The following is a 55,430-nucleotide window of genomic DNA, read 5'->3' on the forward strand; positions in this document are numbered from 1 at the left end:
GGTCGGCTCGCCCGCCGCTACCTGCTCAAAAGCTACGAATACTACGCCATCTCAGGCCTGGACGCCCCTCCCGCGAAGCGGGTTCGTGCATGGGGCGCAAAGCGGCCATTCGCTTTCGTGAAGACAAACATCGTCTTTTCAACGTTTTCCGTTCGGCCGCTCAGTCGCCGGTCCAGAAGGCGTGCCGGCCTCACACCTGGACCGCCCCCGCGGCGCATGAGATGGTCTAACGCAAAACGCCGTCCCGATGGTTAGATCGGGACGGCGATTGAATTATGCTGGAAGTGGTTGCGGGGGCAAGATTTGCAGCTATCGCGTCTCACACGTCAAGCACGCATCGAACTCGAAGCCGGGAGCGGAGACCAACTGACTTGATTCGCGACAATTTATCCAAAGAACGCTAGGCGAACGCTGTGGGACTTTCAGTGGGAGTTTTCGTCAGGAATTGCCCAGTTTCGCCTAAAATGATCGGCTTCTGTTCTCGCAGGCAGATTTAGGCCTTGCGCCGCAACCACTGAAAATATATGGCTTTCCGCGGTCCGGAGTGTAGCGCAGCCCGGTAGCGCACTTGACTGGGGGTCAAGGGGTCGTCGGTTCGAATCCGGCCACTCCGACCAATCTTCCCTTGAAATTTCCCCAGTAAATCATCGCCAAAATCCTCGGCAGCACATTCGCGGCCGACAGAGACAAAAAGATCCTGCTCCGGAAGGCCGAAGCAGGATCTGCAATCGATCTGTTGGCGGAAAAGCTTTTCTGCCTATTTCCGCCAAGCCGAAGCAACTTGTTCCTGACTTGGAACCTGTCCGCCCGGCGTCAGCTTGTCGACAAGGCCCGGAAGCGCCGTGGAGAGCTGCTTGAGCAGCTCGTCTTCACTGATGCCGGTTCTCTCGGCGATCATCTTGATCGTCTGCGCGCCGAGCGCCTTGCCGAGATCGTTGGCGGCGATTGGCTTGTTCTCGCCGGTGCCGACCCAGGAATCGGCGGCGGTGCCGTGTCCGGCTTCCTTCAGCTTGTCGAGCAGCCCGCCAAGGCCGCCGAGAAGGCCACCATCGGCTTCAGCCGTGGTATCGGCAGGTTCCGGCTCCTGGGGAGCCTGAGGTGCTGCTGGCTGGCTGCTTTTGCCGCTCAGCATCTTGCCGACCAAGAGTGCGCCGAGCGCGATAACCAAGGGTTTAGCGATATTGCCGCCAGGTACGGCGTCGTCGAAAAGTCCCATATTGGCCTCCATGTGCCAGGATTGTCGCCCCCGCACCTACAATAGTGGCACTGTGCAGCGGCTTTTCAAGCCCACAACCGAACAGTTGTGTTTATTTCGTTCCTGTGGAACTCTCGGTCGTCTGACGTTGGAGGAGAATTCTGTATGTCGGTCATCGCTTGGATCATTCTCGGCCTCATTGCGGGCTTCCTGGGCAGCAAAATCGTCAACAAAAGCGGACAAGGCATGCTGATGGACATCGTCCTCGGCATTGTCGGTGCGGTTGTCGGCGGTGTTATCTTCAACTTCTTCGGCGCGGCCGGCGTAACCGGCCTCAACATCTACAGCCTGATCGTCTCGGTTATCGGCGCCATCGTCGTGCTGTGGCTCTATCATACGCTGGCCGGACGCAGCAGCGTCTAGCCGACGACCTGTCAAAAGCGCTCGCTTCGCAGCGAAGCGGGCGTGCAGTGCCAATATCGGGGGTTTGCCGCGTGTCTCGGCGCGGGTATATTTTTGTTTATCCGCAGCCCGCGAAACGCCTGTTCAGTCGGGAACAACGGACAGCCGCATTCGTTCATCCGCTCAGACAGGAGCATGACGATGACAAAAGTGACCTATCAGATCGTGGAGCATGATGGCGGCTGGGCCTACAAGCTCGGCGACGTCTTTTCCGAAACCTTTCGCACCCATGAAGCGGCGCTGAACGCTGCCAAGGCAGCGGCCTCCGAGCAGCAGCTTGCCGGCAAGACCGAAGGCATTTCCTATCAGGACGCCGACGGCAGATGGCATGAAGAGATTGCACAAGGCAGCGACCGTCCCGAAGCCGACGTCACCGACAGCGGCCGGAAGGAAGACCGCGGCTAGCGCCCTCCCCAACCGGAACGATCAGGCGAGAACGACTTCATCTCCGACGCGCAGAGCGCCAGGCGTCGTGACATTGACCTGTATGCCGAAGCCGCCGCCGCCGTGGCGCGCGATGGTGTGGAGCACCGGCGGCGCGAAGGGCAAGCCGCCCTGCGCCAGCGCGACGAAACTGCAACGTTCGCAAGGTTCGACAACGATTGCCCTGGCTGAACCGATGGCAAGGCTGCGGTTCAGCCATTCCTTCTCGATGAAGCCTTCGAGCTCCGGCTCGGTCTCAATCACCATATTGGCGCGAAACCGCCGGACATCCACCTGAACGTCGGCAGGCGCTAGGGACGCCAATCTTGCCAGCGAGGCGGTTGTCAGCACATGCAGGTGGGCGCGATCGTATCGCGGCGCGGATGCAGCAGTCTCGCCTTTCGGGAATGGGTCTTCATAGCGCCGAAACTCCACCGGAAATCCGAGAATTTCGGTTGCCGCCGACGCCGCTTCCGGCGTGCCGACGGCCCGCCACACTCCATCATCGGCCAATACCTCGACTGCGTCGTCCACCAGCCGCGACTGCATTTCCGGGGCGACGCGCCAGCGTTTTTCCTTTTCCGGAGCAGCCACCTTGCCAGCCTCGACATCGAAGAGGCCCCAGCGCCGGTCCCCGACAATCCCATGCGCATCGAGGGCCGCTTCCTCCAGCCGCTCACCGCGTAGTGAACTGACCGGATATCGCCATAACTCGATGATCTTGCCGACTTTTGTCATGACCGCAGCGTAACGGTTTCATCCGTGAACGAAAGCCGGGAAGGATCGAAATTCCGACTGCAGAAAACAGATTTTCATTGTGCCACCGCAAGCTCACGCAGCGGCTCGATGATCCCGTTAAAGAAACCGGCTCAGTTCAACGCACCTGGTCGAGCAGCCGCTTGCATTCGAGAAGATCGAAAAGCGCTTCCTGAAGCAATGCACGGTTGTCGCGAGACAGTTTTCCGCTGTCCGGCTGCACCGGGCCTTCGTCGTCGGCCTTGCCAAGTCCGAAGAAGCGACGGTTCGGCTTGGCCTTCGGCTCGCCAACCAGCATCTCGTCGTCGGTGCGCGGTTGAGCGCCGGCGGTCATTGGCGCGGCCTCAGCCTGCTTGCGCTGGGCGATCGCCTCGACGGCAGCTACGTCGCCATTGCCGATCGCGACGAGGAACTGGTTGCCGTTCTCGCGCAGCAGCTTCTGCACGCCCTTGATGGTATATCCCTGATCATAAAGCATGTGGCGGATGCCCTTGATCAGTTCGACATCCTGAGGCCGATAATAGCGGCGGCCGCCGCCACGCTTCATAGGCTTGATCTGGTTGAAGCGCGTTTCCCAGAAACGCAGGACATGCTGGGGGAGATCGAGGTCTTCAGCGACCTCGCTGATGGTACGGAAGGCGTCGGGGCTCTTGTCCATGGGGCGCAACTCTCGCTCGGAACGCCTGTCCGTTACGAGGATTTCGCAACGCGGCTCTTTCCAACAGTTCGAGCGCAATCCTTTCCGACATCGGTCCCGCCACTCAGGATCACGCCCGGAAACCGATTCGTACACTATTTCAGCGCGTTGCGCGCTAACATTCAAGCCCGGCCTGAATCAGACCAGGGTTTGTCAACCGTATTCAGAAAGATCGACCGCTCAGATAAGGCAAAAGGCGCCGGCAAAACTACTTTGCGGCTTTGTCCTTGCTGTTCTGATGGGTGCGCAGGATGCGGCTCTTCAGGACATTGGATGCCTTGAAGGTCATGACACGGCGCGGCAGGATCGGCACTTCCTCGCCTGTCTTGGGATTGCGGCCGATGCGCTCATTCTTGTCGCGGACATGGAATGTCGCGAAGGACGACAGCTTTACTGTCTCGCCGCGTACGATCGCTTCACAGATTTCGTCGAGCACTGCCTCGACCAGTTCGGCGGATTCGGTTCGGGAAAGCCCCACCTTGCGGTAGACGGCTTCGGCTAGATCGGCGCGCGTAAGCGTTTTTCCCCCCATGCGACCGTCAACCATCCTCAAACAACAGATTTCGTTACAAACGCCGAGACGTTAGAAAATTGACCCGTCTAGGTCAAGGCCCTGAATGCTTTGACTTTTCCGAAACCGACGAATCTGATTCATGCTGCGTTGCGTCAAAGCGAGCCGGTTTCCATTTGGCCGGCAAATCGACCGCAAATTGCAGCCGGGAACCCTTATCGCAACCCGAATCTGCCTGCTACCAGCGCAAAAGCACCGCGCCCCAGGTGAAACCGCCACCCATGGCTTCCAGCAGCACAAGATCGCCTTTTTTGATGCGTCCGTCGGCAACTGCCACCGAAAGCGCCAGTGGAACGGACGCTGCAGACGTATTGCCGTGCAGATTGACCGTCACGACGACCTTTTCCTCGGCAATGCCGAGTTTTTTGGCGGATGCGTCGATGATGCGCTTGTTGGCCTGATGCGGCACGAACCAGTCGAGATCGTCGGACGTGATGCCGGCTTCCGAATAAGTCGCCTCGATCACGTCAGTTATCATGCCGACAGCATGTTTGAACACTTCGCGGCCTTCCATGCGCAGCATGCCGACCGTTCCGGTGGTCGATGGGCCGCCATCGACATAGAGCTTGTCCTTGTGGACACCGTCCGAGCGCAGGCTGGCCGCGAGGATGCCGCGATCGGCGATCGTGCCCTCGCCCTCCGCCGCCTCGATCACCAGCGCGCCTGCGCCGTCACCGAAAAGCACGCAGGTCGAACGGTCGTTCCAGTCTAGAATGCGCGAAAACGTTTCGGCGCCGATGACGAGAACGCGCTTGGCGAGCCCGCCGCGAATGTAAAGGTCGGCCGTCGTGATCGCATAGACGAAGCCCGAGCACACCGCCTGCATGTCGAAGGCGAAGCCGTGATGCATGCCGAGGCGGTTCTGGATTTCGACGGCGGTTGCCGGGAAGGTGTTGTTGGGGGTCGAGGTGGCGAGCACGATCAGGTCGATGTCTGCCGGCGTCAGGCCGGCATTGTCGAGGGCTGCGCGCGCGGCCGCCTCGCCTAGTGATGCCGTCGTCTCGTCGTCTGCCGCAATGTGGCGCTGGCGAATGCCGGTGCGCTGGGCGATCCACTCGTCGGAGGTCTCGACCATGCCTTCGAAGTCGGCATTCTTCATGATGCGGCGCGGCAGCGCAGACCCGATGCCACGCACAATCGATCTGATCATAGAATATCCTGTTCCTAATTCTCGTCCGCGAGTTCCGACGATCTCGTCGCCTGCGGGTGGCGGGCGTGGAAAAGATCGAGATCAGCCTCTATGCGGTCGAGAAGCCCGTTCCTGACCATGTCATAGCCGAGTTCGATCGCCGCTGCGAAACCTTCCGCGTCGGCGCCGCCGTGACTTTTTACCACAATGCCGTTGAGGCCGAGGAAGACGCCGCCATTGGCGCGGCGCACGTCCATCTTCTCGCGCAACGTGTCAAACGCGCCCTTGGCGAAGAGGTAGCCGATCTTGGCCATCAGCGTCCGGCCCATGGCCGCCCGCAGATAGCCCGCAATCTGGCGTGCCGTGCCTTCGGCCGTCTTCAGCGCGATGTTGCCGGCAAAACCCTCGGTGACAACGACGTCGACGGTGCCCTTGCCGATATCGTCGCCCTCGACGAAACCGTGGTAGTCCATCGCCATCTTGCCGGCTTCGCGCAGCAGGCGGCCGGCTTCCTTGACCTCCTCCTGGCCCTTGATCTCTTCGACGCCGACATTGAGCAGGCCAACTGTCGGGCGCTCCATGCCGAACAGGGCGCGCGCCATGCCGGTGCCGAGGATGGCGAAGTCGACCAGCTGATGCGCGTCCGCACCGATTGTCGCGCCGACGTCCAGGACCACGCTTTCGCCGCGTGCCGTAGGCCAGATCGCGGCAATCGCCGGGCGATCTATCGTCGCCATGGTGCGCAGGCAGAATTTCGACATGGCCATCAGCGCGCCGGTGTTGCCGGCGGAGATGCAGGCTTCCGCCTCACCGTTCTTGACGGCCTCGATCGCCTTCCACATGGAGGACTTCCAGCGGCCATGGCGCAGTGCCTGGCTCGGCTTGTCATCCATCCTCACCGCGATGTCGCAGTGGAAGAATTCGGTGATTGCCGCCAGCTTCGGATATTTGTTGAGTTCGGGACGAACGGCATCCTCGCGCCCATAGACCAGGAAGCGCACGTCGGTACGGCGCTGGGCGACCGTCAGAAGTGCGGGAATAAGGACTCCCGGCCCGTGGTCGCCGCCCATGGCGTCGATGGAAATTCTGATCACGCGGTATTCATCTCACGTTTATCGAACGGCGGGCCTTGGTTAAGGCTTCGCGAAAATAGCGGTTTTAAGCCGCCACACAACCGACATTTCGCGCGAAACGCACGCCATTCAGCGTTTTTGCGTCAGCGCGCGAAGCTTTCGTTGCAATTCGTTCTCGACCGGCTCTTCGGCCAAGTTATGGCTTGGTTGGCGTAATTCAGCGCCCTTCTTGCGCGGATAGGGATCGATCGCAAGGCCAAAAAATTCTTCGGCGAGCGCGCCGACGTCGATGGTCTCGCCGGAAAAGAGTTCCGGGCTGTCGGGACCGTCCGCATCAAGCATGATCTCCCCGCCCTCGCCGAAACCGTGCCGTGCGAGTTTCGAATCCTCCGGCAGGAAAAGCCCCGAAACTTCTTCGCTGACATGCGTTTCGATCGGCTCCAGCGTGACCACGCAAGCCTGCACGATGTCGGCCTCGACAGTTCCCGAAACCCTGATGCCATTGCGTTTCCAGGCGGTGACCAGCAATTCGGCCCGGTAGCGCTCGACCGTTTCCAGCCCGTGCTCTTCGGCAAGAGCCGCACGCTGCTTCTCGTCGGCCTCGATCACCACCGGCATGCCCTTCTGGGGCAGCCGCGCAACATTGGCCACGAAGGAAACCGGGCTTACTGGCATTTCATGTTTCATGACGGTCTCCTTTCCTTGTTTCATCAGGCAGCACCCGCGACCGGAAAGCGGACCGATCCCGAAAGGATCGCCTCCGACGCCTGCTCGCGCAGCATATTGTCCGCCTCTATCACATAGGCTGCAAGGGCGTCTGCCTGCGGCCAGGCTTCGCTGTCGGGCCTTATGTTTCGGGCCAGTGCTGCGGTGAGCGCTTCCCTGTCGCCGCGCTCGAGCGCATCGGTATAAGCGGCCGTGCGCCCGTAAAACATGCGGCCGAGCTTCTTCATCCGCTTCGGCACGCCCATATCGCCTATTCCGAGATCCCGCAGGGAGTGCTCGACTTCGGCGAAGAAATCATCGGTCAGTATCTGCGCGACCTCGCGTGCCGCGCCAGTCTCGCCGTGCAGTCGCTGCTGAAACAGGAACATATGCAGGGAAAGCATCTCGAAACGGCCAAGCGGCGTGTCGGGCGCATCCCAATCAGAATAAAATACCGGCTGCCGCGCCGCCGCCACGATTTCGGCGTAGAGCGCGTCCGTTATCGTACGATTGCTGCGTTCGCGGCCGAAAAGGCGTTTGAACATGACGGGCGGGTCTCCTCGGGGAACCGTTTCGCGGGGTGGCGTTGTTGCATCGGCGCGCAAGCTGGTTTACCGGTTTTGCGGCTCCGTGCAAGGTGGGGGCGGCAAGACATATTGCCAAGATCGATTTGAAGGAGTTGTTGTTGGGCTCGCTGAATTTCAAGACCATTTATTCGCCTGCCGCCGTCGGAGCGGCTTGCATGCTTGCCGCGGTGGGGCTTTCCGGCTGCAACTCGTCAAAGGTTCTGGGCGACCTGACGCCGGGCGAGACCCTGACGCAGGGCTATGTCATCGACCAGCAGCAGATCGATCTCGTGCCCGTCGGCTCCAGCCGCGAACAGGTTATTCTGGCGCTCGGCAGCCCGTCGACCACCGCGACCTTCGACAACGAGGTGTTCTATTACATTTCGCAGACGCGCAGGCGCTCGGTCGCCTTCCTGAATCCAAGACTGGTCGACCAGCGTGTTCTGGCCGTCTATTTCGGCCCCGACGGCCGCGTCACGCAGATCGCCAACTACGGCAAGCAGGACGGCAAGATCTTCGACTTCATCGCGCGCACCACGCCGACCGGCGGCAAGGACCAGAACTTCATCGGCCAGCTCATTGCCGGCGCGGGTGGCAAGCCGACCCTGCCGATCGGAACGACGCAGTAAGCGCTGCCACTTCATTGACCAATCAAAAACCCGCGGGATCGCTCCCGCGGGTTTTTTCGATTCGAGCCGCCCGTCGGCTCTTTATGAGTGCGCCAGCACGGCCAGCAGCAGCAATGCGACGATGTTGGTGATCTTGATCGCCGGGTTGACGGCCGGACCGGCGGTATCCTTATAGGGATCGCCGACCGTATCGCCGGTCACCGAAGCCTTGTGCGCTTCGGAACCCTTGAGATGCTTGACGCCGTCCTTGTCTGTGAAACCGTCTTCGAACGACTTCTTGGCATTGTCCCAGGCACCACCACCCGAGGTCATCGAGATGGCGACAAACAGGCCGTTGACGATGACGCCGAGCAGCGAAGCGCCGAGTGCGGCAAAGGCTGAGGCCTTGGAACCGGAGATGAGCAGCACGCCGAAATAGACGACGAGCGGTGCCAGCACCGGCAGCAGCGACGGGATGATCATCTCCTTGATCGCCGCCTTGGTCAGAAGGTCGACGGCGCGGGCGTAGTTGGGCTTGGAAGTGCCCTTCATGATGCCCGGATCCTCGCGGAACTGACGGCGAACCTCCTCGACGATTGCTCCCGCAGCACGACCGACGGCGGTCATGGCGATACCGCCGAAGAGATAGGGAATCAGGCCGCCGAAGATCAGGCCGGCAACGACGTAAGGGTTGGAGAGGTCGAAGGAGACTTCGCCCATGCCCTGGAAGTAAGGATATTTGTCGCCGTTGGCGGCAAAGAACTTCAGGTCGTTCGAATAGGCCGCAAACAGCACCAGCGCGCCGAGACCCGCCGAACCGATAGCATAGCCCTTGGTGACCGCCTTGGTGGTGTTGCCGACCGCGTCGAGCGCGTCGGTGGAGTGACGCACTTCCTTGGGCAGGCCGGCCATTTCAGCGATACCACCGGCATTGTCGGTGACCGGGCCGAAGGCATCGAGTGCCACGATCATGCCGGCAAGGCCGAGCATGGTGGTCACCGCGATCGCCGTGCCGAACAGGCCGCCGAGCTGGTAGGTCGAGATGATGCCGCCGACGATGACGATCGCCGGCAACGCCGTCGATTCCAGCGAAACCGCCAGGCCCTGGATGACGTTGGTGCCGTGGCCCGTCACCGATGCCTGGGCGATGGAATTGACCGGGCGCTTGTTGGTGCCGGTGTAGTATTCGGTGATGACGACGATAAGACCGGTTACCAGAAGGCCGACAAGGCCGCAGACGAACAGGTTCTGCCCGGTGACGGTAACACCGCCGCCGGTTCCGATCTCGCCCCAGCCGACGGTGAGCGACGTTGCAGCACCCAGGCCGATGATCGAAAGCAGGCCGGTGACGATCAGCCCCTTGTAGAGCGCGCCCATGATCGAGCCGTTGGAGCCGAGCTTGACGAAGAAGGTGCCGATGATCGAGGTGATGATGCAGGCGCCGCAGATGGCCAGCGGATAGAGCATGACGCTGCCGAGAACGGCAGTGCCGCCGAAGAAGATCGCCGCCAGAACCATGGTGGCGACGACGGTCACCGCATAGGTCTCGAACAGGTCGGCTGCCATGCCGGCGCAGTCGCCGACATTGTCGCCGACGTTGTCGGCAATGGTCGCCGGGTTGCGTGGGTCGTCTTCCGGGATACCGGCTTCGACCTTGCCGACGAGATCGCCGCCGACATCGGCACCCTTGGTGAAGATGCCGCCGCCGAGACGGGCAAAGATCGAGATCAGCGAAGCGCCGAAGCCGAGTGAGACAAGCGCGTCGATAACCGTGCGGTCATCAGGCGCCAGGCCCATCGGGCCGATGAGAACCCAGTAGTAGACCGACACGCCGAGCAGCGCGAGGCCCGCCACCAGCATGCCGGTGATGGCGCCCGACTTGAAGGCGATGTCGAGGCCGGCTGCCAGGCTGTTGGAGGCTGCCTGTGCGGTGCGCACATTGGCTCGCACAGACACATGCATGCCGATGAAACCGGCCACGCCCGAAAGCACTGCGCCGATCAGGAAACCGATTGCTGCGGTCGCCGATAAAAGCCACCAGGCCAGAAGGAGAACCACCACGCCGACGATGGCGATGGTCGTGTATTGACGCGCAAGATAAGCCTGTGCCCCCTCCCGGATGGCGGCTGATATTTCCTGCATGCGTGCATTGCCCTGGTCGGCTGCAAGAACCGACTGTGTCGCCCAGATGGCGTAAAGGACAGAAAGCAGGCCGCAGGCAATGACGACGTAAAGCATGGTCATTATGCCGATCTTCCCTGATTGTGAGCCCGGTAGAACCCCTCCCCGGGCGCTGCGATGAAGACCGGTTGGCCGTGTAGCCGGAATCCGGTCTGCGACTATTTGTCCGCAACGGATCGGCCAACGTCAAGTCAGTGTTGAGTTTTTGCCGGATTTTTGCCGTTTTTGATTAGGCCAAGCGACTGCCAAGCCTAGGGCCTCACGACAGGCGGGGAGTATCCAGGCCCTTACGGGCGCCGCACGGCAGACGTGTCCGGCACGTGCCTGCGCGAAACAACCAGCCATACCAGCGCCACGAGGCAGATCGCCGTCACCGGGAACACCACCCAGTTCAGCATCTCCCAGCCATAGGCGTTGTAGACCTTGCCGGACATCAGCGAAGCGAAGGCGACGCTGCCGAACAGGACGAAATCGTGAAAGCCCTGTGCCCTGCCCTTTTCGGACGGGTGATAGGTTTCCGCCACAAGCGCGGTCGCGCCGATGAAGGCAAAATTCCAGCCGAGACCGAGCAGGATGAGCGCGGTCCAGAACTGCCAGAGCTGGATGCCCGACAGCGCAACCAGCGCGCAGCCAATCAGCAGGATGAAGCCCGTCGCAACAATCGTATTTACGCCGAAGCGGTGGATCAGCCGGCCGGTGAAGAAGCTCGGCGCAAACATCGCCATGACATGCCAGGAAATGCCGAGCGTCGCCTCATCCGGCGAAAAACCGCAGCCGACCATGGCAAGCGGCGCGCCGGTCATGACGAAGGTCATCAGCGTGAAGGACCCGACGCCGCAAAGCAGCGCAACGATGAAGCGCGGCTGCGAAATGATCTCACCAAGGGGCCGGGCACTTCGGCTATCGACCGCTTTCTTGTGCGTATCCGGGCTCGTGCGCAGAAACGACAGAACGATCGCACCGGCCGCCGAAAGCACGAGGATCGCCGCGAAGGAACCGGCAAACATCACCGGCGCGAACAGTTCGCGCGTGAAGATGACGATCTGCGGCCCGAGGATCGCGGTAATCACGCCGCCGGCCAGCACGAAGGAAATGGCGCGCGCCTTGAATTCGCGCGGCGCATTGTCGGCAGCCGCAAAACGGAACTGCTGGACGAAGGCCCCGCCAATGCCGACGATCATGAGGCCGGCAGCAAACAGCCAGAAGTTGGATTGGAAGAGCGCCAGCGTCGCAACGAGCCCACCCAGCGCCGTCGCCAGCGTACCAGTCATAAAGCCGTTGCGCTGACCAAGCCATCTCAACACCGCCGCTGCCGGCAGCGAGCCCAGCGCAACGCCGAGGTTGAAGCCAGTAACAGGAGCGGTTGCTAGCGACTTGTCGGCGCCGAGCAGATAATGGCCGGCAAGCGCGCCGAGCGAGATGCAGATGGGAGCGGCCGAGCCGACAATTGCCTGCGAGGCTGCGAGGATGATCGCCGTTCGCCGTGCGTTGCTTTGCGCGGCGTCGCTCATCAGGCGTCTTTGCCGCGTCCTTCGCCGCGCACGCGGCGCGACACCCGGTCAAGCACGGCGTTCACCAGCTTCGGCTCGTCCTCGACATAGAACGCCTTGGCGATGTCGACATATTCCGAAACGATGACGGCAACCGGCACGTCCGGACGCTGCATCAACTCGTAGACGCCGGAACGCAGGATAGCGCGCAAAGTCGAATCGAGACGGGAAAGCGGCCAGTCCTCGGTCAGCGCCTGGCGGATGACCGGATCGACCGTCTTCTGATTCTCGACGACACCGGCAAGGATAGCGCGGAACCACTGCGCATCAGCTTCGCGATAGAGCGCGCCGTCGACTTCCTTGCCCAGCCTGAAGGCTTCATATTCGGCGGTGATTTCGAGCAGACCGGCACCCGCCACATCCATCTGGTAGAGCGCTTGCACGGCGGCAAGGCGGGCAGCGCCACGCTTGTTGGCCTGGCGGATGGGGGGCTGACCGTTTTCGGCTGGCTCAGTCACGATCAGGCTCCAAGGCGTTCGCGCAGGGCGATCATGGTGAGTGCGGCGCGCGCTGCGAAGCCGCCCTTGTCGCCCTCATGGCGCTTGGCGCGCGCCCAGGCCTGGTCGTCGTTTTCGACCGTCAGGATGCCGTTGCCGATCGCAAGCGATTCCTTGACCGCGAGGTCCATCAGCGCACGGCTCGATTCGTTGGCGACGATGTCGAAATGATAGGTCTCACCGCGAATGACGGTGCCAAGGGCGACAAAGCCATCATATTCCGTGCCGCCTTCCTCCGCGCCATCAAGCGCAAAAGAGATCACGGCAGGCACTTCCAGCGCGCCGGGAACCGTCACGACGTCATAAGTCGCACCCGCGTCGTCGAGCGCACCCTTCGCGCCTTCGAGAAGCGCGTCGGCGAGGTCGTCGTAAAAACGAGCCTCGATTATGAGCAAATGCGGTTTTGTGGAACTGGCCATGAACGTCTCCGGGATCGTCGGTGACTTAGGCCGAAGCCGGTAAGTTCGCAAGCGGAAGATTGCCGGATGACCGTTCGAGGCACTCCATCTGCGGCATCTTCGGCTGCGATGAAGGACGCGCTCTGAAACCGCACGCTCCGGGGCTCTTATGAAATGAGAAACAAATTCCGGCATCATCGATGTCGGAAACAGCGTTTTCCATTCGTCCTATGTGGGCCAAACGACACCGTGGAGGACCAATCAATGAGCAAGACCGTTGCAATTCTCATCGCAAGGCTGATTTTTGGCGGCGTTTTCGTCATGGCCGCTAGCTTCAAGTTTCTCGGCATGGAAGCGACAGCCGGCTACATCGCCGCAGCGGGTTTTCCGTTTCCGCTGTTTCTTGCCTGGGTCGCCGCCTTCTTCGAGGTCGCACTCGCTCTCGCATTGCTGACCGGCGCGTTCTTCTCGGAAGCCGCCATCCTTGCGGCAGTCTATGTGCTGTTCCTGGCCTTTGCCTTTCACGGGCCGTCGCACTGGGAAGGCAACCAGGCCGAATTCGGCTTCTTCATCGATCACTTCACCTTCATCGCCGGCCTGCTGTTCGCCGCGGTTCATGGACCGGGCGAAAAGCTGGCAATCAGGAAGAGCGTTTTTTGAGCCTCAAAGCCCCTCTTCCGCCGCCTGCGAAAGCCGCGCCGCATAGCGCGCCATGGTGTCAATCTCGAGATTGACGCGGTCGCCGACCTTTCGCTCGCCCCAGGTGGTGACGGTCAGCGAATGGTGGATCAGGAGCACGTCGAAGCGGGTGCGCTCGACCTTGTTGACGGTGAGCGAAGTGCCGTCGAGCGCCACGGAACCCTTGGGCGCGATGAATTTCGCCAGCTCGCGCGGCGCTTCGAGCGTGAAACGCACGGCGTCGCCCTCGTCCTGCCGCGCGACGATTTCGGCCATGCCGTCGACATGGCCGGAAACGATGTGGCCGCCGAGTTCATCACCGATCTTCAAGGCGCGTTCGAGATTGATGCGGCTCCCGGCTTCCCATCCGGCAGCGGTCGTCAGACGCAGCGCTTCTTCCCAGGCCTCGACCTCGAACCAGCGGCCGTTCGCGCCGGCTTCCGGCAGGGTGACGACGGTCAGGCAGACACCGCCGCAGGAGATCGATGCGCCGATGTCGATGGTTTCCGGGTCGTAGGCTGTGTCGATGCGCAGCCTGACGCCCTCGCTCAGCGGCGAGACGGAGGCGACTGAACCAACATCGGTGACAATTCCGGTAAACATCAGAAATTCCTTGTCCATTCGGCATAGCTGTCGTCGCCGAAGCGCGCCTGGCGCGTAAGGCGAAACCCTGCCGGCATATGGTTCTCATCAACCGGTGCTGCAATGCCGCCCGCGCCCAGTTCGATTGGACCACGAAAAATCACGATGCGGTCGACCATATCGTCGGCGAGGAAATTGCGCGCCGTCTCCGCCCCGCCCTCCACCATGACATTCATCATGCCAAGTGCTGCGAGATCCTCCAGCAATTCCGGCAGCGCGATGCGGCCGTCATAAGTGTCGGTGGCGAGCAATTTCACCCCGAGCGCTTCGAGTTCGGCTTTGCGCGCCGCATCCGCTTCCGGCCCAACGGCCACGAATAGGGGAACGGCTTCCGCCGTGCGCGCCAGTTTCGAAGCCGGATCGAGCCGTGCCAGACGATCCAGCACGATGCGCACCGGCGAGCGGCCCTCCAACCCTGGCAACCGCACCGTCAGTTCCGGGTCGTCGGCGAGCGCCGTGTTGATGCCGACCACGATCGCATCGGCCTCGGCGCGCATCAGATGCACCTGACGGCGCGAGATCGCGCCCGTGATGGCGATCTGCCCCTCGCCCGGCCGGCCGATCATACCGTCGGTGGAAAGCGCAAGTTTCAGAGTCACTTGCGGACGTTTTTTGAGAGATCGAGTCAGATAGCCGGCAAGCTGATCTGCGGCCTCGTCGGCCATCACCCGCTCGACCACTTCGATGCCGGCTTCGCGCAGGATGGCGTAGCCCTTGCCGGAGACGCGCGGGTCTGGATCACTCGCAGCACCCACAACGCGGGTCACGCCGGCCGAAACCAGCGCATTGGCGCAAGGCGGCGTGCGGCCGTGATGAGCGCAGGGTTCGAGCGTCACATAAGCGGTCGCGCCACGCGCTTTTTCCCCGGCTTCGGCCAGCGCCTCGGCTTCCGCATGCGGCCTGCCACCGATGGCAGTCACGCCGCGCCCGACGATCACCGGGCCGTTGCCGTCGTCACGAACGAGCAGCGTGCCGACGGCGGGGTTTGTCGCCGTCAGGCCAGCATGTTTTCGCGACATGCGAAGGGCTGCGGCCATGAAGCGGCGGTCAGTCGCCTGCTGGTCCTTATCGCGGCCAGCCATGGCTCAGCCGAGGTCCTCTTCGTCCTCGCCCTTGAGCTCGCCGAGAACGTCATGAAAGTCCTTGGCCTCACGGAAATTGCGATAGACCGAAGCGAAGCGGACATAGGCGACGTCGTCGAGCGACTTCAGCGCCTCCATGACCAGACGTCCGATCTCGCCAGTCGTCACTTCGGTTTCGCCCGAGCTTTCGAGCTGGCGCACGATGCCGGTTACTGCACGGTCGATGCGTTCGGGATCGACATTGCGCTTGCGCACGGCGATTTCCATCGAACGCAGCAGCTTGTCGCGGCTGAACGGAACTTTTCGGCCGGACTTCTTCACCACGACCAGGTCGCGCAACTGCACGCGTTCGAAGGTGGTGAAGCGCCCGCCGCAGTCGGGGCAGACGCGACGCCGCCTGATCGCCGCGCCGTCTTCGGCGGGGCGGGAATCTTTGACCTGGGTGTCTTCCGACTGGCAGTAGGGGCAGCGCATGTCTCAGCTTTGTCCTTCGCGATTCCTCTCGCGAAAGGCTTAGAGCATGATTGCGAAAAGTGGAAACCGCTTTTCGGTGCTGCCTGCGTCGCAAGCGAAGACAGAGCGTTCGTTTTTACACCGCAAATGAAAAAGGGCGGGAAAACCCGCCCTTTTCAACCGTTCACCCCAGATAGGGATAAAGCGGGAAGCGGTCGGTGAGTTCGACCACCTTCTTCTTCACGGCAGACTCGACGGCCGCATTGCCTTCGTCAGAATTCGCGACCTTCAGCCCGTCGAGCACTTCGGCGATCAGATTGCCGATCTCGCGGAACTCAGCCTCGCCGAAGCCGCGCGTCGTGCCGGCCGGCGTGCCGAGGCGAACGCCCGAGGTGACGAAGGGCTTTTCCGGGTCGAAGGGAATGCCGTTCTTGTTGCAGGTGATGTTGGCGCGGCCAAGGGCTGCCTCGGCGCGCTTGCCGGTGGCGTTCTTGGGGCGCAGGTCGACCAGCATCAGATGGTTGTCGGTGCCGCCCGAAACGATATCGAGACCCGTTCCCTTCAGGCTATCGGCCAGCGCCTTGGCGTTGGCGACGATGTTGGCGGCGTAGGTCTTGAATTCCGGCTTCAGCGCCTCGCCGAAAGCGACCGCCTTTGCGGCGATGACATGCATCAGCGGACCGCCCTGCAGGCCGGGGAACACCGCCGAATTCATCTTCTTGGCGATTTCCTCGTCATTGGTCAGGATCATGCCGCCGCGCGGACCGCGCAGGGATTTGTGCGTGGTCGTGGTCACGACATGGGCATGCGGCAGCGGCGACGGGTGCTGGCCGCCGGCAACGAGACCGGCAATGTGGGCCATGTCGACCATCAGATAGGCGCCGACTTCGTCGGCGATCTCGCGGAAACGCTTCCAGTCCCAGATGCGGGAATAGGCGGTGCCGCCGGCGAGGATCAGCTTCGGCTTGTTCTCGCGGGCAAGGCGCGCAACCTCGTCCATGTCGAGCAGGTGGTCGTCCTGACGCACGCCGTAGGAGACGACCTTGAACCATTTTCCCGACATATTGACCGGCGAGCCGTGGGTCAGATGGCCGCCCGAATTGAGGTCGAGGCCCATGAAGGTGTCGCCCGGCTGCAGCAGCGCCAGGAACACCGCCTGGTTCATCTGGCTGCCGGAGTTCGGCTGGACGTTGGCGAAGTTGCAGCCGAACAGTTTCTTGGCGCGCTCGATGGCGAGCGTCTCGGCGACATCGACGAACTGGCAGCCACCGTAGTAGCGCTTGCCCGGATAGCCTTCGGCATATTTGTTGGTCATGATCGAGCCCTGCGCTTCCAGCACGGCGCGGCTGACGATGTTTTCCGAGGCAATCAGCTCGATCTCATGGCGCTGACGGCCAAGCTCGTTGCGGATGGAGCCGAAAATCTCCGGATCGGCATCGGCGAGCGTCGTGCCGAAGAAGGATTCGAAATGTTGCGAGGCGGCCGAGTCTCTTGCCATGTCAGGTAAATCCTTAGCTGGGGCGGTGCTCTGTTGCGCGGACATCATCCCTTGGGGAAGGAGATCATGTTCCATGCGGCGCGCCATTAGCACACTTGCTTGGGCCTCGCCACGTTCGCGGCGCGAAATTTGGTGGTCGCTTTGCGGCAGAACGGCGCGGTGCACCCGAAAAGCATGCCCTGCCCGCTTCCACGCCGGTTGCATATTGCGCCCAGCGCGGGTATTTCTGGCCTGCAACTCGTCATGATCAAGAAAGGAGGGCTGCGTGAATACGTTTTTTCGTCATCATCGTCAGCGTGGCCCCGTCAACGCCCTGCAAATGCGTTTGCAGGGCTGACCAGAACGATCGCCGACAAAGCATCTCTCCCGGTCTGCCCTTCGTGGTGACGCAGTTCTGAGCTTTCAGCTTAGTGCCTGCGTATCGTGAATTTTCACCGAGTTTTGACTACCAGAATCCGCTTTTTGCTGTGCTCACCGCGGATACGGCACGTCGCTCGGGACAGACCAGAGAACGACAATGGCACTCATCAATCTGCGCAATCTCGGCGTCACGCTTGGCGCTCCGCTCTTTTCCAATCTCAATCTTTCCGTCGAGGCCGGCGACCGGCTTGGCATCGTAGCGGCCAATGGCAGAGGCAAATCCACGCTTCTGCGATGCATTGCCGACGGGTTCGAGCCGACGGCCGGCGACATCACCCGCTCGCGCGGCCTGCGCATCGGCCATGTCGAGCAGGATATCCCCGCCAAGCTGCTCGATATTCCCTTTTATGAGGCCGTCCAGGAGGTTTTGTCCCCGGAACAGGCTCATTCGGAGAGCTGGCGCGTCGATGTCGTGCTGGACTCCCTCGACGTGCCGGAAGCGATGCGCGAAAAACCCCTCGCCCAGCTCAGCGGCGGTTGGCAGCGGCTTGCCATGCTCGCCCGCGTCTGGGTGACCGATCCCGACGCCCTGCTCCTGGACGAACCGACAAACCACCTCGACCTCGCCCGTATCCGGCAGTTGGAAGACTGGCTGAACGCGCTTCCGCGCGATGTTCCGGTGATCATTTGCAGCCACGACCGGGCGTTCCTCGACGCCACGACCAATCGCACGCTGTTCCTGCGTGCCGAGCGCTCGCAGGTCTTTTCGCTGCCCTATTCACGAGCCCGCGCCGCTTTGGGCGAGGTCGACGCCTCCGAGGAGCGGCGATACCAGAAGGACATGAAGGTCGCGCAGCAATTGCGCCGTCAGGCCGCCAAGCTCAACAATATCGGCATCAATTCGGGCAGCGACCTGCTGACGGTCAAGACCAAGCAGTTGAAACAACGGGCCGAGCGCATGGAGGATGCCGCTCGGCCCGGATACCAGGAGCGGTCGTCGGGTGCGATCAAGCTCGCCAATCGCGGCACGCATGCAAAGATCCTGATCACGCTCGATGATGCGTCCGTTGAGACGCCGGACGGCACGCTGCTATTCAAGACCGGCAGGAAGTGGCTCTGCCAGGGCGACCGCGTCGTCCTTCTCGGGCGCAACGGTGCCGGCAAGTCACGCCTCGTTCACCTGATCAGAAAGGCGATAATGGAGCCAACCGCATCAGCGGAAACGGTCAAGGCCACGCCTTCCCTCGTGCTCGGCTATGGCGACCAGGGACTGTCCGACCTCGCCGACGACGACACGCCGCTCGCCACCCTCAGCCGCCGTTTCGAGGTCGGCGACCAGCGCGCCCGCACCTTGCTGGCGGGCGCCGGGATGACGGTCGAAATGCAGGCCAGCGCCATTGGCCGGCTTTCGGGCGGGCAGAAAGCACGGCTGGCGATGCTGGTGCTGCGGCTGACCAATCCCAACTTCTATCTGCTCGACGAGCCGACCAACCATCTCGATATCGACGGGCAGGAAGCGCTGGAAACCGAGTTGATGGCGCATGAGGCAAGCTGCCTGCTGGTCTCGCACGACCGAAGCTTCGTCAGGGCCGTCGGCAACCGGTTCTGGCTGATCGAGAAACGGCGGCTGGTCGAGGTCGAAAGCCCGGAAGAATTCTTCGCGTCGGTTGTCGAAACGGATGGCTGAATGGACGCGAGGCCGGGCAGCACTCAATGCCCGGCGCTGCCCTTCTTCTTGGCGATCAGGGCCAAGGTGAGCGTCACTTCACTCATGATCGCACGCATTGTCGTGTCGTTGATCTTGTGTGACCGCAGGAGCCCGACAAGGGCCGCGCGCTCCGCGTCCAGTGCTGCCTCCGTCATGGCGCCGATCACCGGCAAAAGGTCCTGCGCGGCCGGATCGTCCGCATCGCCTAGAACGATCCGCTGCCGGTAGAAAGGGATCAACTGCTGCGACGCGGCCATCCGTGTCTCGTAGATCGCCGGGTCGTCGCGGCTTTCCTCCACCATCTGCTCGATGCGGGCGATTGCTGCCTCCGCCGCCGTCACCCGCGCCAGGCGCTCTTCGTTGGCAAGCACGTCCTCTTCCTCCAGCGGTATGCCACGCGCGACCGCCGGCAAAGCGACGCTGGCCACCACCAGCGAGCATATGATCACGCCGGCTGCGATGAAAATGACCAGATCGCGCGCCGGAAATGGCGAACCGTCCTGCAGGACGAGCGGCAGCGACAGGATACCGGCCAGCGTGATCGCACCGCGAACGCCGGCAAGCGTCATCACCACTTTCAGCCGACCGGTCAGCCGCTGCACGTTGCGGCCGCGCCAACGATCGATCGCGCCGCGCACTGCCGAACCGAAGACGATCCAGGCAAAGCGGATCGCAAGCAGGATCAGCGTCAGCGTCAACACCGCCAGCACCGGCTCCCACACCGTGCCATACAGCGACAGCTCCGACGGAACCGTGCGGATGATGCCGGGCAGTTGCAGGCCGAGCATGAGGAAGATTGCGCCATTGAAGGTGAAGGACAGGACGTCGACCAAAGCGGCATTCTGCATGCGCGCCGGAATGCTCAGCGCGCCGAACAGACCCGTGCGGCTGGTGTAGAGCCCGGCCGTCACCGCTGCCAGAATACCCGAAGCGTGCATCTCCTCGGCCAGAAGGTACGCGGCAAAAGGCAGGAGGATCAGGATCATCACCTGCACCTCGGGCCTTATATCGCCGATCTTGGCAACGATGCGCAGCACCGTCGACGTGCCCCAAAGCGTCACCAATCCCGCAAGGACGCCGCCCAGGGCAACCAGCCAGAACGTCACCGCCGTTTCGCCGAGCGAGAAATGCCCGGTGAGTGCGGCGGCGACGGCAAAGCGCAGAACCACCAGGCCGGACGCATCGTTCAGCAGGGATTCGCCTTCGAGGATATGGCGGATGCGGGCCGGCACCATGTCGCGGCCGACGATGGAGGAAACCGCGAGCGCGTCGGTCGGCGACAGAACCGCGGCCAGCGCAAAGGCCACCGGCAGCGGCACCACCGGCAGCAGCCAGTGCAGCGCGTAGCCAAAGACGACGACCGTGAAGAAGACCAGCCCGAAGGCAAGGCCGAATATCTGGGGCGCGAGTTCCCTGAACTCCCGCTTCGGCAGCAGAAGGCCCTCAATGAACAGCAAGGGCGGCACGAAGACGAGCAGGAATAGCGCCGGCTCCATTTCCACATGCAGCCCGTCGATCGGCCAGGCCAGGAGAATGCCGAGCACGATCTGGATGATCGGCAAAGGCAGCGGCAGGAAGCGCACCAGCACGCCGGAAACAGCCACCAGCACCAGAAGCAGCAGGATCAAAGTCGCGACGGCCAAGCTATGCTCCAGAACCAAGGCGGCCTTGCCGCAAAAACCGATCCAGCAGAAATGAAAAAAGCCGCCTTGTCAGGCGGCTTTTTTCATTTGTTCGCAGGCGCTTACAGCGCCGAGGAAATCTTCAGCTCATCGACGCCGTCGCGGCCGTAGATATCGTCGCGGAAGTGCACGACAGCATCACCGGTCGACCACGCGGAAATGTAGGTGAAGTAGACAGGAACCGGATTGGTAACCTGCACCGGCGTGGTCGTGCCGGTCTTGATCGTCTGCTCGAAATGCTGGCGGCTCCAGCCAGGCGTGTCACGCAGGATCCAGGTGACGAGATCGCGCACGTTCTGGACGCGCACGCAGCCCGACGAATCGAAGCGCATCAGCTTGCCAAACAAGCTCTGCTGCGGCGTGTCATGCATGTAGACGCCATCCGGGCTCGGGAAGTTGATCTTCACCGAAGCCATGGCGTTGCCGGCGCCCGGGTCCTGACGGAAGCGATACTTGGCGGCCTCCTCGGTCGACCAGTCGACATTGATCGGATCGACCTCGCTGCCATCCGGGGCAAACAGGCGAATGTGGCTGTCGGCCAGATATTTGGGATTCTTGCGCATCAGCGGAATGATGTCCTTGCGGACGATCGAAACCGGTGCGTTCCAGTATGGATTGACGATGATCTCGTTGATCTTCGAATTGAGGATCGGCGTCTGGCGGTCGATCTTGCCGACGATCGCAGCATGGCGCAGGACGACACGGCCGTTCTCGACAGCTTCGATCTGCGCGGCGGGAACGTTCACCATCACATAACGCTGGCCGAGATCACCCGACATGGAGCGCAGGCGCACGAGGTTGGTCTCGAGCTGGCCGAGACGCACCGGCGCGGAGATGTTCATCGCGGCGTAGGAATATTTTCCGAGGACGCCATCTGCCGGCAGGCCGTGACGGGCCTGGAAGCGCTTCACGGCGCTGTCGACATAGGTATCGAACACCGGCGAGATGCCCGCCTGGGCCGAAAGATCGCCGGAAACCATCAGGCGCTGGCGGAGCGCCTTAACGTCTGCGTCTTCCACGCCGAGCTGCAGTTTCTTGGTCGAAGGCACTTCCGGCCAGCCGCCCTGCGAAACGATACCCTGGTACTGGCCGATTGCCTGTTCGACATAGGACACGGTCTGCGGCGAAAAGATCGGCTGGTTGGAAGCAACCTTGCCGCCCTGGGTGGCGCGCGCATCGAACGTGTCGTCCCAGTTGCCGCGACGCGAGGAGCTGAGAATTTCACCGATCGCGTCCTGCGCGAAGGCTTTTCCGGCGAGAGCAGTTCCCGCAAGCGCTGCGGCTGTAGTCAGAAAGGAACGGCGGGTCGTGTTCATGGACATTCCAGACATCTATCCTGCGTTGCATCGATCGGATGAATTCATCCGTAGCTTATGGCGACTATGCTTAACAATTAGCCAACCATAACTCCGCGTCGGAAGCGCTTTACAACGCACGTCGTCGTCCGGAGTTCCCCCTCAGGCAATCCCTCGATACCTGACGGTCCATTTCACCCTTCCGCATAGTCATCGGAATATGGCGTTTGCGTGGCCATAAGGGACGCGAAGCGCCTATGCCAGAAAAAAGATGAGCCGGCGCCCCTCGGCACCGGCCCTGACTGGAGAATTTGTCCTTGCCGTGGTTCTTTCGCCACGGTCCATATTGTTCGCCCGACAGAGCGGGTTCTTACATGCGGTAAGCGATCGTATCGTTCCAGAAGCGATCCAGGCGCTGGAGAGCCCGGTTCATCTGCTTGAATTCCTCAGTGTTGATGCCGCCGACCTGTTCGATCGAGCCGACATGGCGCTCATAAAGGCCGGCAACCACCTCTGCCACTTCCGAACCCTTGTCGGTAAGGCTGACGCGGACCGAACGGCGGTCGATGCGCGAGCGCTGGTGGTTGATGAAGCCAAGCTCGACCAGCTTCTTCAGATTGTAGGAAACGTTCGAGCCGAGATAGTAGCCGCGGGAGCGCAGTTCGCCCGCCGTCAGCTCCGAATTGCCGATGTTGAACAGCAGCAGCGCCTGGATCGCATTGATGTCGCTGCGTGCGTTGCGATCGAACTCATCCTTGATAACATCAAGAAGACGGCGGTGCAGTCTTTCAACAAGCTGCAGGGATTCCATGTAAAGCGAGCGGATTGCTTCGCGACGGTCATCGGATACGCTAGTGGTCTTCGCCACTGGACGGGAAGTGTTCATTGTCTTTGCCTCTCGTTTGTCGCCCGGTGATTGTTTTGTTTTTCTCACCTTGATCGCGACACTATCGAATACGTCTAAAATTCGACTTAAACGTCAGGCTTAACAAGGGCTTACCCTTGGGTGGTTTCGTAAGAAGGTTAACAAACGGCCAGCCGAGGGGCGAAAATTAACCTAAACATTTAGGTAACGCCTGAGATCCCCGGGCAACGGCCGAAACGGCTCAGATCTTGGCCTGCCGTTTCTGGAAGAAGATCACCACGCGGAAGGCGATATAGAGCAAGGCCACGAAGGCGTGCGAAATGACGATGGCGAAGCGGTGGCCGAACAGGTCGGGAAAGCCGGCATACATGGTCACTTCGGTCGCCGCGCAGATGAACCAGATCACCGGCCCCCACGACGCCAGCATCCAGAGGCCGATGCCGGCGAAGGGGTAAAAGACCGCGAGGATCACCGCCGTCACCTGCCAATAGACCGGCATGGTATCGAACCGCCACAGCGGCTCGTCGTACAGTCCGATCAGCCTTATCCAGTAGAGCACGCCGAACAGCAGGCAATAGGCCGCGATGATGCGCAGGAACCACGCGAACGTCGACTCCGCCACCGTGGGCCCGATCGCCGGCGATCTGACAGCGCGCTCGCTCACAACTCAAGGTCTCCATTCGGCAGCGGCGCGAAGTAAGCGTCGATCGCTGCCGGATCGATTTCCTCCAGCGTCGCGGGCGACCAGACCGGCGTCGAGCCTTTGTCGACGATAGCCGCGCGTATGCCTTCGTAGAAATCCCGGCCGTCCAGCATGCGGTTGAGGATGCGGAACTCCATGCGCATGCAATCGTCCATCGACATGGTCGATCCCGCCGTGATCTGGCGGAAGGCGACATTGAGGCTGGTCGGCGAGCGCAGGCGCATCGTCGCCAGCGTCTTGGCTGCAAACTCATCGTCGGCAGCGTCTCTCTCGAGGCTTTCCAACACGGCGTCCAGCGACGGGCGCGAAAAATGCCGCGCGATCTTCTCCAGCGTTTCCCGGTCGGTCTCACGCCGGGCCGCCATGAATGTCTCGCGCAGCGTCAAGTCGGTCTCGCCCGGCTCGAACAGCTCTTCGAGCAGTGCGCCGATATACTGCGCCTGTATCGTGTGCGTCGCCAGGCCCGACCAGAGCGCGTCGCCATAGCGGATGCGGTTGCCGGTAAGGCCAAGATACATGCCGAAGCTGCCGCCGAGGTCAGGCAGCAGGTGGCTGCCGCCGACGTCCGGGAAAAAGCCGATACCGACTTCCGGCATGGCGAATTGCGCGTTCTCGGTCATGACGCGGTGCGAGCCATGGAAGGATACGCCGACCCCTCCCCCCATCACGATGCCGTCGATGAGGGTGATGTAGGGTTTTGGAAACCGGGCGATCTGTGCGTTCAGCCGGTATTCGTCAGCGAAGAAGGCGAGAGATGTGGCCGAGCCCGGACCGGCCTGATAGACATCCATTATGTCGCCGCCGGCCGAAAACGCCCTGCCCTCGGCCTTGACCACGACGCGCATCACCTGCGTGTCCGTCTTCCACGCGTCCAGCGCCCGCGACAGCGCCTTGACCATATTGTGCGTGATGGCGTTCAGCGCCTTGGGCCGCGTCAGCGTGACCACACCGGCCATGCCGATGTGCTCGAACCGTATTTCGTCGCCGCCGCCAAAGTCCATGCACAGAATCCCTTCCCTATCGACCGGGACTGCAAGTGCTAAGGAATGCGGCAAGGTGCGTCAATCTTGCTGGCCTCATTCGCATGGCTTGGTGAACTGCAAAGCCGCATGTTAAAAAACGCGCAACTGGAGATCATGCGATGAACAGACAGACCCGCCTGAAGCCCGCCGGCGCGCGCACCGTTGACGAGATCACCGGCAGCAGACGGCTGAGGCGCATGCGCAAGGCCGACTGGTCGCGCCGTCTCGTCCAGGAAAACCATCTGACGGTGGACGACCTGATCTGGCCGATCTTCGTCATCGACGGCAAGAATGTGCGCGAACCCATTCCCGCCATGCCCGGCGTGTTCCGGCTTTCGGTGGACCTTGCCGTCAAGGAAGCGGAGCGTGCGGCCAAGCTCGGCATACCGGCCATCGCCACCTTCCCCAATATCGATATGAGCCTGCGCGACCAGACCGGTTCGCATATCCTCGACCCGCAGAACATCATCAACCGCACCACCAGCGCCATCAAGGCGGCAGTACCCGAAATCGGAATCATCACCGACGCAGCGCTGGACCCCTTCACCAGCCATGGTCACGACGGCATTTTGCGCGACGGCATCATCGTCAATGACGAGACGGTGGAGCAGGTCACCGCCGCTGCCGTCCTCCAGGCAGCCGCCGGCGCCGACATCATCGCGCCTTCGGACATGATGGACGGCCGCATCGGCGCCATTCGCGACGCGCTCGACGCAAACGGCTTTCAGGACGTGGCAATCATGTCCTATGCGACGAAGTTCGCCTCGGCATTCTACGGTCCCTATCGCGAGGCGATCGGCACGCAGGGACTGCTGAAAGGCGACAAGAAGACCTATTACATCGACCACGCCAATAGCGACGAGGCGATCCGCGAGGCCGAGCAGGATCTGGCGGAGGGCGCCGACATGCTGATGGTTAAGCCCGGCCTGCCCTATCTCGATATCATCCGCCGGCTGAAGGACGAATTCCAGGTGCCGACCTTCGCCTATCAGGTGTCGGGCGAATATTCGATGATCAAGGCCGCAAGCGCCAATGGCTGGATCGACGGCGAGAAAGCCATGCTGGAATCGCTGCTCGCCTTCAAGCGCGCCGGCTGCGACGGTATCCTGACCTATTTCGCGCCGGAGGTTGCGCAGATGCTGAAGGGGTGAAGCGCAGAGGACGGCGTGCTACTTCCCCGTCTTCGCTTCGCTCAATAGGCCCGGCATGAATCGTATCGACTACATTTCCAGCCTTTTTACAGGCGCCAGCCAGCGCGACAATTTTCAGCGATTGGACAGCATCTTCCCTGTCGCGACGATGACGGCAGCACAAGCGCCGTTCCGGTTCGCCGAAGGTCGGCCGCTGCGACTTCCCAACCAATATTCTCATGACGGCGGCCCTCCTAAAAGCGTCGAGGATTTCCTTTCGCTTACGGAAACGATGGCGCTTCTCGTCATCGAGGATGGGGCGATCCGCTTCGAGCGTTACGCAACGTGGGGCGGACACGAAGCGAAATGGGTTTCCATGTCGGTCGCCAAGAGTTTTGTGTCGGCGGCCATCGGGATAGCGGTACAGGATGGGTTCATCGGCGATGTCAGCGAGCCGATAACCGCGTACCTGCCAGCGCTTGCCGGCTCCGCCTATGACGGCGTGCCGATCAAGGACATCCTGCAAATGTCCTCCGGCGCAAGATGGAACGAAGATTACAGCGACCCTGAATCCGACATAAACCGCTTCGCCGCCATCTTTGCGCAGGGTGGGTCATTCGACGCCTTCCCCGCTACGCTCTCGCGTGAACGCGCATCCGGCACGTTCAACCTCTACAACAGCACCGACACGCAGGTTCTAGGCATGCTGCTGGTCGCAGCTACCGGTCGAACCATTGCCGACTACATGCAGGAAAAGCTCTGGCACCCGCTTGGCATGGAGGCGGATGGACAATGGCTGCTCGATTCGGTCGGGATGGAAATGGCGTTTGCAGGGTTGAACGCCGTTGCACGCGACTACGCCAAGCTTGGCGAGTTGTTCCGCAATGGCGGCGTCTGGCAAGGACGCCAGGTCGTGCCGGCTGACTGGGTGAAAGCATCCTTGACGGCGGACGGTCCGCATCTCCAGCCCGGTGATACCGGACTATCCGACTCCCTCTTCGGTTACGGCTACCAATGGTGGCTGATGGACGGGGAGGAAGGCGAATTCGCCGCGATCGGCGTCTACAACCAGTTCATTTATGTCAACCCGGCGAAAAAACTCCTCATTGTCAAGCTCTCGTCCAGCCCGGACTATGGCACGGTCAATGACGAGAGCACCTATCGCGAATACGAGACGATCTCCCTGTTCCGCGCCATCGGCGAGGAATTGGAGGACTGACGTTCTCATATGGTTCCCCTGACGAAAAACACCGTGCTTAAACTGGATTCCGATCGATGAAAGACCGCCTTCTGCTATGGGTCGTCCTGGGCGCGGTCGTTCTTTATGTCGCATCAGTGAACATCAACAAGAACCGCTTCGTTCCGCCACCTCCTATAGTTCCGGTCGAAAGCAATCCCGTCGCCGAACGCGTATTCCGCAACAAATCCGGCCATGAGATCCGGTTCAAGACGCCGTTGCTCGACGCGTTTCACTACGAGGGCGATGCTGGTTTCTGCGCTGAGCTGAAAAAACTGTCGCCGCCAGCCGACGCGTTTGCGGAAACCTCCGAAGCATCCTGTACGGGGCTTTCCAACGCCAAACCGGAAGATCGTCCCCGGCAACTGGTCGAACTGGCGACGACGATTGCGACGGCAACTTCCGACCGCGACAACGCCGGCAAAGACAAAAGCGTGACGCTGGCATTGTCGGCGCTGCGGGCAGCACTCGATGAAGTCCCGGCGGATGCACCGGACCAGGTTTCTGAAATTCTCGATAAGTTCTGGGTCGCGCAATTCGCCAGCAACAGCTTTCCCGGCTACCAGCCCTCATTTCTGTTCGGCGCGGCCATGGAGGTCGAAAGCGGCGAGGCAGAGATCGCATTGTGCCCCATCACCGGCCGAACGGATTGCAATCTCTACGTTCCCGACAAGCTGATGCAGGCTTTGACTGACCTTGGGCGGTGGAAATCCGACGAGGCGCTGCTGTTGCGCGCCGCCGAAATGCTGGAGCGCAACTATCGCCGCAAGGCGGATCCCGGCAAGAATGACGAACTCGACTTCGCCAAGGACTACATCCGCACACTCGGATATGCCGGTGAAATCAGCGCCGAAAGAGGCGCCGACCACGTCAGGAAAGGTGCCGCGCCGCTCGAGGCGTGGCTGCAAAAATACGAGAAGGACACGCTGGGCTACGAGCTCGAGCCGATCTACGGCCACCTCGGCGCCGCCTATGGCCGGATCGCCGACAAGACCAAGGCGCTGGACGACGCGAAAAAGGCCATGCAGTTCGATACCCAGGCCTATCAACTGAGCATGAAGTACCGCAGCGGCGAGGCCAGTTGGGAAGACATGGCCAATCTCGGCGATTCGACCCTGCTGGTTGGCGAACTCGAGCGCAACGAAGACCAGATAAAGCGGGCGCTCGAACTTCATCGCGAAGCCTTCAAGATCACCCACAAATCCAACGACGTCGAGGAAACCAGCTACATGGAAATGAAGCTGGCGCGTACACTTCAGCATTATGCGGCAGCCGATCTGTCTTCCGTTTCTGACGCCGAAAGAATCCCGTTGATCGAGGAGAGCGTGTCCCTGGCGAACGGCGTCATTCCATTCTTCGAAAGCGCAGGCTCCCGAATCTATCTCAACATCACGCGCCATGTTCTGGACCAGGCGCAGATCCAGCTTGCGAAACTCAAGGAAGCGCAGGCAGCATCGCCGCAGTAGACAGCGCGCTTCTTGAATTCAGACCGGCAATTACCATGTTTTGGGAAACGGGTTTTCCCGGAACGGAGCTTTTTGGAAAAACATGAACACACGTGTTCTCGACGGCGAAATCATTGCGACGCGGCTTGACGACGTTCGCGCCTATGACGGCGTGCTGTCGCGCCGGGTTTTTGCCTTCTGCATCGACTATCTGATCATCGGCCTGCTGATGATCCCATTCGCTATCCTGGTGGCGATTCTGGGTGTCATCACGCTCGGCATCGGCTGGGCTCTCTTCGGCGTCCTGTTTCCGATGGTCGCTATCATTTACGTCTGGAACACATTGGGCGGCCGGAACCAGGCTACGGTCGGCATGCGCATGATGGGCATCCGTCTCGACCGCCTCGACGGCAAGCCCATCGATGGCATGCTTGCAGTCGTCCACACCGTGCTGTTTTGGGCCGGCAATGTCGTTTTGACGCCGCTCATCCTGCTCGCCTCGCTCTTCACCGAGCGCAAGCGCACCATCCACGACCTGCTGCTCGGCACGGTGGTGACGCGCGACGACCACTAAGTTTTCAGCTTTTGGGTGGACGAATATAGGCCCTTGCGCGGATTTGTGACTGTGCGGTGACTGGTGGTATCAATATCCAGTTGAATTTTTCGCGGCTGCCGCCAAGGTAGAGCGACTCGTGGGAATTGAATCGACGTGCCATGACGCACCATACTACCCAGTCGCCGCAATTCTTTCTGACCGCGCCGTCGCCGTGCCCCTATATCGACGGCCAGTTCGAACGAAAGGTGTTCACGCACCTTGTCGGCGATAAAGCGCCGGAGATGAACGACCTGCTTACGCAGGGCGGTTTCCGCCGGTCGCAGAACATCGCCTATCGGCCCGCATGTGAGACCTGCCGGGCCTGCGTGTCGGTGCGCATCCTCGTCAACGAGTTCCAGCCTACGAAGAACATGAAGCGCGTCACGCAGCGCAATTCCGACCTTGTCGGTGCCATGCATGACGCCGAGCCCTCGACCGAGCAGTATTCCCTCTTCCGCAAATATCTCGATGCCCGCCACCGCAAGGGCGGCATGTCGGACATGACCGTGCTCGATTACGCGATGATGGTCGAGGATACCCACGTCAACACCAAGATTATCGAATACCGGCGGCGCGGGCCGGACAGCTTCATCACCGGCCATGGCCACGGCGAACTGATCGCGGTCGCCCTGTCGGACCAGATGGCCGACGGCCTGTCGATGGTTTACTCCTATTTCGACCCGGAGATGGACGAGCGCTCGCTCGGCACCTTCATGATTCTCGATCATATTGCCCGGGCGCGCGCAGCGGGCCTGCCCCATGTCTATCTCGGCTACTGGGTCAATGGCTCGCGCAAGATGAATTATAAGGTTCGTTTCACGCCGCAGGAACATCTGGGGTCGAAAGGCTGGGAGCGCTACGCGCACGAAGCCGTCTAATCGGCTTTTTGGACGCAACCGCGCAACAGTTCCCGTCCTTTCCGGAGTAGTTCCCCTTGCCCGCAAAATTTTCCGACCATGCGAAGGGTCTCGCCCTGACCGCTTTCGGCGGTCTCACGCTCACCGTCGACATTCCCCTCATCAGGCTCGCCAACGGCGACCACTGGTCGATCCTGTTCATGCGCACCGGCACGACGCTGATCGCCGCTCTTATCATCTGGGCGATATGGCGCTTCTTCAGCCCGAAAGCACCGCAGCTCATTCCCGGCCGCGCCGGGCTGGCGGTGGCCGCCCTCTACGGCCTCGGATCGATCGTCTTCATTACCGCCGTCTACAACACCTCGACCGCAAATCTCGTCTTTATCCTCGCCTTCAACACGATGTTTGCAGCACTCCTGTCGTGGGTTTTCCTGAAGGAGCGGCCGCGGCCGGCAACGCTCATCGCCATGCTGTTCATGATATTCGGGGTGCTGATCATCGTCGGCGACTCGATCGGCACGGGCCAGATGTTCGGCAACGTCATGGCGCTGCTGTCGACGCTCTGCATCGCCGCCGCCATCACCATCACCCGCGCCAGCGGCAAGGATATGGGCTTCACCTCACTGGTCGGCGTGGTGTTCCCGTTCGCGGTCGCCGTGCTGATGGTGTCGAAGACCGGCATCAACGTCGCAGCGCCCTGGTGGATCATCCTCAATGGTGCGGTGGTCATGCCGATCGCGTTCTTCTGCCTCGCCAACGGACCGAAATACATTTCCGGCCCGGAAGTAGCGATGTTCTATCTGCTGGAGACGATTCTGGCGCCTGTCTGGATCTGGATGATCTTTGCCGAGGCCCCGAGCCGAAACAGCATGATCGGCGGCACGATCCTCATCGTGACGCTGGTCGTCCATTCGCTCTGGCAGCTTCAGGATGGGCGCAGACGCCGAGCCGCACTGGCGGTTCGGCACCCGGCGTAAATGATCGTCAGGCGGCAGCCGCCTCGCAATTGACCATCCACGGTGTGCCGAACTGATCTATCAGCATGCCGAAACCCTCGGCCCAGAAGGTCTTTTCGAAAGGCTGCTTCACTTCGCCCTTCTCTGCAAGGGCGTCGAAAACCCGCTTGGCCTCCGCCTTATCGGTGAATTGCAGCGATATCGAAAACCCGTCCATCTTGGTTTTGTATTGCGGTGGCGCATCCGAGCCCATCAGCACCTGGTCGTCTCCGAAGGTCAGGCGCGCATGCATGATCTTGTCGCGCCATTCCGCCGGAACATAGCCCTCCGCCGGCGTGCCGGCATGCGGCATCATCATCACGATCTTGCCGCCCAGCACCTTCTCGTAGAATTTGAACGCAGCCTCGCAGGTTCCGTTGAAGGCGAGATACGTATTGGATTTCATGGTCTTCTCCCTGTGATTTCCACCGATTGATTGCCGGTGGTTCTGATGCCCTTCGCCCCGCAATGCCGGCATGATGGACCGACCGGGTGACATTCCTATGGCCGGCCCATCGATTTCGCCTCAACGCCCCAGCGGTATCAATGCGCGCAGCCGCTCGTCGCGCAGATAAAGCCCGCCCCAGGCCATGACGCCGAGATAAACGCCGAACAGCGTGTGGGAAAACAGCGGATTGCCGATGCGTACGTGGGTTGCGATCGCGCCGCCGAGATAGGCCGTCAGCAGGATAGCGCCGAGCACGGCGGTGCGCGGAATTGCGTAAAGTATCGTGCAGGCCAGCGTCAGCACGCCGAGCGTGCGCGCCATAGATATAGTCGTGGGCCAGCCGAGTTCGCCCATGGTCTGGGTGACAATGTCGAGCGGCACCAGCTTGATCGCCCCGTCGAAAGCCAGGAACAGGATGAGCAGGCCGCTGATTGCCCACCCTGCCCGATAGGCGTTCTTCGAGACTGATGTTTCGGCGGTGTGGATCGCGGATTGCATGTTCATTTCTCCAGATGTCCTCGGCCTCTCTCAGGGCCCGATCCAAGGACGAACGGGAATTGCGGCTCCCGACAGGGGTCCGAAAATTTCTTGAAGTCCGGAGGGGCGCTCGCGCCGACGGGAATTCGCAATCATTTCCGCTTCAGTTGCTGCAGATAGGCGCCCAGTCGGTCGAGGCTATCGCCCCAGAAACGCCGATAATCCCGCAGATGTCCGGCGAGATCGTCCATCTGTGTTCCTTTGAGGCGCTGAAGCCCGGCGCTCGCCTTGCGCGCGGCCAGAAAGCGTTCCCAGGGTGAAATCCTGTCCTTGCTCATCTTGGCCAGCCTCCCGCGGTGACGGCCGCCTGGACAACGTAGCGCTGTCCAGCCGAGTTATATTTAACCTACTAGTTAATAATAATGTCAAGCACTTGCATGCTTCCACCCTGCCGCCACGGCGTCCATTCATCACGACACCGTGCCGCCGGCAGTCATAAATTCAACAAAACGTTAGAAGAGACAGGCAGCCGCAATCAATCTCGGGCTTCCTTTTCTCTGGGCGAATACCCATCTTCCGCGCTTGCGCCAGCCGACAGAATGAAAAATCCGAACCTGATGAAAAATCAAGACAATGGAACGGCGGGCGAAGACGCCTGCGATGGCGAACAGCCTTACCTGCCCTTTATCGAAGCCATGCGGCCTTTGACCGGCAAATGGAAAATCGAGATTATGTGGGCGCTGGCCCATAAAACCCATCGCTTCGGCGAATTGCGCCGGGCGCTCCCCGGCATCACCCAGCACATGCTGGCGCAGCAACTGCGCGACCTGGAGACGGACGGGCTGGTCAAGCGCACCGCCCATGCCGTGGTTCCGCCACGCGTGGAATATGAGGCCACCGAAGCGGCCTACGGCCTGAAACCGGTGTTCAAGGCGTTCATAGCATGGTCGGAGCAATATGGTCCGATCGCGCGCCGGCAAAAGGCGTGGGAAGAAAAGACAATGCCGGAAAGCTGGCAGGCCGCGCCGCCTGCCTAGGGCGCTGTGTGCCCGTTTGCAGCGCTCCGGGTTAACACTCCAGGGTATGTTGAGATTCGGGTCAGGGCGAGCCGAGAACGGTAGCTTTCGAGAACCGGCGCGGAGCGGACTTTTTGGTCCGTGAGCACCGGAAGCGCAGAAAACTGCCGTTCGCAGGCCGCCATCACCCGAAGATCAATATGCCCTATCCGAATTTGCCCGTACGCGGGAACCCCTTCGGCACCATGCGGCCGGCGGCAGCGCGGTTGCCCAGCCATTCGGTCAGTTCCTCGCGCCTCCGCACGAAGGTGCGTTCGGCCGAATCCTGCCAGGACAGTCCGCTCTCCATCGCAAACAGCTTTATGTCGAGCACGCCGCCATCCTTGTAGCGCTGCAGGCGAACGCCCTTGCCACGCGTCATTTCGGGGATTTCGGAAAGCGGGAACACCAGCATCTTGCGGTTTTCGCCGACGACTGCGACATGGTCGCCTGCCACCGGCACGCAACGCTTGGCCTCGTCCGGCGACTTGACGTTCATCACCTGCTTGCCCTTGCGGGTGTTGGCGACGACTTCCGCCTCCGGCACCACGAAGCCATTGCCGTCGTGCGAGACGAGCAGCAGCCTGCGCTTGGGATCGTGGACGAAGGCGGTGACGATGTCTTGGTCGTTGTCCATGTCGACGATGATGCGGATCGGCTCGCCATGGCCGCGCCCGCCCGGCAGCCTGTCGGCGCCGATGGTGTAGAACTTGCCGCCGGTGGTGAAGACCAGTATCTTGTCCGTCGTCTGGGCGTGGAAGGCGAGCTTCAGCCCGTCGCCTTCCTTGAAGGTGAACAGCGAATGGTCGTTGAGGTGACCCTTCATCGCCCGCAGCCAGCCCTTTTCCGAGACGACGACCGTCACCGGCTCCTTCTCGATCATGGCGTGGTGGATATCGCTCAAATCGTGGTCCGGCGCTTCCGCAAAGGTGGTGCGGCGCTTGCCGAGCGCTTCGTTTTCTTCGGGACCAAAATCGCGGCGAACCTTGTGGACCTGCCAGGCGATCGTCTTCCACTGCTTGGCATCGGAAGCCAGCAGCGCCTCGATCTCCGATTTCTCGGCGCTGAGCCCGTCGAATTCCTTGCGGATCTCGATCTCTTCCAGTTTGCGCAAGGCGCGCAAGCGCATGTTGAGGATGGCTTCGGCCTGGACGTCGGTGAGCGCCCAGCGAGCCATCATCACCTGCTTGGGCTCGTCCTCCTCGCGGATGATGCGGATCACCTCGTCGAGATTGAGATAGGCGATCAGATAGCCGGCGAGGATTTCCAGGCGGCGCTCGATCTCGGCAAGGCGGTGCTTGGAGCGGCGCACCAGAACTTCCTTGCGGTGCTCCAGCCACTCCTGAAGAATGGTCTTCAGCGACAGAACGTTCGGCACCTTGCCGCGCGACAGCACGTTCATGTTGAGCGGGAAGCGGCTTTCGAGCTCGGTCAGCTTGAACAGCGATTCCATCAGCAGCGCCGGGTCGACAGAACGGCTCTTCGGCACCAGCACGAGGCGAATGTCCTCGGCGCTCTCGTCGCGCACGTCTTCCAGCAGCGGCAGTTTGCGGGCGATCAGCAGTTCGGCGATCTTTTCGATCAACCGCGCCTTCTGCACCTGATAGGGAATTTCGGTGACGACGATGTTCCAGGTGCCGCGGCCCTGATCCTCAACCGAATAGCGCGCACGGACGCGGAAGCCGCCGCGGCCCGTCTCATAGGCATCGAGTATCGACGCACGGTCGTCGATGATGATGCCGCCTGTCGGAAAGTCCGGTCCCTGCACCAGCCCGTCGCCGGGCTCCTTGCTCATCAGGTCCTCGACCGAGGCTGCGGGATTGTCGATCAGAAGCAGGGCTGCCGTGCAAAGCTCGGCGGCATTGTGCGGCGGGATCGAGGTCGCCATGCCCACCGCGATGCCCGACGAGCCGTTGGCGAGAAGGTTCGGGAAGGCACCCGGCAGAACGACCGGTTCCTCGTCTTCCTCATTGTAGGTCGGACGATAGTCGACGGCATCCTCGGTGATGCCTTCGAGAAGCGCTGTCGACACCTCGGTCATGCGCGCTTCGGTGTAGCGCATGGCGGCGGCATTATCGCCGTCGATATTGCCGAAATTGCCCTGCCCGTCGACCAGCGGATAACGGACCGCGAAATCCTGCGCGAGGCGCACCAGTGCGTCATAGATCGACTGGTCGCCATGCGGGTGGAACTTGCCCATCACCTCGCCGACGATGCGCGCGCATTTGGCAAAACCCTGGTCCGGATTGAGCCGCAGCAGCCGCATTGCATGCATGATGCGGCGATGCACGGGCTTCAGCCCGTCGCGCACATCCGGCAAAGCACGGTTCATGATGGTCGACAGCGCGTATGAAAGATAACGGTCTTCCAGCGCCTTCTTCAGATCAACCGGTTCAATGTTGTCGCCGCCGCCGGCACCTGGCGGTAAGAGCCCTTTTCCCATGGCTTTCGACTATCCGAAGGGGTGATTCGCGGCAAGAGCCTGATGGTCAAGCCCCGAACTTTCGAAATCGCACGCCTATTAGCTGATACTAACCTTCAATTGCGCAGCGATCTTCCAATTGCCTTTTGCACGCATTTTTGAGCATGGTGTGCCGAAGTTGCCATTTTCCGGTCGGGTTCTTCACGGACAGGAATGGCGGCACGGATTCATTCCAGTTTCAGGAAAAATATGATGACGATCCACCGTCCGCTTTTTTACAAACTCGCTTTTTCCACCATTCTGTTCACCCTGCCCCTGCAAGGCGCTTACGCACAGGACGCCAATGCGGTCGCCGCGCGTTTCAAGGAATTGCTGGCCGCCCAGAGCGTCGACCTGAATTGGTCCTCGGTCAGCGGAGACGCCTCCAAAATGGTGTTCGACGGCGTAACCTTCAACGCCCCGGGCGAAAAGGAACCGTTCCCGATCGGCAAGCTGACTTTCGAAGGCGTGACCGAGGAAAACGGCGGCTACAAAGTTGATACGGTGAGCACCGAGCCCTACCACGTCACCGAAGACAAGGCGGTCATCGACGTCAGCGCCATGACGTTCTCCGGCGTGAAACTGCCGGCTGCGAATCCAGCCGACCCGCTGGCATCGCTGCTGATGTATGATTCCGCCCAGATCGACAGCGTCGGCATCAAGGTTGCCGACAAGCAGGTCTTTTCGCTGTCCAACATGAACATCGAAGTGACCCCGCCGGTGGACGACAAGCCGATGGAATTCACCGGCTCCGCTGAAAAATTCACGGCCGACCTTACGGCCCTTGAGGATCCCCAGTCGAAAGTCATCATCGACGGCCTCGGTTACCAGAACCTCAGCGGGAACCTGGAAATGGCCGGTTCCTGGCAGCCCTCCGATGGCCGCATGGCGCTGTCGCAGTACGATATCACGGTCGATAATGCCGGAACGCTCGGCATGAAGTTCGACTTCGGCGGCTACACGCTGGCCTTCGTCAAATCGCTTCAGGACATGCAGAAGAAGATGGCCGATCAGCCGGCCGGCGCCGACAATTCGGCGCAGGGCCTCGCCATGCTCGGCCTGATGCAGCAGCTCACCTTCCATGGCGCCAACATCCGCTTCGACGACGATTCGCTGACCAGCAAGGTTCTCGCATATGTCGCCAAGCAGCAGAGCATGCAGCCGAAGGACATCGCCAACCAGGCAAAGGCAATCGTTCCCTTCCTGACCGCCCAGCTCAACAACCCCGAGCTGTCCGGCCAGATCACCGCTGCCGTCAACAAGTTCCTCGATGATCCGAAGAGCCTGGAGATCGTCGCCGCCCCCGCCTCGCCTGTGCCGTTCGCGATGATCGCTGCCGGCGCAATGTCGGCCCCGACAGAACTGCCCAAGACGCTCGGCGTCACCGTAACGGCCAACGAGTAATTCGCCGTTTTAACCCGATCGGAAACGAAAAAGCCCGGCAGCGATGCCGGGCTTTTTGCTGAATGAATAGATTAACCCGCCAGCTTAAGCTTCTTTCTTAGGCGCGGCCGGGCGCAATTCCAGTTCGCGGAGTTGCTGCGGCGTTGCCGGCGACGGCGCGCCCATCAACAGGTCGAAGGCCTGCTGGTTCATCGGGAACATCGTCACCTCGCGCAGGTTCTTCGCTCCGACCAGCAGCATGACCACGCGGTCGATGCCGGCCGCCATGCCGCCATGCGGCGGCGCGCCGTACTGGAAGGCGCGGTAGAGGCCGCCGAAGCGATCCTCGACCGTCTGGCGATCCAGGCCGACCATCTCGAAGGCTTTCACCATCGTTTCCGGCAGGTGGTTGCGGATGCCGCCCGAGGCGATCTCGAAGCCGTTGCAGACCATGTCGTACTGGAACGCCTTGATGCCGAGCGGTTCTGCACCATTCAGTGCGTCGATACCGCCCTGCGGCATGGAGAACGGGTTGTGCGCGAAGTCGATGCGCTTCTCGTCCTCGTTCCATTCGAAGAACGGGAAATCAACGATCCAGCACAGCTCGAAACGATCGCGGTCGACGAGGTTCAGCTCCTCGCCGGCGCGCGTGCGGGCAGCACCTGCGAAGGAGACGAATTTCTTCGGATCGCCGGCAACGAAGAACGCAGCATCGCCATCCTCAAGGCCGAGCTGCTGGCGAATGGCTTCGGTGCGTTCCTCGCCGATGTTCTTGGCGATCGGGCCGGCGCCCTCGAGCTTGTCGCCTTCCTTGCGCCAGAAGATATAGCCGAGACCCGGCTGGCCCTCGCCCTGCGCCCAGGAGTTCATGCGGTCGCAGAAAGCGCGGGAGCCGCCGGTCTTGGCCGGAATACCCCAGACTTCGGCCTTCGCATCATTTGCCAGAATGCCGGCGAATACCTTGAAGCCCGAGCCACGGAAATGCTCGGAAACATTCTGCATCTCAATCGGGTTGCGCAGATCCGGCTTATCCGAACCATATTTGCGCATCGCGACATCGTAGGGAATGCGCGGGAATTCCTGCGTCACCGGCTTGCCGTTGGCAAACGTCTCGAACACGCCGCGCATGACCGGTTCCATCGTCGCCAGAACGTCGTCCTGCTCGACAAAGCTCATTTCGAGGTCGAGCTGGTAGAATTCGCCCGGCAGGCGGTCGGCGCGCGGATCCTCGTCGCGGAAGCAGGGCGCGATCTGGAAATAGCGGTCGAAGCCCGACACCATGATCAGCTGCTTGTACTGCTGCGGCGCCTGCGGCAGCGCGTAGAAATTGCCGGGATGGATGCGGCTCGGCACCAGGAAGTCGCGCGCGCCTTCCGGGCTCGAAGCGGTCAGGATCGGCGTCGAATATTCAGTGAAGCCCGATTCGCCCATGCGCTTGCGCATTTCGGCGATGATCTTGGTACGCTGGACGATATTCCGGTGCAGCGTGTCGCGGCGCAGGTCGATGAAGCGGTATTTCAGGCGGATGTCTTCCGGATAGTCCGGCTCGCCGAACACCGGCAGCGGCAATTCCTTGGCCGCCGAAAGAACCTCGATCTCGCGGGCGAAAACCTCGATCTCGCCGGTCGGCAGGTTGGCGTTGACCGTCTCGGCCATGCGCGCCTTGACCTCGCCGTCGACGCGGATGACCCATTCGCCGCGAACCGTCTCGGCGATCTTGAAGGCCGGCGAATCCGGGTCGGCGACGATCTGCGTCAGGCCGTAGTGGTCGCGTATGTCGATGAACAGAAGGCCGCCATGGTCGCGGACGCGATGGACCCAGCCGGAAAGGCGGACGCTCGATCCGACGTCGGATTTCCTCAACTGAGCGCAGGTATGGCTGCGGTAACGGTGCATGGTCAAATTTCCGGTCCGGGATGTTGGCGTGATCAGGCCGGCGCATTTTTGCCGCCGGCTCCAAAATTCGCGCGAAAAGCGCATGCGAGCCCGGTTTTGTCAAGGCAATGCCGCGTTTTGGTCCAATGGCTGTCGGGTTTGCCGCTGGCAATCGCCAGGGCGATGGTTCACTACTGACGCTTCATTGCCAGACTGAAAGCCTGATGTCTTCCATACGCCCGCTGATACCCCTGCTCATTGCCGCCGGCATTCTCCTCGGTGGCAACGGCCTCCAGGGCACGCTCATTGCGCTCCGCGGCGCCCAGGAAGGCTTTTCAGCCTCCACCATCGGCTTCATGGGCACGTCCTATTTTGCCGGCTTCCTGCTCGGCTGCATCGCCATAACCCGCATCATGAAGGCGGTCGGCCATGTCCGCTCCTTCTCGGCGCTGGCGGCCATCGCCTCGGCCGGAACGCTTATGCTCGTCCTGGTCATCGACCCGATCATGTGGTCGGCCATCCGTTTTGCAACGGGCTTCTGCTTTGCCGGCCTGTTCACGATCATGGAGAGCTGGCTGAACTCCGGCGTGCAGAATCACGACCGCGCCCGCGTGCTGGCGCTCTACCGCATCATCGACATCGGCTCCGTCACCGGTGCGCAGTTCATGATCCCCGTCTTCGGCGCCGGTGGTTTCACCATCTTCGCCATCATGTCGATCATGATCACGCTGTCGCTGGTTCCGGTATCGCTGGGCGACCGCTCGAACCCGAAACCGCCGGAAGACGTGAAGCTCGATCTGGCCAGGGTCTGGCGCATCTCGCCGCTCGGCTGCATCGGTTGCATCGCCGTCGGCGTTACCAACAGCGCGTTCCGAACGCTGTCGCCCGTCTATGCCGAGCAGATAGGCATGTCGGTGGCCGACGTCGTCACCTTCATCAGCGTCGGCATCATCGGCGGTGCGCTGATCCAGTATCCGCTCGGCTATCTCTCGGACCGCTGGGACCGGCGCAAGGTGCTGCTTCTGACCACCTGCTGCGCGATGCTGTCGGCGCTGGCCATCGTGTTCCTGGCCGGAAGCACCGTCATCGCCAATTTCGCCTTCGTCTTCGTCTTCGGCTCCTTCGCCATGCCGCTGTTTTCGCTTTCGGCCGCACACGCCAACGACCGCGCCGGCAAGGGCGAGTTCGTTCTGGTCAATGCCGCGCTGATGCTTTTCTATTCCTTCGGCGCCATCGGCGGTCCGCTGGCTGCGTCAACGGTGATGCAATATTTCGGCCCGCATTCGCTTTTCACCTTCATGGCGGCGATCTATGCGATTTTCATATTGATCACGCTTTACAGGATGGGCGTGCGCTCACCCGTGCCAGCCAATCATCGCGGCCGCTTCACGGCTCTTTTGCGCACGTCGACGATTTTTGCCCGGCTTGCCCGCCGGACCGGCGATTCAGCCAAATCGGGCAAGGACGAATGAGCCTCGACGCTTGACGAAAGCGTCTGGGACTGAAAGGAAATGACGTTGCTTTTTAGGTCAAAGAAATTTCATGCACGTCATAACGACCCAGCAAGAACTTGAAACTGCCGTCGCGGCGCTCGAAAAATCCGCTTTCGTAACCGTCGATACCGAGTTCATCCGCGAAACCACCTTCTGGCCGGAACTCTGCCTGATCCAGATGGCCGCTCCCGGCGTCACCGCGCTGGTTGATCCGCTGTCGCCTGATATCGACCTGAAGCCGTTTTTCGCGCTGATGGCGAACGAGGCAGTGATCAAGGTTTTCCACGCCGCCCGTCAGGACATCGAAATCATCTTCCACCTCGGCGGCCTTATCCCACACCCGGTGTTCGACACCCAGGTGGCGGCGATGGTGTGCGGCTTCGGCGACAGCGTCTCCTACGACCAGCTCGTGCAGAAGATCACCGGCACGCATCTCGACAAGTCCTCGCGCTTCACCGACTGGCGCCACCGGCCGCTGTCGGAAAAGCAGCTCACCTACGCGCTGGCCGACGTCACCCATCTGATCGACGTCTACCAGCACCTCCAGGCCCAGCTCGAACGCGACAACCGCGCCCACTGGCTGAACGAGGAAATGGAGGTCCTGACCTCCCGCGAAACCTACGATCCGCATCCTGACGATGCCTGGAAGCGCCTCAAGATGCGCCTGCGCAAGCCCGTCGAGCTTGCCGTGGTGCAGGCGGTTGCCGCATGGCGCGAGCGCGAGGCGCGCGAACGCAACGTGCCGCGCGGGCGCGTGCTGAAGGATGACGCCATCTACGAGATCGCCCAGCAGCAGCCGCGCGATGCCACCGCCCTTTCCCGCCTGCGCACCGTGCCGAAAGGCTGGGAACGGTCTTCCACCGCGACGACGCTTCTCGAAATCGTCAACAGCGCGCTCGGCATCCCCAAGGAGCAGATGCCGCGGTTGCCCAAGGTCGTCCAGGCGCCCGAAGGCACCAGTGCGGCTGCCGAACTGCTCAAGGTGCTGCTGCGGCAAGTGGCCGAAAAGGAAGGCGTGGCTGCCAAGGTCCTTGCCTCGAGCGATGACATCGACCGTCTCGCCGCGGATGGCGAAGAAGCCGACGTGCCGGCCATGCACGGCTGGCGGCGCGAGGTGTTCGGCGACATCGCCGTGCGCCTGGTTCGCGGCGAACTGGCGCTCAAATTCGAAAACAAGAAGATTACGGTGTTCGAAAACAAATAGAGCGCCCTGCCGGCACTTTCAAACCACTGCCAGCAGATGCAGCCCAAACCAGATCCAGAGCGCGGCCAGCGCGAGGAAGCCGAGCGAGAACGCCGGCTGACGATAGCGAATGCGATTGCCCGTCAGATGCACCCAGGCGTGCACATAGCGTGAAATGGCGAAAAGCCAAGCCAGTGCCACCGGCACATAGGCGACGCCGCTGGTAACGAACAGCGCCAGGCAAACGACGTGAAACAGGACCGGAAGCTCGAACTGGTTCATCAAATTGTTCGAGGCGGTGGCGCTGCTTGACGGTTCGTCCGTGCGGCCACGGAATTGCGAGGTCTTCGCCTCGCCCGACTGCACCGCATGGTAACGCCGCTTACCCACGACCGCATAGACGATGTAGACCAGCACCACATGGGCAATGACCGGCCAGAAGATTGCCGTCGGATTCATGGTTGGCCTCCCACCCGGAGCAATTCCAGGAAAACTGTGTAGCGGTTTTGCGTCCAGGATTGCGTAAAAACAGATACTTAGAGCGGTTCGGCGTTTCGACCAGAAGCTGAACCGCTCTGGCTTTCTCAGCTTTCCCTTTGGCCTGCCAGGACCAGTGCCACAATGACGATGATCGGAATTGCGCCGAGCGCGAATTTCGCGACGATCAGCCCAGAGGCCAGCGAGAGCGTATCCGGATTGGCTGCAACCGGGTCCGATAGTACCCGCGCAACCGCAATATTCTGAGCATAGTCTGCAACCGTGTAGGGCAGCACCAGGCCGAGCGCGAAACTCGAGCGTGCGTTTTCGGACAGGGCCGAAAAACGCCGAAGCCGGTTTCCCGCAGCCAGAATCAGGGCGACCAGCGTCACCGACAGCAATGCCGGGAACAGAAGATCGAATGTCAGATAGTGCCAGACGAGGATGTTCTCGCTGCCGCGCCGCCCCAGCGCTGTCAGCCACTCCATGCCTTCATCCGGCGTGAAACCGAAATAGCGCATGTCGAGCGACGGCAGCCCACCGCTCAGACTGCGGAAATAGAAGAATTCCAGCAGGACCATTGCGGCAAATACACATGCCGAGGCAACGCAGAGCGCCCCGGCATGCCGTGCCAGTCTGGCAACCATCAGCTTCAGAAGCCGCCGGGGTAGTTCGGGCTTTCGCGCGTGATCGTCACGTCATGGGTGTGGCTTTCACGCAGGCCCGCATTGGAGATGCGCACGAAGGTGGCGCGCTCGCGGAAGTCTGCAAGATCGCGGCCGCCGACATAGCCCATCGCAGCCTTGAGGCCGCCGGCAAGCTGATGCAGCACGCCCGAGACCGGGCCTTTGTACGGCACCTGACCTTCGATGCCTTCGGGAACCAGCTTCAGCGTGTCGCGCACTTCCGCCTGGAAGTAGCGATCGGCCGAGCCGCGCGCCATGGCGCCGACCGAACCCATGCCGCGATAGGCTTTGAACGAGCGGCCCTGATAGAGATAGACCTCGCCGGGGCTTTCGTCCGTGCCGGCCAGCAGCGAGCCGACCATCGCAGCACTGGCGCCAGCGGCCAGCGCCTTGGCCAGGTCGCCGGAATATTTGATGCCGCCATCGGCGATGACCGACACGCCGGATTTATGTGCCGTCTCGACAGCCGACATGATGGCCGACAATTGCGGAACGCCGACGCCGGCCACAATGCGCGTCGTGCAGATCGAGCCCGGCCCGATGCCGACCTTGACGGCATCCGCGCCGGCATCGATCAGCGCCTGCGTGCCAGCCGCGGTCGCCACGTTGCCAGCCATGATGCGTACCGAATTCGAAAGCTTCTTGGCGCGGGTGACGGCATCGAGAACGCGCTGCGAATGGCCGTGCGCGGTATCGATGACCAGCAGGTCAACGCCAGCATCGATCAGGCGTTCGGCACGCTCGAAACCGTCCTCGCCGACGCTGGTCGCAGCGGCAGCGCGCAGGCGGCCCTGCGAATCCTTGGTGGCGTTCGGGTTGAGCTGCGACTTCTCGATATCCTTGACGGTGATAAGGCCGACGCAGTTGCCGGCCTTGTCGACCACAACCAGCTTCTCGATGCGGTGCTGGTGCAGCAGCCGCTTGGCCTCGGTCTGATCGACATTCTCCTTGACCGTGATCAGGTTTTCCCGGGTCATCAGCTCATAGACCTTCTGCGCCGGGTCAGTGGCGAAGCGCACGTCGCGATTGGTCAGGATGCCGACCAGCCGGCCGACGATCTGCCCGCCCGAGCCGCCGTTCTCGACGACCGGAATGCCGGAGATGCCATGATTGCGCATCAGCGCCTGCGCGTCGGCCAGCGTCGCATCCGGCCCGATCGTCACCGGATTGACGACCATGCCCGATTCGAACTTCTTGACCTGGCGCACCTGCTCGGCCTGCTCGGCGGGCGTGAAATTGCGATGGATGACGCCAATGCCGCCAGCCTGCGCCATGGCGATAGCGAGGCGCGATTCGGTCACCGTATCCATGGCTGCGGAAAGGATCGGAATGTTGAGTTCGATGTCGCCGGCGATGATGGTGCGGACGTCTGTCTCACCCGGCATGACTTCCGAATGACCGGGCTGCAGGAGCACGTCGTCAAAAGTAAGCGCCGTCGCGCCCGTCGCGGTTTCTATGATTTTTGCCATGGCCAGCCCTTGATGCGTTAAGCCAGCGCTGGCTCGTTTGAGCTGCGCAGACTCTTTCTTTCCCTTTCAGGATTGGCACGGGCTGGTAACACGTCTCGGTGCCGATGAAAAGTATCGGGCGTGCGGATTCGCTATCGTGTCACAGCTTCCCGCCGACGGCTGAGGCGGGAAGGAGCGTTGCGCATATGATCAATCGACCAGCACGGCGACCACTGCCGCGCAATCGCCAGGCTTGACCAGACCGGGGAAATGCCGGGCCGTGAGGATACCCGAAAGCCCGGCCTTGATTTCAGCCGGCGCCTGCCCGGTGCGTCCAACCGGATAGATGCGGGCGACCACCTGCCCTACCTCAACCGCGTCGCCCAGATCGACAACAGGTTCGATCATGCCTTCGTCTTGCGCGAAGGAGAAACAATCGCCCGACGGCATGTCGAGCCATTGCGTCGGCTGGCTTTCGACCGCACCCGCAACGATGCCGGCATGGCGCAACACGTTGAGCGTGCCGCGTTTGGCGATCCGAACTGTTTCGGCGCGCGACGTGCCGCCACCGCCCAGCTCGGTCGTGACGAAGATCTTGCCCATTTCCTCGGCGGCGGTGTCGTACATGCCGACCGCATCGATCTCCAGCATGCGCATGGAGAATGGCGCGGAAAATGCCTTCACAGCCGCAAATGCCTCCTCTTCCTGCTTCTTGTCCAGAAGGATGTGGGCGGCGCAGAACGGAACGAAATCAAGCGTTTTGCCGCCCGAATGAAAGTCGAGCACGACATCGGCGCGCGGCAGCAGTTCGCGCTGGAAATAGTCGGCGATCTTTTCCGTCACCGTGCCGTCCGGGCGCCCCGGAAAGCTGCGGTTCATGTTGCCCTTGTCGATTGGCGATGTGCGCGTGCCGGCGCGGAAGGCCGGATAGTTCATCGCCGGCACGATGATGACCGTGCCGGAAACATCTTTCACATCGAGCGTGCGGGCAAGGTCGAAAAGTGCGATCGGCCCCTCATATTCGTCGCCATGGTTGCCCCCGGTCAGCAGCGCCGTCGGCCCGCTGCCGTTCTTCACCACCGTCAGCGGGATCATCACCGAGCCCCAGGCCGAATCATCCCGGCTGTAGGGCAGTCGCAGGAAACCGTGCTGCACGCCGGGCTTGTCGAAATCGACGGTGGGCGTGATTGGTGAGGGGCGCTGATTTGCCATGAGCATCGACCTTTATTCCTTCACGAAAAGCTGGCGCGGCACGTTGGCCAGGCACTCCACGCCGGTTTCGGTGATCAGGATGCTTTCGGTGATCTCCAGCCCCATCGTTTCCAGCCACAGGCCGGTCATGAAGTGGAAGGTCATGCCGGGTTTCAGCTCGGTCTTGTCGCCGGGGCGCAGGCTCATCGTGCGCTCGCCCCAATCCGGCGGATAGGAAAGCCCGATCGAGTAGCCGGTGCGGTTGTCCTTGACGATGCCATACTTCTTCAGCACCGCGAAGAAAGCATTGGCGATGTCCTCGCAGGTGTTGCCGGGCTTTGCCGCAGCAAGACCGGCTTCCATGCCCTCCAGCGTCGCCTTCTCCGCATCGAGGAATTCCTGCGTCGGCTTGCCGAGGAAAACGGTGCGCGACAGCGGCAGGTGATAGCGATTGTAGCAGCCGGCGATCTCGAAGAAGGTGCCCTCGCCCGACTTCATCGGCTTGTCGTCCCAGGTCAGATGCGGCGCTGACGCATCGACGCCCGACGGCAGCAGCGGCACGATCGCCGGATAATCGCCGCCAATGCCATCAACACCGCGCGTGCCGGCGTCATAGATTTCGGCAACCAGATCGCATTTGCGCATGCCGACCTCGATCTTGTCGACGATGCGTTGGTGCATGGCTTCGACGATGCGCCCCGCCTTGCGCATATAGTCGATCTCCTGCGCGCTCTTGATCGCGCGCTGCCAGTTCACCAGCGCTGTCGTGTCGACGAAGCGCGCATTCGGCAGATGCTTCTGCAGCGCGGCGTAGGCGGCGGCCGAAAACCAGTAATTGTCCATCTCTACGCCGATGGTGAGCTTGTCCCAGCCGCGCGACGCAAGCGTCTCGGACAAAAAGTCCATCGGATGACGCTCGGTCGACTGCACGTAATGGTCGGCGTAACCGACGATGTTGTCATGCGCGAGATAGGCCGTGCGCTTGGCGCCGTTGGCGTCCTGCCCGCGCCCGTACCAGACCGGCTCGCCCTGCGGCGGCACGATCACCGCCTGATGCACGTAGAACGACCAGCCGTCGTAACCAGTCAGCCACGCCATGTTGGACGGATCGCTGACGATCAGCAGATCGACGCCCTTGGCTTCCATGGCGCGCCGCGTCTTGGCGAGGCGATCGGCATATTCGCCGCGCGAAAATTTGAGGTTTGGTCCGGTCATTCTCTGTCGTTTCCTCGTGTTTTTGGGCCGATGGCCAAAATCAGCTTTCGAAGGTGGTGCCCGCGCCAGCCGCCTTGGCGCGGTCGCTTGCCAGCGTGGCGATTGCCGTGTCCTGCACGCCTGTACCGGTCAGGTCGGCGACAGTGATGTGCCGGTCCGACGCGCGGCCCGGCTTCGCTTTCGCGATCACCTCGCCGAGTTCGGCAAACACCGCGCTCTCCTCGACCAGTCCTGCCTTGATCGCGTGATGGAGTTCGCCCAGCAGCCGCGTCTGGCTCAGCCTGTCGGCGACGTAGAGATCGGCCTTGGCAATGATTGCGGGATCGAGTTCGTTCTTGTGCTCGGAATCCGAACCCATGGCGGTAATATGCTGCCCGGGCTCCAGCCATTTGGCTTGCAGGATCGGACGGTCGGAAGGTGTGGTGGTGATGATGATATCGGCGCCCGCTACCGCCTTTTCGGCGTCGGGTTCGGCGCGAACCGCAATTCCAAGGCGTTCGGCAAACTGCTGCGCCGCGATCTCGGCCTTGCCCAGATCGCGCGCCCATATGCGTGCTTCCTTGATCGGGCGTACCAGGGTGAGCGCCTCAAGCTGCAAACCGGCCTGAACGCCTGCGCCAAAAATCGCGGCTATCAGCGAATCCTCACGCGCCAGATGCTTTGCCGCAACCGCACCGGCAGCCGCGGTGCGCACGTCGGTGAGATAGCCATTGTCGAGCAGCAGCGCCTCGACCAGACCGGTTCGCGCCGAGAGCAGCACCATCATGCCGTTCAGGCTCGGCAGTCCAAGCTTGGGATTGTCGAAGAAACCGGGACTGATCTTGATGGCGAAGCCGTCGATGCCCGGCACATAGGCCGTCTTCACGTCGACCTCGCCGCGATGTTCGGGAATGTCGAGCCGCAGGATCGGCGGCATGGCGACCGCTTTCGTCGCCAGCGCATGGAAAGCGTTTTCGACGCAGGCGACCGCTTCCAGATCGAGCGTGACGATCTTGCGCAGATCGCCTTCGGTGAGGATGGTCATGCGGCTCATGCGGCGATCTCCGCAAACGGGTCGCGCTCGCCGCAGACGATCTTCCGGTGCAATTCCATGTCGATGTTGCGTCCGGACAGGACCAAGACGACCGGGCCGCTCGATTTAATCTTGCCGGCAAGCAGCGCGCCGATGCCGACAGCCGCTGCCCCTTCCACGATCTCGCGCTCGACCGCGTAGGCATGCCGGATCCCGGCTGCGATCTCGTCTTCGGACAGCAGCACCAGATCGTCCAGCAGGTCGCGGCACATCGCAAATGTCAGGCGGTTGTCGAGGCCGATGCCGCCGCCGAGCGAATCGGCAAGGCTCTGCATTTCCTTTACCAGCACCGGCCGGCCAGCGTCGAAGCTCGCCTTCATCGCCGCGCCGCGTTCCATAGAGACGCCGACGACTTTTATGGAAGGTTTGAGGCCCTTGACGGCAGCAGCGATGCCGGCTCCAAGCCCCCCGCCCGAAACCGGCACCACCACCGTCACGGTGTCCGGCACGTCGTCGAGCATTTCCAGCCCGATGGTTCCCTGACCCGCGATGACCGCCGAATGATCGAACGGCGGTACCATCACAAGTTGCCTTTCAGCCACCAGACGGTCAACCTCTTCCTGCGCATCGTCCTGGGATTTTCCAACGATGCGTATCTCGGCACCCAGCCTGCGGATTTCATCGACCTTGTTCTGCGGCACCAGACTGGACATGCAGATGATCGCGCGGATGCCTTCCAGCGAGGCGGCATAGGCCAGCGCGCGGCCATGGTTTCCGGTCGATGCGGCCACAACGCCGCGCCGCTTCTCGTCCGATGAGAGCGAGGCGATGGCGTTGGATGCGCCGCGCAATTTGAATGCACCGGTTGTCTGGTGATGCTCGAGCTTCAGGAAAACCGGCACGCCGGCGATCTCCGACAGCGCCACGGACTGCACGGTGGGCGTGTGGACGATCTTGCCGGCGATGCGTGAACGCGCGGTCTGGATGTCGTGAAGGGTAACGAAATCAGTCATGGCAAATCAGTCTGCCGCCAGCGGCATGGTCATCAGCCGGCCGAGTTCTGGATGCGCTTTGTCGTCTCCGCACAGGCGCAGACAGTTCCAGGCGCTGGCGAGATTGCTGGTAACGACAGGCCTGCCGATCGCCTCCTCGATATCGGCAGCAACGCCCGCAGCCCGCAGAGCCGTGCAGGAAATGAACAGCGCTTCCGCACCCGGCGCGATGGCATCGCGCGCCAGCTCGATGAGCAAAGCAGGCGGTATCCGCGCCATCTCGCGATCGTCGTCGAAACCAAGGCAGGTGAAGTTGACGAGCTCAAAACCGTGGCCGGCAAAGTAAGCCGCCATTGGCCGGCTCGTCTCGACCGTATAGGGCGTCAGCACGCTGATCTTGCCGACGCCGAGCGCCCGCAGGCCGCGCACGCTGGCCAGGGTCGGCGTAACGACCGGCACACCGGGCTTTGCCGCCTGGATTGCCGCCGTTATTTCGTCGTCGCCGATCACCGCCGAAGCGGAGGTGCAGGAATAGCAGATCGCGTCGAGTTCCTCGCCCGGCAGGATCAGCCTTGCGCCTTCGGTCAGCGACGGCTGCATCTTGCGCAGGTTTTCCGGCGTCGTCGGATTGGCGTAGTCGATGCGGGCGACATAGACGCCGATGCGTGGACCGGCGACCATGCGCTGGAAATCGACCTCCGATGTGTGGTCGGTCGCAAGCGCGATCAGGCCGACACGCTTCGCCATCGGGCGATCGTCGAGCATCGGGCGCGCCTGGCTCATCCTGATTTCGGGCAATGGCTTCATGATCTTCAACCTATCCGCCCATACCGCCGTTCCAGCCAGCGCAATGCGAAGACCGAGATCAGGCTGATGATGAGGAAGAATGCGCCGACCATGGTGATCGGCTCGACATAGCGGTAGCTGGAATTGGCGACGCTCTTGGCCTGGTTCATCAGTTCCAGCACGGTGATGGCAGAGAGCAGCGGCGTTTCCTTGAACATGGCGATGAAATAGTTCGCCAGCGCCGGGATCATCGGCGGCAGAGCCTGCGGCAGGATGATCTGCGTCCAGGTCTGGCGCGCGCTCAGATTGCAGGCCTTCGCCGCCTCCCACTGGCCGCGCGGCACATTGTCCATGCCGGCGCGGTAAACTTCCGCCGTGTAGGTACCGTAATGCAGCCCAAGCCCGATCACGCCCGCCACCATTGGCGATAGCGTGATGCCGATATCGGGCAGCACGTAGAAGATGAAATAGAGCTGGACCAGAAGCGGCGTGCCGCGAATGAATTCCGCAAGAAAGCCGACCGGCCGCGACAGCAGCTTGTTCGGCGAGCGGCGCGCCAGCGCGATGCCCAGCCCGACGACCGCCGCCAGCACAGAGCCGAGCAGCGTCGCCAGAATAGTGATCTTCACGCCCTGGATAAGGGTCGGCATGATCTGCCAGACGAAATCCCAATCCCACTCCATGGTCAGCTCCTCACGCCGTCGAGGCCGCGTGCCATGCGGCGTTCGAGCGCGCGCATGCCGTAGGAAATCACGCAGGCGATGGCGAAGTAGAGGATCAATATGGTGGTGAAAGGCACCAGCGTGTTGCCGGTTTGGGCGCGCACCACCTGCGCCTGAAAGGTCATGTCGGTGAGCGAAATCAGCGAAACGACGGCGGTCGCCTTCAGAAGCTCGATCGCATTGTTGCCGAAGGTCGGCAGCATCAGGAGAAACGCCTGCGGCAGGATGACGTGGCGCATCGCCTGCCAGCGGCCGAGATTGAGCGCAACGCAGGCTTCATATTGTTCGCGGCCGATGGACTGCACCGCACCGCGCACCACTTCGGCTCCATAGGCGCCGACATTCAGGCCCAGCGCCAGCACGCCGGCCTGCAGCGGCGTCAGCGTGATGCCCATGAACGGCAGCACGAAATAGGCCCAGAAAAGCTGGACGAAAATCGAGGTGCCGCGAAAAAACTCGATATAGGTCGTGGCCAGCGCCCGCACCGCCCAGAAGCGCGACAGGCGGCCGAGCCCCGCGACGAAGGCCATCACCAGCGCCAGCGCAGAGCCCATCACCGTCAGTTCGACGGTGATGACGGCGCCTTGCAGGATGAGGCCTAGATATCCGGACCAGTCGATCATGAATTCAATGGTTTCCCAGATCGGTGATTTTGCGCGGAGGCGGTTTCAGTTGCTTCTCGCCGGTTGAGGAAAAAACAATCGCATACGGCACAGCTTACCCCCACTCCGTCTCGCTACGCTCGACACCTCTCCCCCTCAAAAGGGGAGAGGAAGGGCGCCTAGCTTTGCGGCCGGCTTTTCCTCTCCCCCGTCGATCGGGGGAGAGGTGGCTCGGCGAAGCCGAGACGGAGTGGGGGTCGAACTCTGCCTTACTTTGCCGCGCAGAGCTTTTCGCGCGTCGTCGACATCGCGGCCTTGGCCGAGAAGCCGTAGGGCTCGATGATCTTGGCGAATTCGCCGGATTCCTTCAGCTTGGCGAGCTCCACGTCGAAGGCATCGCGCAAAGCTTCGTCGCCCTTCTTGAAGGCGGCGCCATCGCAATAGACCGGCGCGCCGACGACTGGAGCAACGACTTCGAGGCTCGGGTCGTTGGCCTTCTTGACGAGATCGTTGATCGACAGAACCGGCAGCGAATAGGCGTCGATGCGGCCGTCCTGCAGCATCTTCAGGCCGCTCTGGCCGTCCGGAACGACGATGACGCGGTCACGCGGCACGCCGGCTTCGAGCGCCAGCTTTTCCTCGGTGCCGCCGCCCGGCGCGCCGATGGTGCCCGACGGGTCCTTGGCGATGTCGGCATAGCTCTGGAAACCCTTGGGGTTACCCTTCTTTAAGAGGAAGGCTTCGGCGTCGCACAGCACTGGCTCGGAATAGGCGACTGCAGCACAGCGCTCAGGCTTCATGAAAAGCCCGGCGGTGACCGCATCATGGCGGCCGGCCTGCAAGCCAGGGATCATCGCGCCATATTCCGAGATGGAGGCCACGACATCGGCGACGCCGAGGCGCTTGAAGATTTCACGCGCCACGTCGGGGGCCGCGCCCGAAACCTTGCCATCCGCTCCAACCGCGGTGAAAGGCGGCTCGTTGGCGATGGCGATGCGGGCAAAGCCTTGCGCCTTCAGCTGCTCCAGCTTGCTGTCGTCAGCCGAAACCGGCCCAGTCGCGACAAAGGCAGCAAGCGCGACCACGCAGGCCGTTCCTGCCAATAAAACCTTGATCTTGTTCATAGTTCCCAGCTCCATTTCGTTTCTTGTGGTTGTATTTCGAGCGGCCCCGCCGCCCATGCATTGCGGTCAGACGCGGTGTCCGGCCGCTATGATCTTTCGGAGAAAAGCCTGCGTGCGTTCCTGCTTGGGATGGCGGAAGATGTCGTCGGGCTTGCCCTCCTCGACGATCTTGCCGCGATCGAAAAACAGCACGCGGTCGGCGAAATCATGGGCAAAGCCCATTTCATGCGTCACCAACAGCATCGTCATGTCGGTCTCGGCCGCCAGCTTGCGCATGACGTTCAGCACTTCCTCGACCAGTTCCGGGTCGAGTGCGGAGGTGACTTCGTCGAACAGCATGATCTTCGGCGACAGCGCCAGCGCACGGGCAATCGCCACGCGCTGCTTCTGGCCGCCGGAAAGCTGCGCCGGCATCGACTTCGCCTTGTCGGCCATGCCGACCATGTCGAGCAGTTCCATCGCCCGCTTTTCCGCGTCGGCTTTTTTCACGCCCTTGGTCAGCATCGGCGCCAGCGTGACGTTCTCGATGACGGATTTGTGCGGAAACAGGTTGAACAGCTGGAAGACCATGCCGATCTTCTGGCGCATTCTGGCCAAATGCCGCTCGTCGGCCGGCAGCAGCTGGCCGTTGCGCTCCATATGGTAGAGATGCTCGCCGTCGATCTGGATGTGACCGCCATCGATGCTTTCCAGCGTCATCAGGATGCGCAGGATCGTCGTCTTGCCGGAGCCGGACGGCCCGATCAGCGCCAGCTTCTCAGCCGGCTTGACCTCCAGCGAGAGGCCGTCGAGCACCCTGAACGAGCCGAAGCTCTTGGTGATGCCGTCGATCTTGATGATAGGCTGGGACATGTGTCTCTCCTGTTGGGAGAAGCGAATGCCCAAACGATGGGGAGTTTATGAAATCATGTCAATTCATAAAATAATATCATGACAATTTTTCGAAATATGCTGGATTTCAAGGCATTTTGTCTAAATCGCCAGCAGCAGCAATTCAGGATCGCCGAGCAGCAACTTAGCCACCACGCCCAGCCCTGCCCGCAATTCGCCTTCGGTCGTCGAGCCGAGCGAGATGCGCACGGCCGGCTGCCACTCGCCTTGCGAGATGCGGAATGAAACGCCGGGCGCGATCGCAACGCCCTGAAGCCGCGCCTGCGAGACGAACCCCTCCTCCGTGCGCTGGTCGGGCAGCGGCAGCCAGATGTGCAGGCTGTCGCGGTGCGCCAGATAGCCGACACCGCCCAGCATCTCGGTCGCGATCTCGTGGCGGCGGCGAAGCGCTTCGCGCTGCCAGCGGACCAGTTCCATAGCCGTTCCGTCCGCCACCCAGCGCGAGGCGATCTCGACCACTATGGGCGTCGCCATCCAGTTCGAGACGAGATGACGGTTGGCGACGGCTGCCACATAACGGTCCGGCGCGACCAGATAGCCGACGCGCAGGCCCGGCACGACGATCTTGGTGAAGCTGGTGACATAAAGCGTGCGTTCGGGTGCGAAATAGGCCATCGGCGGCGCGCGATCCTGCACCAGCGGGCCAAGCACGTCGTTCTCGATGATCGCGATGTCGTGCCTCCGCGCGACCTCGGCGATTTGCGAACGCCGCACCGAACCCATCAGCGTCGCCGTCGGGTTGATCACGGAAGGTTGCACGAAAACGGCCCGGATCGGCGATTTCCGGCAGGCTTCGTCAAGCGCTTCGGGGATCATGCCCTCGTCGTCGATCGCCAGCCCTTCCAGGTCGAAGCCGAGATAGGTCGCAAGCGGTATCAGCGTATGGTGGCCGATCGCCTCGGTGGCGACGATCGAACCGGGCGGCGCAACACTCATCAGCGCAACCGTCATGCCGGCCGTGGCGCCGTTGGTGATGCTGATATTCTGCGGCGACACCTCCAGCCCGCAGCCCCTCAGCCAGTCCGCGGCAATGGCGCGATGGCGCGGGAACACAACGTTCGGTCGGAAGGACAAAGCTGCACTGGACGTCAAATTCTCCGAAAGCCAGCCCAGTGCCTGCTTCATCTTCTCGATATGCATCGGCTCGCAGACGGGTTTCAGGATCGACAGGTCGATCACCTCTCCAAGCCGCTCCGGCAGATAGGGCGGGTCCGGTTCCTTGCGCTGCGTCTGCACGAAACTGCCGCGCCCGATCTCGCCCGAGATCAGCCCGCGCCGTATAAGCTCCTCATAGGCGCGGCTGACGGTCTGGACCGAGAGTTTCAGGTCGTCGGCCATGCGCCTGTGCGTCGGCAATCTTGCCCCGCTTTCAAGGCGTCCATCATGGATCGCCCGCGCAATCTGTTCGGCAAGCGAAAGATAGGCGGGGCGGCGAATGAGAGCAGGATCCGGGCGCCAGAATGTCATGATTTATATGAGACCATAATCAGTGCAATTGACAATCGAAAAAATGCGCGGTCATGGTCCATCGACGGAATTCACAGGCAAGCCATGTCCTCGATAAAACTCGATCCTATCGATCTGCGCATTCTCGATGCGATCCAGCGCGACGGGCGCATCACCAAGCTGGCGCTTGCCGAGCGGGTCGGCCTGTCGCCCACGCCATGCTGGATGCGGCTCAGAAAACTGGAAAAAGCCGGCATCGTCACCGGCTATCACGCCAAACTCGCCATGCGGCTGGTGGCACCTGTCGCCACGGTGCTGATGGAGGTGACGCTCGGCGCGCACCGGCAGGCCGATTTCGACCGTTTCGAGCGCGCGATCCGCGACATTCCCGAAATCGTCGCCTGCTGGTCGGTCGGCGGCGGCGTCGACTATGTGCTGAAGGTCATGGCGCGCGACATCGATGCCTATCAGCGGCTGGTCGACGGCCTCCTGGAGCGCGAGCTCGGCATCGACCGCTACTTCACCTACATCGTCATCAAGACGGTGAAGGAAGAGACCGCGCTGCCGCTCGAGGAATTGCTGCCGCCGGACGCCAGCCAATAGTCGATCTCTCTGGCAACGAGCGCCGCGCTAGACAATCTCTCTCCTGGCGTCCCCCGGAAAAGTCTCTTTCTCCGGTCCGCCGCGCCTACCCTCCGGGTGAACAACTTCGGAGGAACCCGATGCCCGCCCAATTCGCTCGCGCCCATCGACAGGATGCCCTCGATCGCCTTGCCGACCGCCGCCTGCTGCGCGAACTCGCCTATGTCGACGGACACTGGACGGCTGCCGAAACCGGCCAGACCTTCGAGGTGCGCAATCCCTCGAATGGCCAGACCTTCGCCTGGGTTGCCTCGCTGGATGCCGCCCAGACCTCGCAAGCCATCGATGCAGCCAGCCGCGCTTTCCCCGCCTGGCGTTCGCTTCTGCCGCAGCAGCGCTCGGCGATCTTGCGAAAATGGTTCGAGCTGATCATCGCTGCGAAGGAAGACCTCGCCTTGATCATGACGCTGGAACAGGGCAAGCCGCTCGCCGAATCCCTTGGCGAAATCGACTATGCCGCATCCTTCATCGAGTGGTACGCCGAGGAGGCAAAGCGCCTCAACGCGGAGAGCGTCACCAGCCATTTGCCCAACGCTGAGATGATCGTTCGCCGCGAGCCGCTTGGCGTCGTCGGCGTCGTCACGCCTTGGAATTTCCCATCAGCAATGCTGACCCGCAAGGCCGCCGCAGCGTTGGCCGCCGGCTGCACGATCGTTGCCCACCCCTCCTCCGAGACGCCGCTTTCAGCGCTCGCATTGGCCGAACTTGGCGAGCGCGCCGGCCTGCCGGTCGGCGTGTTCAACATCGTCACCGGCAATGCGGC

The 55,430-nt window shown here is 61.8% G+C and carries 56 protein-coding genes and 1 tRNA gene (1 of these 57 running past the window's edge); 18 read left to right on the plus strand and 39 right to left on the minus strand.

The window, feature by feature from the left end; translation table 11 throughout:
* The first annotated feature begins 540 nt into the window (after positions 1-540).
* Positions 541-617, plus strand: a tRNA-Pro gene (locus BM413_RS26095).
* Between the two features lie 140 nt (positions 618-757).
* Here the strand turns inward: BM413_RS26095 and BM413_RS26100 are convergent.
* The gene (locus tag BM413_RS26100) at positions 758-1,216 is read right to left on the minus strand and encodes a YidB family protein (RefSeq protein WP_091917791.1); all 459 of its coding nucleotides are present in this window, start codon (positions 1,214-1,216) and stop codon (positions 758-760) included.
* 144 nt (positions 1,217-1,360) lie between these two features.
* Here BM413_RS26100 and BM413_RS26105 point away from each other — a divergent pair, with 144 nt between their 5' ends.
* The gene (locus BM413_RS26105) at positions 1,361-1,618 is read left to right on the plus strand and encodes a GlsB/YeaQ/YmgE family stress response membrane protein (RefSeq protein ID WP_091917792.1); all 258 of its coding nucleotides are present in this window, start codon (positions 1,361-1,363) and stop codon (positions 1,616-1,618) included.
* Between the two features lie 180 nt (positions 1,619-1,798).
* Positions 1,799-2,062: a DUF2188 domain-containing protein gene (locus BM413_RS26110; protein ID WP_091917793.1), complete on the plus strand. Its 264-nt coding sequence runs from the start codon at positions 1,799-1,801 to the stop codon at positions 2,060-2,062.
* Between the two features lie 21 nt (positions 2,063-2,083).
* On the opposite strand, the gene BM413_RS26115 is transcribed toward BM413_RS26110, so the two are convergent.
* From BM413_RS26115 to BM413_RS26145, 7 genes are all read right to left on the minus strand, one after another.
* A complete protein-coding gene (locus tag BM413_RS26115) occupies positions 2,084-2,818 on the minus strand; it encodes an MOSC domain-containing protein (protein ID WP_091917794.1) in 735 nt (244 codons plus the stop codon).
* A gap of 136 nt (positions 2,819-2,954) precedes the next feature.
* Positions 2,955-3,494, minus strand: a complete 540-nt coding sequence (locus BM413_RS26120; protein WP_091917795.1) for a MerR family transcriptional regulator — start codon at positions 3,492-3,494, stop codon at positions 2,955-2,957.
* Between the two features lie 247 nt (positions 3,495-3,741).
* The gene (locus tag BM413_RS26125) at positions 3,742-4,065 is read right to left on the minus strand and encodes an integration host factor subunit alpha (RefSeq protein WP_091917796.1); all 324 of its coding nucleotides are present in this window, start codon (positions 4,063-4,065) and stop codon (positions 3,742-3,744) included.
* Between the two features lie 217 nt (positions 4,066-4,282).
* A complete protein-coding gene (locus tag BM413_RS26130; RefSeq protein ID WP_091917797.1) occupies positions 4,283-5,254 on the minus strand; it encodes a beta-ketoacyl-ACP synthase III in 972 nt (323 codons plus the stop codon).
* Positions 5,255-5,268: 14 nt separating this feature from the next.
* A complete protein-coding gene (gene plsX / locus BM413_RS26135) occupies positions 5,269-6,327 on the minus strand; it encodes a phosphate acyltransferase PlsX (RefSeq protein ID WP_091917798.1) in 1,059 nt (352 codons plus the stop codon).
* A 108-nt stretch (positions 6,328-6,435) separates the two neighbouring features.
* Positions 6,436-6,993 carry a YceD family protein gene (locus BM413_RS26140; protein WP_091917799.1) on the minus strand — a complete coding sequence of 186 codons (558 nt, stop codon included), beginning with the start codon at positions 6,991-6,993 and terminating at the stop codon, positions 6,436-6,438.
* A 23-nt stretch (positions 6,994-7,016) separates the two neighbouring features.
* Positions 7,017-7,556, minus strand: a complete 540-nt coding sequence (locus BM413_RS26145) for a ubiquinol-cytochrome C chaperone family protein (RefSeq protein ID WP_091917800.1) — start codon at positions 7,554-7,556, stop codon at positions 7,017-7,019.
* A gap of 140 nt (positions 7,557-7,696) precedes the next feature.
* On the opposite strand from BM413_RS26145, the gene BM413_RS26150 reads away from it, so the two are divergent.
* Positions 7,697-8,206, plus strand: a complete 510-nt coding sequence (locus BM413_RS26150; protein ID WP_091917801.1) for an outer membrane protein assembly factor BamE — start codon at positions 7,697-7,699, stop codon at positions 8,204-8,206.
* Positions 8,207-8,287: 81 nt separating this feature from the next.
* Here the strand turns inward: BM413_RS26150 and BM413_RS26155 are convergent, their stop codons facing one another.
* From BM413_RS26155 to ribH, 4 genes are all read right to left on the minus strand, one after another.
* Positions 8,288-10,429, minus strand: coding sequence for a sodium-translocating pyrophosphatase (locus tag BM413_RS26155; protein WP_091917802.1), 2,142 nt, complete (start codon positions 10,427-10,429; stop codon positions 8,288-8,290).
* Positions 10,430-10,653: 224 nt separating this feature from the next.
* On the minus strand, positions 10,654-11,877 hold the full coding sequence (locus BM413_RS26160) for an MFS transporter (protein WP_091917803.1): 1,224 nt from the start codon (positions 11,875-11,877) through the stop codon (positions 10,654-10,656).
* Positions 11,877-12,374: a transcription antitermination factor NusB gene (gene nusB / locus BM413_RS26165; RefSeq protein ID WP_091917804.1), complete on the minus strand. Its 498-nt coding sequence runs from the start codon at positions 12,372-12,374 to the stop codon at positions 11,877-11,879. Before nusB ends, BM413_RS26160 begins: the two co-directional genes overlap by 1 nt.
* Before the next feature lie 2 nt (positions 12,375-12,376).
* Positions 12,377-12,832 carry a 6,7-dimethyl-8-ribityllumazine synthase gene (gene ribH / locus BM413_RS26170; RefSeq protein WP_091917805.1) on the minus strand — a complete coding sequence of 152 codons (456 nt, stop codon included), beginning with the start codon at positions 12,830-12,832 and terminating at the stop codon, positions 12,377-12,379.
* A gap of 243 nt (positions 12,833-13,075) precedes the next feature.
* On the opposite strand from ribH, the gene BM413_RS26175 reads away from it, so the two are divergent.
* On the plus strand, positions 13,076-13,471 hold the full coding sequence (locus BM413_RS26175; protein ID WP_091917806.1) for a DoxX family protein: 396 nt from the start codon (positions 13,076-13,078) through the stop codon (positions 13,469-13,471).
* A 3-nt stretch (positions 13,472-13,474) separates the two neighbouring features.
* Here BM413_RS26175 and BM413_RS26180 read toward each other — a convergent pair whose 3' ends face one another.
* From BM413_RS26180 to glyA, 4 genes are all read right to left on the minus strand, one after another.
* The gene (locus BM413_RS26180; RefSeq protein WP_091917851.1) at positions 13,475-14,092 is read right to left on the minus strand and encodes a riboflavin synthase; all 618 of its coding nucleotides are present in this window, start codon (positions 14,090-14,092) and stop codon (positions 13,475-13,477) included.
* On the minus strand, positions 14,092-15,213 hold the full coding sequence (gene ribD, locus BM413_RS26185; RefSeq protein ID WP_091917807.1) for a bifunctional diaminohydroxyphosphoribosylaminopyrimidine deaminase/5-amino-6-(5-phosphoribosylamino)uracil reductase RibD: 1,122 nt from the start codon (positions 15,211-15,213) through the stop codon (positions 14,092-14,094). Before ribD ends, BM413_RS26180 begins: the two co-directional genes overlap by 1 nt.
* Before the next feature lie 3 nt (positions 15,214-15,216).
* On the minus strand, positions 15,217-15,687 hold the full coding sequence (gene nrdR, locus BM413_RS26190; protein WP_091917808.1) for a transcriptional regulator NrdR: 471 nt from the start codon (positions 15,685-15,687) through the stop codon (positions 15,217-15,219).
* Positions 15,688-15,850: 163 nt separating this feature from the next.
* Positions 15,851-17,164 carry a serine hydroxymethyltransferase gene (gene glyA, locus BM413_RS26195; protein ID WP_091917809.1) on the minus strand — a complete coding sequence of 438 codons (1,314 nt, stop codon included), beginning with the start codon at positions 17,162-17,164 and terminating at the stop codon, positions 15,851-15,853.
* Positions 17,165-17,681: 517 nt separating this feature from the next.
* Here glyA and BM413_RS26200 point away from each other — a divergent pair.
* Positions 17,682-19,211, plus strand: a complete 1,530-nt coding sequence (locus BM413_RS26200) for an ABC-F family ATP-binding cassette domain-containing protein (protein ID WP_091917810.1) — start codon at positions 17,682-17,684, stop codon at positions 19,209-19,211.
* Positions 19,212-19,234: 23 nt separating this feature from the next.
* Here the strand turns inward: BM413_RS26200 and BM413_RS26205 are convergent, their stop codons facing one another.
* From BM413_RS26205 to BM413_RS26225, 5 genes are all read right to left on the minus strand, one after another.
* The gene (locus tag BM413_RS26205; protein ID WP_091917811.1) at positions 19,235-20,875 is read right to left on the minus strand and encodes a Na+/H+ antiporter; all 1,641 of its coding nucleotides are present in this window, start codon (positions 20,873-20,875) and stop codon (positions 19,235-19,237) included.
* Between the two features lie 101 nt (positions 20,876-20,976).
* Positions 20,977-22,230: a L,D-transpeptidase family protein gene (locus tag BM413_RS26210; RefSeq protein ID WP_091917812.1), complete on the minus strand. Its 1,254-nt coding sequence runs from the start codon at positions 22,228-22,230 to the stop codon at positions 20,977-20,979.
* 349 nt (positions 22,231-22,579) lie between these two features.
* Positions 22,580-23,095 carry a transcriptional regulator LdtR gene (locus tag BM413_RS26215; protein WP_091917813.1) on the minus strand — a complete coding sequence of 172 codons (516 nt, stop codon included), beginning with the start codon at positions 23,093-23,095 and terminating at the stop codon, positions 22,580-22,582.
* Positions 23,096-23,315: 220 nt separating this feature from the next.
* Positions 23,316-23,738 carry a DUF6163 family protein gene (locus tag BM413_RS26220; protein WP_091917814.1) on the minus strand — a complete coding sequence of 141 codons (423 nt, stop codon included), beginning with the start codon at positions 23,736-23,738 and terminating at the stop codon, positions 23,316-23,318.
* Positions 23,735-24,778: a 3-hydroxyisobutyryl-CoA hydrolase gene (locus BM413_RS26225; protein ID WP_091917815.1), complete on the minus strand. Its 1,044-nt coding sequence runs from the start codon at positions 24,776-24,778 to the stop codon at positions 23,735-23,737. Before BM413_RS26225 ends, BM413_RS26220 begins: the two co-directional genes overlap by 4 nt.
* A gap of 140 nt (positions 24,779-24,918) precedes the next feature.
* Between BM413_RS26225 and hemB the strand changes: the two genes are divergently transcribed.
* The 6 genes from hemB to BM413_RS26255 all read left to right on the plus strand — a co-directional run bounded on the left by hemB (position 24,919) and on the right by BM413_RS26255 (position 31,040).
* The gene (gene hemB, locus BM413_RS26230) at positions 24,919-25,950 is read left to right on the plus strand and encodes a porphobilinogen synthase (RefSeq protein WP_091917816.1); all 1,032 of its coding nucleotides are present in this window, start codon (positions 24,919-24,921) and stop codon (positions 25,948-25,950) included.
* 55 nt (positions 25,951-26,005) lie between these two features.
* Entirely contained in the window at positions 26,006-27,148 is a 1,143-nt protein-coding gene (locus BM413_RS26235; RefSeq protein ID WP_091917817.1) for a serine hydrolase domain-containing protein, read from the plus strand.
* Positions 27,149-27,204: 56 nt separating this feature from the next.
* A complete protein-coding gene (locus BM413_RS26240) occupies positions 27,205-28,632 on the plus strand; it encodes a hypothetical protein (RefSeq protein ID WP_091917818.1) in 1,428 nt (475 codons plus the stop codon).
* A gap of 82 nt (positions 28,633-28,714) precedes the next feature.
* On the plus strand, positions 28,715-29,185 hold the full coding sequence (locus BM413_RS26245; RefSeq protein WP_091917819.1) for an RDD family protein: 471 nt from the start codon (positions 28,715-28,717) through the stop codon (positions 29,183-29,185).
* A gap of 140 nt (positions 29,186-29,325) precedes the next feature.
* On the plus strand, positions 29,326-30,084 hold the full coding sequence (locus BM413_RS26250; RefSeq protein WP_091917820.1) for an arginyltransferase: 759 nt from the start codon (positions 29,326-29,328) through the stop codon (positions 30,082-30,084).
* 56 nt (positions 30,085-30,140) lie between these two features.
* Entirely contained in the window at positions 30,141-31,040 is a 900-nt protein-coding gene (locus BM413_RS26255) for a DMT family transporter (RefSeq protein ID WP_091917821.1), read from the plus strand.
* Between the two features lie 7 nt (positions 31,041-31,047).
* Here the strand turns inward: BM413_RS26255 and BM413_RS26260 are convergent, their stop codons facing one another.
* From BM413_RS26260 to BM413_RS26270, 3 genes are all read right to left on the minus strand, one after another.
* Positions 31,048-31,464, minus strand: a complete 417-nt coding sequence (locus tag BM413_RS26260; RefSeq protein ID WP_091917822.1) for a VOC family protein — start codon at positions 31,462-31,464, stop codon at positions 31,048-31,050.
* A gap of 120 nt (positions 31,465-31,584) precedes the next feature.
* A complete protein-coding gene (locus tag BM413_RS26265) occupies positions 31,585-32,004 on the minus strand; it encodes a DoxX family protein (protein ID WP_091917852.1) in 420 nt (139 codons plus the stop codon).
* A gap of 131 nt (positions 32,005-32,135) precedes the next feature.
* Positions 32,136-32,321: a hypothetical protein gene (locus BM413_RS26270; RefSeq protein ID WP_091917823.1), complete on the minus strand. Its 186-nt coding sequence runs from the start codon at positions 32,319-32,321 to the stop codon at positions 32,136-32,138.
* Positions 32,322-32,678: 357 nt separating this feature from the next.
* Between BM413_RS26270 and BM413_RS26275 the strand changes: the two genes are divergently transcribed.
* A complete protein-coding gene (locus BM413_RS26275) occupies positions 32,679-33,020 on the plus strand; it encodes a winged helix-turn-helix transcriptional regulator (RefSeq protein ID WP_244538037.1) in 342 nt (113 codons plus the stop codon).
* A gap of 184 nt (positions 33,021-33,204) precedes the next feature.
* On the opposite strand, the gene parC is transcribed toward BM413_RS26275, so the two are convergent.
* Entirely contained in the window at positions 33,205-35,481 is a 2,277-nt protein-coding gene (gene parC, locus BM413_RS26280; RefSeq protein WP_091917824.1) for a DNA topoisomerase IV subunit A, read from the minus strand.
* A 231-nt stretch (positions 35,482-35,712) separates the two neighbouring features.
* Between parC and BM413_RS26285 the strand changes: the two genes are divergently transcribed.
* Positions 35,713-36,903 carry a hypothetical protein gene (locus BM413_RS26285; protein WP_091917854.1) on the plus strand — a complete coding sequence of 397 codons (1,191 nt, stop codon included), beginning with the start codon at positions 35,713-35,715 and terminating at the stop codon, positions 36,901-36,903.
* Between the two features lie 84 nt (positions 36,904-36,987).
* Here BM413_RS26285 and aspS read toward each other — a convergent pair whose 3' ends face one another.
* Entirely contained in the window at positions 36,988-38,778 is a 1,791-nt protein-coding gene (gene aspS / locus BM413_RS26290; protein WP_175544445.1) for an aspartate--tRNA ligase, read from the minus strand.
* Between the two features lie 203 nt (positions 38,779-38,981).
* Between aspS and BM413_RS26295 the strand changes: the two genes are divergently transcribed.
* Together BM413_RS26295 and rnd are read left to right on the plus strand one after the other, a co-directional pair.
* Positions 38,982-40,229 (plus strand): MFS transporter, encoded by a 1,248-nt coding sequence (locus tag BM413_RS26295; RefSeq protein WP_091917856.1) that lies wholly within the window; start codon positions 38,982-38,984, stop codon positions 40,227-40,229.
* A 70-nt stretch (positions 40,230-40,299) separates the two neighbouring features.
* Positions 40,300-41,454, plus strand: a complete 1,155-nt coding sequence (rnd, locus tag BM413_RS26300) for a ribonuclease D (RefSeq protein WP_091917825.1) — start codon at positions 40,300-40,302, stop codon at positions 41,452-41,454.
* Positions 41,455-41,472: 18 nt separating this feature from the next.
* Here rnd and BM413_RS26305 read toward each other — a convergent pair whose 3' ends face one another.
* The 13 genes from BM413_RS26305 to BM413_RS26365 form a co-directional block, all read right to left on the minus strand.
* The gene (locus tag BM413_RS26305) at positions 41,473-41,892 is read right to left on the minus strand and encodes an MAPEG family protein (protein WP_091917826.1); all 420 of its coding nucleotides are present in this window, start codon (positions 41,890-41,892) and stop codon (positions 41,473-41,475) included.
* A 125-nt stretch (positions 41,893-42,017) separates the two neighbouring features.
* A complete protein-coding gene (locus BM413_RS26310) occupies positions 42,018-42,557 on the minus strand; it encodes a hypothetical protein (protein WP_091917827.1) in 540 nt (179 codons plus the stop codon).
* Positions 42,558-42,562: 5 nt separating this feature from the next.
* The gene (guaB, locus tag BM413_RS26315) at positions 42,563-44,065 is read right to left on the minus strand and encodes an IMP dehydrogenase (protein ID WP_091917828.1); all 1,503 of its coding nucleotides are present in this window, start codon (positions 44,063-44,065) and stop codon (positions 42,563-42,565) included.
* A gap of 189 nt (positions 44,066-44,254) precedes the next feature.
* On the minus strand, positions 44,255-45,256 hold the full coding sequence (gene doeB / locus BM413_RS26320; RefSeq protein ID WP_091917857.1) for a N(2)-acetyl-L-2,4-diaminobutanoate deacetylase DoeB: 1,002 nt from the start codon (positions 45,254-45,256) through the stop codon (positions 44,255-44,257).
* Positions 45,257-45,268: 12 nt separating this feature from the next.
* The gene (doeA, locus tag BM413_RS26325; RefSeq protein ID WP_091917829.1) at positions 45,269-46,450 is read right to left on the minus strand and encodes an ectoine hydrolase DoeA; all 1,182 of its coding nucleotides are present in this window, start codon (positions 46,448-46,450) and stop codon (positions 45,269-45,271) included.
* A 40-nt stretch (positions 46,451-46,490) separates the two neighbouring features.
* Positions 46,491-47,483 (minus strand): ectoine utilization protein EutC, encoded by a 993-nt coding sequence (gene eutC / locus BM413_RS26330; protein ID WP_091917830.1) that lies wholly within the window; start codon positions 47,481-47,483, stop codon positions 46,491-46,493.
* The gene (eutB, locus tag BM413_RS26335) at positions 47,480-48,475 is read right to left on the minus strand and encodes a hydroxyectoine utilization dehydratase EutB (RefSeq protein ID WP_091917831.1); all 996 of its coding nucleotides are present in this window, start codon (positions 48,473-48,475) and stop codon (positions 47,480-47,482) included. The genes eutC and eutB overlap by 4 nt, the downstream gene beginning before the upstream one ends.
* Positions 48,476-48,481: 6 nt before the next feature.
* A complete protein-coding gene (gene eutA / locus BM413_RS26340; RefSeq protein ID WP_091917858.1) occupies positions 48,482-49,261 on the minus strand; it encodes an ectoine utilization protein EutA in 780 nt (259 codons plus the stop codon).
* A 5-nt stretch (positions 49,262-49,266) separates the two neighbouring features.
* Positions 49,267-49,923: an ectoine/hydroxyectoine ABC transporter permease subunit EhuD gene (gene ehuD, locus BM413_RS26345; protein ID WP_091917832.1), complete on the minus strand. Its 657-nt coding sequence runs from the start codon at positions 49,921-49,923 to the stop codon at positions 49,267-49,269.
* 2 nt (positions 49,924-49,925) lie between these two features.
* Positions 49,926-50,585: an ectoine/hydroxyectoine ABC transporter permease subunit EhuC gene (gene ehuC, locus BM413_RS26350; RefSeq protein WP_091917833.1), complete on the minus strand. Its 660-nt coding sequence runs from the start codon at positions 50,583-50,585 to the stop codon at positions 49,926-49,928.
* A 248-nt stretch (positions 50,586-50,833) separates the two neighbouring features.
* Complete coding sequence (gene ehuB / locus BM413_RS26355; RefSeq protein ID WP_091917834.1) at positions 50,834-51,688, minus strand: ectoine/hydroxyectoine ABC transporter substrate-binding protein EhuB; 855 nt, start codon at positions 51,686-51,688, stop codon at positions 50,834-50,836.
* A 66-nt stretch (positions 51,689-51,754) separates the two neighbouring features.
* Positions 51,755-52,540, minus strand: coding sequence for an ectoine/hydroxyectoine ABC transporter ATP-binding protein EhuA (ehuA, locus tag BM413_RS26360; RefSeq protein ID WP_091917835.1), 786 nt, complete (start codon positions 52,538-52,540; stop codon positions 51,755-51,757).
* A gap of 120 nt (positions 52,541-52,660) precedes the next feature.
* Entirely contained in the window at positions 52,661-54,046 is a 1,386-nt protein-coding gene (locus tag BM413_RS26365) for a MocR-like ectoine utilization transcription factor EhuR (protein WP_091917836.1), read from the minus strand.
* Positions 54,047-54,130: 84 nt separating this feature from the next.
* On the opposite strand from BM413_RS26365, the gene BM413_RS26370 reads away from it, so the two are divergent.
* Positions 54,131-54,628 (plus strand): Lrp/AsnC family transcriptional regulator, encoded by a 498-nt coding sequence (locus tag BM413_RS26370; protein WP_091917837.1) that lies wholly within the window; start codon positions 54,131-54,133, stop codon positions 54,626-54,628.
* A 119-nt stretch (positions 54,629-54,747) separates the two neighbouring features.
* Positions 54,748-55,430 carry the 5' end (the start) of an NAD-dependent succinate-semialdehyde dehydrogenase gene (locus BM413_RS26375; RefSeq protein WP_091917838.1) on the plus strand. The gene runs 811 nt beyond the window's last position, so only the first 683 of its 1,494 coding nucleotides appear in the window; its start codon is at positions 54,748-54,750; its stop codon lies off the right edge, out of view.

Origin of the sequence: Mesorhizobium sp. YR577 (genome assembly GCF_900116595.1) — a bacterium.
Lineage (GTDB): Bacteria > Pseudomonadota > Alphaproteobacteria > Rhizobiales > Rhizobiaceae > Mesorhizobium_M.

What these genes read in the sequence shown, in the direction of transcription:
- eutB (WP_091917831.1), bottom strand. Translation starts at nt 48,475, where the DNA reads ATGACTGATTTCGTTACCCTTCACGACATCCAGACCGCGCGTTCACGC.
- BM413_RS26245 (WP_091917819.1), top strand. Translation starts at nt 28,715, where the DNA reads ATGAACACACGTGTTCTCGACGGCGAAATCATTGCGACGCGGCTTGAC.
- BM413_RS26370 (WP_091917837.1), top strand. Translation starts at nt 54,131, where the DNA reads ATGTCCTCGATAAAACTCGATCCTATCGATCTGCGCATTCTCGATGCG.
- BM413_RS26180 (WP_091917851.1), bottom strand. Translation starts at nt 14,092, where the DNA reads ATGTTTACCGGAATTGTCACCGATGTTGGTTCAGTCGCCTCCGTCTCG.
- BM413_RS26310 (WP_091917827.1), bottom strand. Translation starts at nt 42,557, where the DNA reads ATGGTTGCCAGACTGGCACGGCATGCCGGGGCGCTCTGCGTTGCCTCG.
- ehuB (WP_091917834.1), bottom strand. Translation starts at nt 51,688, where the DNA reads ATGAACAAGATCAAGGTTTTATTGGCAGGAACGGCCTGCGTGGTCGCG.
- BM413_RS26365 (WP_091917836.1), bottom strand. Translation starts at nt 54,046, where the DNA reads ATGACATTCTGGCGCCCGGATCCTGCTCTCATTCGCCGCCCCGCCTAT.
- BM413_RS26270 (WP_091917823.1), bottom strand. Translation starts at nt 32,321, where the DNA reads ATGAGCAAGGACAGGATTTCACCCTGGGAACGCTTTCTGGCCGCGCGC.
- guaB (WP_091917828.1), bottom strand. Translation starts at nt 44,065, where the DNA reads ATGGCAAAAATCATAGAAACCGCGACGGGCGCGACGGCGCTTACTTTT.
- BM413_RS26215 (WP_091917813.1), bottom strand. Translation starts at nt 23,095, where the DNA reads ATGAACACTTCCCGTCCAGTGGCGAAGACCACTAGCGTATCCGATGAC.
- BM413_RS26210 (WP_091917812.1), bottom strand. Translation starts at nt 22,230, where the DNA reads ATGAACACGACCCGCCGTTCCTTTCTGACTACAGCCGCAGCGCTTGCG.
- aspS (WP_175544445.1), bottom strand. Translation starts at nt 38,778, where the DNA reads ATGCACCGTTACCGCAGCCATACCTGCGCTCAGTTGAGGAAATCCGAC.
- BM413_RS26130 (WP_091917797.1), bottom strand. Translation starts at nt 5,254, where the DNA reads ATGATCAGATCGATTGTGCGTGGCATCGGGTCTGCGCTGCCGCGCCGC.
- BM413_RS26115 (WP_091917794.1), bottom strand. Translation starts at nt 2,818, where the DNA reads ATGACAAAAGTCGGCAAGATCATCGAGTTATGGCGATATCCGGTCAGT.
- BM413_RS26110 (WP_091917793.1), top strand. Translation starts at nt 1,799, where the DNA reads ATGACAAAAGTGACCTATCAGATCGTGGAGCATGATGGCGGCTGGGCC.
- glyA (WP_091917809.1), bottom strand. Translation starts at nt 17,164, where the DNA reads ATGGCAAGAGACTCGGCCGCCTCGCAACATTTCGAATCCTTCTTCGGC.
- BM413_RS26200 (WP_091917810.1), top strand. Translation starts at nt 17,682, where the DNA reads ATGGCACTCATCAATCTGCGCAATCTCGGCGTCACGCTTGGCGCTCCG.
- BM413_RS26295 (WP_091917856.1), top strand. Translation starts at nt 38,982, where the DNA reads ATGTCTTCCATACGCCCGCTGATACCCCTGCTCATTGCCGCCGGCATT.
- ehuA (WP_091917835.1), bottom strand. Translation starts at nt 52,540, where the DNA reads ATGTCCCAGCCTATCATCAAGATCGACGGCATCACCAAGAGCTTCGGC.
- BM413_RS26260 (WP_091917822.1), bottom strand. Translation starts at nt 31,464, where the DNA reads ATGAAATCCAATACGTATCTCGCCTTCAACGGAACCTGCGAGGCTGCG.
- BM413_RS26235 (WP_091917817.1), top strand. Translation starts at nt 26,006, where the DNA reads ATGAATCGTATCGACTACATTTCCAGCCTTTTTACAGGCGCCAGCCAG.
- BM413_RS26125 (WP_091917796.1), bottom strand. Translation starts at nt 4,065, where the DNA reads ATGGGGGGAAAAACGCTTACGCGCGCCGATCTAGCCGAAGCCGTCTAC.
- BM413_RS26175 (WP_091917806.1), top strand. Translation starts at nt 13,076, where the DNA reads ATGAGCAAGACCGTTGCAATTCTCATCGCAAGGCTGATTTTTGGCGGC.
- hemB (WP_091917816.1), top strand. Translation starts at nt 24,919, where the DNA reads ATGAACAGACAGACCCGCCTGAAGCCCGCCGGCGCGCGCACCGTTGAC.
- ehuC (WP_091917833.1), bottom strand. Translation starts at nt 50,585, where the DNA reads ATGATCGACTGGTCCGGATATCTAGGCCTCATCCTGCAAGGCGCCGTC.
- BM413_RS26240 (WP_091917818.1), top strand. Translation starts at nt 27,205, where the DNA reads ATGAAAGACCGCCTTCTGCTATGGGTCGTCCTGGGCGCGGTCGTTCTT.
- BM413_RS26145 (WP_091917800.1), bottom strand. Translation starts at nt 7,556, where the DNA reads ATGTTCAAACGCCTTTTCGGCCGCGAACGCAGCAATCGTACGATAACG.
- BM413_RS26160 (WP_091917803.1), bottom strand. Translation starts at nt 11,877, where the DNA reads ATGAGCGACGCCGCGCAAAGCAACGCACGGCGAACGGCGATCATCCTC.
- BM413_RS26225 (WP_091917815.1), bottom strand. Translation starts at nt 24,778, where the DNA reads ATGGACTTTGGCGGCGGCGACGAAATACGGTTCGAGCACATCGGCATG.
- eutA (WP_091917858.1), bottom strand. Translation starts at nt 49,261, where the DNA reads ATGAAGCCATTGCCCGAAATCAGGATGAGCCAGGCGCGCCCGATGCTC.
- rnd (WP_091917825.1), top strand. Translation starts at nt 40,300, where the DNA reads ATGCACGTCATAACGACCCAGCAAGAACTTGAAACTGCCGTCGCGGCG.
- parC (WP_091917824.1), bottom strand. Translation starts at nt 35,481, where the DNA reads ATGGGAAAAGGGCTCTTACCGCCAGGTGCCGGCGGCGGCGACAACATT.
- BM413_RS26250 (WP_091917820.1), top strand. Translation starts at nt 29,326, where the DNA reads ATGACGCACCATACTACCCAGTCGCCGCAATTCTTTCTGACCGCGCCG.
- ribD (WP_091917807.1), bottom strand. Translation starts at nt 15,213, where the DNA reads ATGGCTGGCCGCGATAAGGACCAGCAGGCGACTGACCGCCGCTTCATG.
- BM413_RS26120 (WP_091917795.1), bottom strand. Translation starts at nt 3,494, where the DNA reads ATGGACAAGAGCCCCGACGCCTTCCGTACCATCAGCGAGGTCGCTGAA.
- BM413_RS26155 (WP_091917802.1), bottom strand. Translation starts at nt 10,429, where the DNA reads ATGACCATGCTTTACGTCGTCATTGCCTGCGGCCTGCTTTCTGTCCTT.
- BM413_RS26100 (WP_091917791.1), bottom strand. Translation starts at nt 1,216, where the DNA reads ATGGGACTTTTCGACGACGCCGTACCTGGCGGCAATATCGCTAAACCC.
- BM413_RS26105 (WP_091917792.1), top strand. Translation starts at nt 1,361, where the DNA reads ATGTCGGTCATCGCTTGGATCATTCTCGGCCTCATTGCGGGCTTCCTG.
- nrdR (WP_091917808.1), bottom strand. Translation starts at nt 15,687, where the DNA reads ATGCGCTGCCCCTACTGCCAGTCGGAAGACACCCAGGTCAAAGATTCC.
- ehuD (WP_091917832.1), bottom strand. Translation starts at nt 49,923, where the DNA reads ATGGAGTGGGATTGGGATTTCGTCTGGCAGATCATGCCGACCCTTATC.
- BM413_RS26265 (WP_091917852.1), bottom strand. Translation starts at nt 32,004, where the DNA reads ATGCAATCCGCGATCCACACCGCCGAAACATCAGTCTCGAAGAACGCC.
- doeB (WP_091917857.1), bottom strand. Translation starts at nt 45,256, where the DNA reads ATGGCAAATCAGCGCCCCTCACCAATCACGCCCACCGTCGATTTCGAC.
- BM413_RS26275 (WP_244538037.1), top strand. Translation starts at nt 32,679, where the DNA reads ATGCGGCCTTTGACCGGCAAATGGAAAATCGAGATTATGTGGGCGCTG.
- ribH (WP_091917805.1), bottom strand. Translation starts at nt 12,832, where the DNA reads ATGGCCAGTTCCACAAAACCGCATTTGCTCATAATCGAGGCTCGTTTT.
- BM413_RS26305 (WP_091917826.1), bottom strand. Translation starts at nt 41,892, where the DNA reads ATGAATCCGACGGCAATCTTCTGGCCGGTCATTGCCCATGTGGTGCTG.
- BM413_RS26140 (WP_091917799.1), bottom strand. Translation starts at nt 6,993, where the DNA reads ATGAAACATGAAATGCCAGTAAGCCCGGTTTCCTTCGTGGCCAATGTT.
- doeA (WP_091917829.1), bottom strand. Translation starts at nt 46,450, where the DNA reads ATGACCGGACCAAACCTCAAATTTTCGCGCGGCGAATATGCCGATCGC.
- BM413_RS26285 (WP_091917854.1), top strand. Translation starts at nt 35,713, where the DNA reads ATGACGATCCACCGTCCGCTTTTTTACAAACTCGCTTTTTCCACCATT.
- eutC (WP_091917830.1), bottom strand. Translation starts at nt 47,483, where the DNA reads ATGAGCCGCATGACCATCCTCACCGAAGGCGATCTGCGCAAGATCGTC.